This window comes from Erwinia rhapontici (genome assembly GCF_012271765.1).
In the GTDB taxonomy this organism is placed as follows: Bacteria; Pseudomonadota; Gammaproteobacteria; order Enterobacterales; family Enterobacteriaceae; genus Erwinia; species Erwinia rhapontici.
In genome coordinates, this window is sequence record NZ_VRKO01000017.1 from 1 (window position 1) to 56,996 (window position 56,996).

The following is a 56,996-nucleotide window of genomic DNA, read 5'->3' on the forward strand; positions in this document are numbered from 1 at the left end:
GAGAGTAGGGAACTGCCAGGCATCAAATTAGTTCCTTTTCCCCTGACAAGGAAAATAACAGGAACAAACTTGTATCAGACGTTTTCTGATGTGAGTGTAAGGACCGGTGGAGCGGTAGTTCAGTTGGTTAGAATACCTGCCTGTCACGCAGGGGGTCGCGGGTTCGAGCCCCGTCCGTTCCGCCAATTATTAAAAATTATGCCTGCTAAATTTAGCAGGCATAATGTTAAGCATAATTTAGGGGCGTAGCTCAGTTGGTAGAGCACCGGTCTCCAAAACCGGGTGTCGCGAGTTCGAATCTCTCCGCCCCTGCCAAATAAAAACAATCCTTTGCTTCGGCAAAGGATTTTTTTTGTCTAAAATTCCTGCCATGTTACCCCTGTAATCATCTTAAAAGCATAAAAAAGGACCAGCAAGCTGGTCCGATTCGATGGTTATTTATACGCTTTATGCTCTTATATTGACCGGAGACTTAATGAGTTGTCGGATATATGCCTGCTGATCGCTGTTTTGTAGCCATACCGCATACAGCGGTCTGGATGCGACAGCGGTATCAGGGATGACTAGCAGATCGCTGTACTCTTTCCCCCACACATCCGGTAAAAATGCACAGGCCCCAGTGGTATGCAGCAGTTGCCTGGCCAAATGTGCTGAGGTTGTTGTTAGTACCGGAACATCATCAGCGCCGGCAAGATAACTTTCATGTTGATGAAAATCAGCACCCCATTCCAACTTAATGTAATCATATTTCTCCTTTTTCTCGGATTTTTTTGACCGGAAAAGAGTCAGTGAAATATGGCCAATTTGCTGACTGGTCAGCTCATCCATTTTGGGGGCTTCGGTCGTAATAAGCAGGTCAAGTTGTCTCTCATGTAGCTGTTTAACCAGCAAATGACGCTGCGCAACACGCGCTTCCAGATGTAAGCTCTCACGGTTCTCATACAGCGTTTGCAGCCAGGGTGTCAGATAAGCCTCCCACAGAGAAGCACTGGCCCCGATCGACAGCTCGTGATGTTGCTGAGTGTGCGCTACCTCTTTCTTAGCCATCAGCCATGTGCTCATCAGGCTCTCTGCATAGGGCAGCAAACGCTCCCCTGCAGACGTCAGTCTGATGTTATTACGATGGCGGGTAAAAAGGTTCACTCCCAGCTGATTTTCAAGCTGTCTGATGCGAAAACTTACAGCAGATTGCGTGAGATAGAGTGCTTCTGCGGCACGTCCAAAGTGGCGAGTTCTGCTCACTTCAAGAAAGGTTTTCAGTAATTCCGTATCCACATCCATCTCCTAAAAAACATTTGTCGTTATGATTTAAATGTTTTGTTTTACACTCTGTCAAGCCTATCTAATACTCCGCGCCATAAATAGCACGGCCATAAATGAGTTAGGAGCGTGTAAAATGGCGGAAAGCTTCGCAACAACGAATCGTTTTTTTGATAACAAACATTACCCTCGCGGGTTCTCCCGTCACGGTGATTTCACCATCAAAGAAGCCCAACTTCTTGAGCGTTATGGTTACGCTTTCAACGAACTGGACCTGGCAAAACGTGAGCCAGGTACGGAAGAAGAGCGTCTGTTCATTGAGGTGTGCCGGGGCGTGCGTGAGCCGCAAACCGAGGCAGAAAAAGTCTGGTCAAAATATATGACCCGAATTAAACGTCCTAAACGTTTCCATACCCTGTCCGGCGGTAAACCGCAGATGGAAGGCGTTGAAGACTACACGGATAGTGACGATTAAGAAAAAGGGGCTTCGGCCCCTTTTTCATTTCCCTACTGCAGGCTGTTATGCAGATGAATCAGCAGGCGGTCGATCCCTCGGTAACTAACGGCTTCCGTTAAATGCTCCCTGCTAACCTCGTTCTCCCCTGCCAGATCGGCAATCGTACGTGCCACCTTCAGCAAACGTTGCCATGCCCGCACTGACAGCCCCAGTTGGTTCAGCACTTGCTCCAGCCATTGAGCATCCTCAGGCGTAAGTGTACAGCATGCCTTGATATCGTTGTTGTTCATTACCGCATTCACTTTGCCGCAGCGATTGATCTGGCGTTCCCGTGCGGCCAGCACACGTTCACGCACCTGCTGACTGGACTCTCCATTACCCTGTTGTGTACTCAACATCCCTGGTGGTAGTAACGGCACTTCAAGAGAGAGATCAAAACGATCGAGAAAAGGGCCAGACAGACGGCTGAGATAACGTAATGTCTGCTGGGGTGAACTTCGATTATGTGGGCCGCTATAATGCCCGGTTGGGCTGGGGTTCATTGCGGCGATCAGCTGAAAGCGTGCCGGATAGGTGATTTTGGCACGTGCCCGCGAAATACTGATCTCCCCTGATTCAAGCGGTTCACGCAGTGCATCCAATGCGCGGCGTTCAAACTCCGGAAGCTCATCAAGAAACAGTATGCCGTTGTGGGCAAGGGAAATCTCACCTGGCTTAGGCAGTGAACCACCGCCGACAAGAGCATACAGAGATGAACTGTGATGAGGGGAACGGAATGGCCTCTGGCGCCACTGACGGTGCAGATCGCCACTGCCTAGCAGACTGGCTACGCTGGCACTCTCCAGGGCCTCACGATCGCTTAGAGGCGGCATCAGACCGTTCAACCGTGAGGCGAGCATCGTCTTCCCCGTGCCGGGTGGGCCAATTAAGAGCAGGTTGTGCCCACCGGCTGCTGTTACCTCCAGTGCGCGCTTGGCCTGCTGCTGGCCGATAATCTCGTTTAAATCCCCTGTAACGTGCGACAGACAGACCAGGTCGTTGCTCTGGGCTTCTTCAAGCTGCGTTCTGCCATGCAGGAAAGCACAGACCTCAAGAAGATGGCTGGCGATTAAACTTTTCCCGTGCTGGATAAGGCCAACATCATTTTGGTTATCCGCTGAGAGGATGAGTTGCCTTCCTGCATTGAGTGCCGCAACGGCTGCAGGAATTGAGCCCTGTACGCCACGTAGCGCGCCGTTGAGGGCTAACTCACCGAGGAACTCATACCCGGCAAGTTTCGCCGCAGGAATCTGCTCTGAAGCTGCCAGGATGGCTATAGCGATAGGCAAGTCATACCTGCCGCCTTCTTTCGGGAGATCGGCGGGGGCAAGATTGACGGTAATGCGTTTTGCAGGAAAGGTGAAACCGCTGTTAATGATGGCGCTGCGCACCCGGTCCCGGGCTTCTTTAACTGTCGTTTCGGGCAGACCAACCAGTGACAAAGCGGGCAGGCCATTACTCAGGTGAACTTCAACAGACACCAGCGGCGCCTGAATGCCCAATGCGGCACGGGTATTGGCAACAGATAGCGACATAGACACTCCTTGTATTCGCTACTGTGCACTGTCGATTTGCCTCTGACGAGGATGACATCAGGAATTTGTATGCTGCGCCGTAATGAATTTCATCAGGTCGACAGCGGAAGACATCTTCGTGCGATCTGCCACGCACATTCTCACTATGTGGAAATAAAGCAGTCACGCGCCGTGAGTGATGAAAAAAATTCAATTTTTCCTTATTAACTGAATAACAATAGTTTTTTCTGGATTTGCGTCGGCCGTCATAAAATAAAGTGATGAAAAAAGTTGAATTAATGCTAATAACTGTGATAACTCTGTAGGCATTACTTCGAACAAGCGAACTAAAAGAATTCAAATGAAAGCCCTTCTACGAGTCATTAGCCTAGTCGTCATTAGCGTCGTCGTGATTATTATCACGCCGTGCGGGGCTACGCTCGGAGAAAGAAAGGCTTAAAAATCAAGCCTGATTTCGAAAGAACCCCCGCACCGAAAGGTCCGGGGGTTTTTTTTTGGCAAGGTATCAACGACAGAGGAACAGAATATGAACAGTAGCATAAAATGCTGTTGTTCCCAGCGAGAGGCGGGGGAATAACTATGAATGGTGCTCAGTGGGTGGTTCAAGCTTTGCGTGCACAGGGAGTCGAAACAGTTTTCGGCTACCCGGGTGGTGCAATCATGCCGGTCTATGACGCGCTCTATGACGGCGGTGTCGAACACCTACTGTGCCGCCACGAGCAGGGTGCAGCGATGGCCGCTATCGGCTTTGCTCGTGCAACCGGTAAAGTCGGCGTCTGTATCGCCACTTCCGGGCCGGGTGCCACCAATCTGATCACCGGGCTGGCAGATGCCATGCTGGACTCTGTTCCTATCGTCGCCATTACCGGGCAGGTCTCTTCTGCCGTGATGGGGACGGATGCTTTCCAGGAAATTGATGTTCTCGGCCTGTCGCTGGCCTGCACCAAACACAGCTTCCTCGTTGAATCCCTTGATGAACTGCCGGTGGTGATGGCCGAAGCTTTTGCCATTGCGAAATCAGGTCGGCCTGGCCCAGTACTGGTTGATATTCCTAAGGATATCCAGTTAGCGAGCGGCGATCTGGCCGCCCATCTGCTGCCAGTTGAACAGGAAATGGCACATCCTCACGCGGAATTACAGCAGGCGCGTAATCTGCTGGCGCTGGCGAAGAAGCCGATTCTGTATGTGGGCGGTGGCGTGGGTATGGCTGATGCTGTACATGCGTTGCGTGCTTTTGCGAAAGAAACGGGAATTCCCACTGTCGCAACGTTGAAAGGTCTGGGCACACCGGATGCTGATGACGAATGCTACCTGGGTATGCTGGGCATGCACGGTACCAAAGCGGCCAACCTGGCTGTGCAGCAGTGTGACCTGCTGATCGCTGTCGGGGCGCGCTTTGATGACCGCGTCACCGGAAAACTCGACACCTTCGCGCCGCATGCCAGTGTGATCCATCTGGATATTGACCCTGCCGAGCTGCATAAACTGCGCCGTGCACATGTTGGCTTACAGGGCGATCTTAATAAGCTGTTGCCTGATTTGTATCAGCCAGTATCCATCAGCGCATGGCGTGATGAAGTGAAAGCGCTGAAAGCCGATCATGGCTGGCGCTATGATCATCCCGGCGAGGCGATTTTTGCTCCGCTGTTTTTAAAACAGTTATCAGATCGTAAACCGCAAAGTGCGGTAGTGACTACCGATGTGGGCCAGCACCAGATGTGGGCTGCACAGCATATGAGTTTTAACCGTCCGGAGAATTTCATCACCTCCAGCGGTCTGGGCACGATGGGCTTCGGCCTGCCCGCAGCCGTGGGTGCGCAGGTTGCCCGTCCAGATGACACGGTCATCTGCGTCTCGGGCGATGGCTCCTTTATGATGAATGTCCAGGAACTGGGCACCGTTAAGCGTAAACAGCTGCCGGTAAAAATCGTTTTGATGGATAACCAGCGCCTGGGGATGGTACGCCAGTGGCAGCAGTTGTTCTTCGAAGAGCGTTACAGCGAAACGAATCTTTCAGATAACCCCGATTTTCTCATCCTGGCCAGTGCATTTGGCATTCCTGGCCAGCGCATTACCCGTAAAGATCAGGTCGACGCCGCATTAGACGCTTTGCTGCACAGTGAAGGGCCATACATGCTCCACGTCGCGATTGATGAGCATGAGAACGTTTGGCCTCTGGTACCACCGGGCGCCAGCAACGAAAATATGATGGAGAAGACTTCATGAAACAGCATCAATTGTCTATAGAAGCACGCTTTCGCCCGGAAATACTGGAACGCATTTTGCGCGTCGTTCGTCACCGTGGCTTCCAGGTGTGCTCAATGAACATGGCGTCGCTGGTCAATACTGACAATATTAATATTGAGATGACCGTTGCCAGCCAGCGCTCTGTCGATTTACTGTCAACGCAGTTAAGTAAATTGATGGACGTTGCATGCGTTCAGATCCAACAACAAACAACACAACAAATCCGCGCATAAGCGCGCAAGGAAACAAGAATGACGAAGAAAGCAGACTTTATCTGGTTCAACGGCGAGATGGTAAAATGGGAAGACGCAAAGGTCAGCGTGATGTCCCATGCACTGCACTACGGCACTTCAGTGTTTGAAGGCGTACGTTGCTATGACTCGCATAAAGGACCAGTAGTCTTCCGCCATCGTGAACATATGCAGCGCCTGCGCGATTCTGCAAAAATCTACCGTTTCCCGGTCAGCCTGAGTGTTGATGAGTTGATGGAAGCCTGCCGCGCCACACTGCGCAAGAACAACCTGAAAAGCGCCTATATTCGTCCATTAGTCTTCGTGGGTGACGTCGGTCTGGGTGTTAACCCGCCGGACGGCTACGAAACGGATGTGATCATCGCAGCCTTCCCATGGGGCGCCTACCTGGGTGCTGAAGCGCTGGAGCAGGGTATTGATGCCATGGTGTCTTCATGGAACCGTGTAGCGCCAAACACGCTGCCAACCGCAGCGAAAGCCGGTGGTAACTACCTTTCTTCTCTGCTGGTCGGTAGCGAAGCACGCCGCCACGGTTACCAGGAAGGCATCGCGCTGGATACTCAGGGCTACATCTCTGAAGGTGCAGGTGAGAACCTGTTTGAAGTCAAAGACGGCATCCTGTTCACGCCGCCGTTCACCTCTTCCGCTCTGCCAGGGATTACTCGTGACGCCATCATCAAACTGGCGCAGGATATGGGTATTGAAGTTCGTGAGCAGGTACTGTCTCGTGAATCTCTGTATCTGGCTGACGAAGTGTTCATGTCAGGCACAGCAGCGGAAATCACCCCTGTACGCAGCGTCGACGGTATTCAGGTTGGCGAAGGCAAGCGTGGCCCGGTGACCGAGCGTATTCAGTCTGCATTCTTTGGTCTGTTCACTGGCGAAACGGAAGACAAATGGGGCTGGTTGGATCCGGTTAACCCATAACAAAAAATACTTTTCGCGGGCATCATTTGATGCCCGCGCACTATCTGATTTCTGGAGTAAAGAGCATGCCTAAGTATCGTTCCGCCACCACCACCCACGGCCGTAATATGGCCGGTGCCCGTGCCCTGTGGCGCGCCACAGGAATGACCGATGATGATTTCGGTAAGCCGATCATTGCGGTGGTTAACTCCTTCACGCAGTTCGTGCCGGGTCACGTTCATCTGCGCGATTTGGGGAAACTGGTTGCTGAAGAGATCGAAGCCTCTGGCGGCGTGGCGAAAGAGTTCAATACCATTGCGGTGGATGATGGTATCGCCATGGGCCACGGCGGGATGCTCTATTCTCTGCCGTCACGTGAGTTGATTGCGGACTCCGTGGAGTACATGGTCAATGCGCACTGCGCTGACGCCATGGTCTGTATTTCCAACTGTGACAAAATCACCCCGGGAATGTTGATGGCGTCACTGCGCCTGAACATTCCGGTGATCTTCGTCTCCGGCGGTCCGATGGAAGCCGGTAAGACCAAACTGTCCGACAAAATTATTAAACTCGATCTCGTCGATGCGATGATTCAGGGCGCTAACCCGAACGTCAGCGATGCGGAGAGCGACCAGATTGAACGTTCTGCCTGTCCGACCTGCGGCTCCTGTTCCGGTATGTTCACCGCCAACTCGATGAACTGCCTGACCGAAGCGCTGGGTCTGTCACAACCGGGCAACGGCTCGCTGCTGGCAACGCACGCTGACCGTAAAGAGCTGTTCCTGAATGCGGGCCGTCGTATTGTTGCGCTGACCAAGCGTTACTACGAGCAGGATGATGAAACCGCACTGCCACGCAGTATTGCCAGCAAAGCGGCGTTCGAAAACGCCATCACGCTGGATATTGCTATGGGCGGCTCAACCAACACCGTTCTGCATCTGCTGGCTGCCGCACAGGAAGGCGAAATCGATTTCGATATCTCTGACATTGACCGTCTTTCCCGCCTGGTTCCACACCTGTGCAAAGTGGCACCAAGTACCCAAAAATACCATATGGAAGACGTACACCGTGCCGGTGGCGTACTGGGCATCCTTGGCGAACTGGACCGTGCCGGACTGCTGGACAACAGCGTACGTAATATCCTCGGACTGAGCCTGCGTGAAACACTGGATCAGTACGACATCATGCTGACCAAAGATGAAGCCGTGAAAAAGATGTTCCGCGCTGGCCCGGCAGGTATTCGTACCACGCAGGCGTTCTCGCAGGACACTCGCTGGGACACGTTAGATGACGATCGCCAGGAAGGCTGTATTCGTTCACGCGAGTTCGCCTTCAGTCAGGACGGTGGTCTGGCCGTACTGTATGGCAACATTGCTGAAAACGGCTGTATTGTGAAAACAGCCGGTGTGGATGAAGGCAGCCTGGTGTTCAGTGGTCCGGCAAAAGTGTATGAAAGCCAGGATGATGCTGTTTCTGCCATTCTTGGCGGCAAAGTGGTTGCTGGTGACGTTGTGGTGATCCGCTACGAAGGACCAAAAGGGGGGCCGGGTATGCAGGAAATGCTCTACCCAACCACCTATCTGAAATCCATGGGTCTCGGTAAAGCCTGTGCGTTGATCACCGATGGGCGTTTCTCTGGCGGTACCTCCGGTCTCTCAATCGGTCATGCCTCACCGGAAGCGGCCAGCGGCGGGACCATCGCGCTGGTCAAAGATGGCGATATCATCGACATTGATATCCCGAATCGTGGCATCCAACTGGCGGTACCAGAGAATGAACTGGCTGCCCGTCGTCTGGAAGAGGATGCACGTGGCGATCAGGCCTATACGCCACACGGCCGTGAGCGTCAGGTTTCCTTCGCACTGCGCGCTTATGCCACTCTGGCAACCAGCGCCGATAAAGGTGCCGTCCGTGACAAGAGTAAGCTGGGAGGCTAACCAACATGGCTGAATCTCAACCGCTATCCGACCAGCCCACGGGCGCAGAGTATCTGCGGGCCGTGCTGCGTGCGCCGGTGTACGAAGCTGCACAGGTGACCCCGTTGCAGAAGATGGAAAAGATCTCCGCGCGTCTCGGTAATACGATTCTGGTGAAACGCGAAGATCGCCAGCCGGTCCACAGTTTCAAGCTGCGCGGCGCCTATGCGATGATCGCCGGGCTGAACGCAGAGCAGAAAGCCTGTGGTGTGATTACAGCATCTGCCGGCAACCACGCGCAGGGTGTGGCGCTGTCATCCAGCAAGCTGGGGATTAAGTCTCTGATTGTGATGCCAGTGGCAACGGCCGATATCAAAGTGGATGCTGTGCGGGCGTTTGGCGGTGAGGTTTATCTGTTTGGGGCCAACTTTGACGAGGCCAAAGCCAAAGCCATTGAGCTGTCTGAGCAGCAGGGTTACACCTTCGTGCCACCGTTCGACCATCCGATGGTGATCGCCGGGCAAGGCACGCTGGCGATGGAACTGCTGCAACAAGATGCGCATCTGGATCGTGTGTTCGTGCCGGTGGGCGGCGGCGGGCTGGCGGCAGGTGTTGCGGTGTTGATCAAACAACTGATGCCGCAGATCAAAGTGATTGCGGTGGAAGCGGCCGATTCAGCCTGTCTGAAAGCCGCGCTGGATGCCGGGCATCCGGTCGATCTGCCACGCGTCGGGCTGTTTGCCGAAGGGGTGGCGGTGAAGCGGATCGGCAGCGAAACCTTCCGTCTTTGCCAGGAGTATCTTGACGACATCATTACCGTCGACAGTGATGCGATCTGTGCCGCGATGAAAGACCTGTTTGACGATGTGCGTGCTGTGGCGGAGCCTTCGGGCGCACTGGCGCTGGCCGGCATGAAGAAGTACATCCAGCAGCACCAGATCCAGGGTGAACGCCTGGCGCATGTGCTGTCCGGTGCAAACGTTAATTTCCACGGTTTGCGTTATGTATCAGAGCGCTGTGAACTGGGGGAACAACGCGAAGCACTGCTGGCGGTGACGATCCCAGAGCAACAGGGCAGTTTCCTGCGTTTCTGTCAGCTGCTGGGTGGCCGCTCGGTCACCGAATTCAACTACCGTTACGCCAACGCAGACGATGCCTGTATTTTCGTCGGTGTACGACTGACGCGCGGATTATCCGAGCGTGAGGAGATTCTGACGCTGTTGTCAGAAGGGGGTTACAAGGTGGTGGATCTCTCCGATGACGAAATGGCGAAGCTGCACGTGCGTTATATGGTGGGCGGGCGTCCGTCAAAGCCATTACGTGAAAAGCTGTTCAGCTTTGAATTCCCGGAGGCACCCGGTGCGCTGCTTCGTTTCCTGCAAACACTGGGTACCCACTGGAATATCTCGCTGTTCCATTATCGCAGCCACGGCACGGACTATGGCCGCGTGCTGGCGGCGTTTGAACTGAGCGACAGTGAACCGAAGTTTGAAGAGCATCTGGCGGCACTGGGTTATGATTTCCACGACGAAACGCATAACCCGGCTTTCCGTTTCTTCCTGGCCGGTTAAAGCAATTTCCAGAAAGCATCAATAAGCGGCTCACTGAGCCGCTTTTTTTGTACGCAAACGCCTAACTCAAACGGCGCCACCATCTCCACATCTTCCAGTTCCAGAATACGATTGCGTATCGGTTCCGGGCTGTTCTCCAGCACCACATCCGGCAGCAGGGCAATACCACAGCCCAGCGCGACCATTGACACAATCGCTTCATGACCGGACACCGTCGCATAAATCTGAGGATTGGCGATATGACGATGACGGAACCAGAGATCAATACGCCGCCGCGAAGGGCCCTGAGCGGGGAGAATAAACGGAATTTGCGCCCAGTCGGGTTGCGGTTGCGTCGCCTGAGCCCGTACCGGACAGGGCAGTGCCGGGGCGATTAACACCAGCGGGATTAACCCCAGCGGGGTAAAACCGATGCTGGTGGGCAGCGTTTCCGGCCGTCCGGCGATGGCAATATCCACTTCGTTAGACTGCACTTTTTCCACCGCGTCGGCAGCATCGCCCGTGGTGAGTTTGATTTCGACCAGCGGATGCTCGGCACGAAAGCGATCGAGAATGGGTGGCAGATGGCTGTAAGCGGCCGTCACCGAGCAGAACATTTTCATCTCACCGCTGAGTGACGGGCCGTTCTGGCCCATCGCGTGCCGCATCTGCTGGTACTGTAGCAGCGTCTGCTGGGCAAACTGACGCAGGCGCTCTCCGGCATCGGTCAGGGTGACAGTGCGGTTATCACGCAAGAATAACGTCTGGCCAAGGTCTTCTTCCAATCGCTGGATTTGGCGTGAGAGCGTGGAAGGACTGACATGCATCGCCCGCGCACTGCGCCCGAAATGGCGGCTTTCAGCCAGATGTAGAAACAATTTCAGGTCACGCAAATCCATCAGAGTCAGGCCTCATTCTTATGTTGCAAAATATGCAATGTCACGTTGTTAATATATCAATTTCAGCAACGCATTTCCTGTCATATGATAAGGTCTATTGAGGGTAAGGAAATAACCTACCCCGACAACAAACAATAATGCGAACACAACCTCATACGGAGTACCCCATGGCTAACTATTTCAACACTTTGAACCTGCGCAACCAGCTGGCGCAATTAGGTAAATGCCGCTTTATGGCTCGCGAAGAATTCGCTGATGAAGCCAGCTACCTGAAAGGCAAAAAAGTCGTCATCGTTGGTTGTGGTGCTCAGGGCCTGAACCAGGGTTTGAACATGCGCGACTCTGGCCTGGATATTGCCTATGCTCTGCGTGCTGAAGCGATTGCTGAGAAACGTGCTTCATGGCGTAAAGCGACCGAAAACGGCTTCAAAGTGGGTACTTACGAAGAACTGATCCCGCAGGCAGACCTGGTGGTTAACCTGACGCCGGACAAACAGCACACTTCTGTTGTTCAGGCTGTTCAGCCGCTGATGAAAGACGGTGCTGCACTGGGCTACTCTCATGGCTTCAACATCGTTGAAGTGGGTGAGCAGGTACGTAAAGACATCACCGTTGTGATGGTAGCGCCGAAATGTCCGGGTACTGAAGTCCGTGAAGAGTACAAACGTGGTTTCGGCGTACCGACGCTGATCGCAGTTCACCCGGAAAATGACCCGAAAGGCGAAGGCATGGCGATTGCTAAAGCCTGGGCAGCAGCGACCGGTGGCCACCGTGCGGGTGTGCTGGAGTCTTCCTTTGTTGCGGAAGTGAAATCTGACCTGATGGGTGAGCAGACTATCCTGTGTGGTATGTTGCAGGCTGGTTCACTGCTGTGCTTCGACAAACTGGTCGCTGAAGGCACCGATGCACCTTATGCAGAAAAACTGATTCAGTTCGGCTGGGAAACCATCACTGAAGCACTGAAGCAGGGTGGTATCACTCTGATGATGGATCGCCTGTCTAACCCGGCAAAACTGCGTGCTTTCGCACTGTCTGAACAGCTGAAAACCATCATGGCACCGCTGTTCCAGAAGCACATGGATGACATCATCTCCGGTGAGTTCTCTTCCGGCATGATGGCTGACTGGGCGAACGACGACAAAAACCTGCTGGGCTGGCGTGAAGAGACCGGTAAAACCGCCTTCGAAACCGCTGCACAGTTTGAAGGTAAAATTGCCGAGCAGGATTACTTCGACCAGGGCGTTGTGATGATTGCCATGGTGAAAGCGGGCGTTGAGCTGGCATTCGAAACCATGGTGGCTGCTGGCATCATCGAAGAGTCTGCTTACTACGAATCACTGCACGAGCTGCCGCTGATTGCGAACACCATCGCACGTAAGCGTCTGTATGAAATGAACGTGGTTATCTCTGATACCGCAGAATACGGTAACTACCTGTTCTCTTACGCAGCAGTACCGCTGCTGAAGGAGTTCATGACCACTCTGCAGGCAGGCGATCTGGGTAAAGCAGTGAACACTGCGACCACCGTTGATAATGCGCAGCTGCGTGATGTGAACGAAGCCATCCGCAACCACGACATCGAAACGGTAGGCCGTAAACTGCGTGGCTACATGACCGATATGAAGCGTATCGCTGTCGCAGGTTAATGACGCGCAGTACCTCCAGGGGCGGATCGACGATCTGCCCGAAAAAAAAGCGCCTGACGGCGCTTTTTTCATTAGTTACGGTACAACACCTTAATGATGTGGTAACCGAACTGGGTATGCAACGGGCCCTGTGGCTCGATCAGTGGGCAGGAGAACACCACTTTATCGAACGCCGGCACCATTGCACCTTGTTTGAACTCGCCTAAATGGCCCCCTTTCTTACCTGACGGACAGGTCGAGTGTTTCTTTGCCAGCTTCTCAAAATCGGCACCTTCTGCCAGCTGGGCTAACAGATCCTGAGCCAGTTTCTCTTCTTTTACCAGAATGTGCAGTGCTGCTGCCATTTTTGCCATGATGTTACCTTGAGTCATAGGGATTTGGCTGGCTATACTACCACGCTGTTATTTTCTTCCCTCTGCAATTTCATTGAGTGACTTATCTATGCGTCTTAATCCTGGTCAGCAACACGCCGTCGAATTTGTTACCGGGCCTTGTCTGGTACTGGCTGGTGCCGGTTCGGGTAAAACACGCGTGATCACCAACAAAATTGCCCATCTGATCCGCGAGTGTGGCTATCAGGCACGCCATATCGCCGCAGTGACGTTTACCAATAAAGCGTCGCGTGAGATGAAAGAGCGTGTGGCACAAACCCTTGGCCGTAAAGAAGCACGCGGACTGATGATTTCGACCTTCCATACCCTGGGTCTGGAGATTATCAAGCGCGAATATGCTGCGCTGGGCATGAAAGCCAAATTTTCGCTGTTTGACGATCAGGACCAGCTGGCATTACTCAAAGATCTGACGGAAGAGTGGCTGGAAAATGATAAAACCCTGCTGCAACAGCTGGTCTCAACGATCTCGAACTGGAAAAACGATCTGATGGATCCCTCGCGTGCGGCAGCGGGGGCGCTGTCCGAACGCGATAAGCTCTTTGCACATTGCTATGCGCTGTATGACAGACACCTTAAATCGTGCAACGTGCTGGACTTCGACGATCTGATCCTGCTGCCCACGCTGTTGTTCCAGCGTAATCTGGAGGTTCGCGAGCGCTGGCAGCAACGCATACGCTATTTGCTGGTGGATGAATATCAGGATACCAACACCAGTCAGTATGAGCTGGTTAAACTGTTAGTGGGTAACCGGGCACGCTTCACCGTGGTAGGGGACGACGATCAGTCAATCTACTCCTGGCGCGGGGCACGGCCACAAAACCTGGTGCTGCTGCAGGAGGATTTCCCGGCGCTACAGGTGATTAAACTGGAGCAGAACTACCGCTCTTCCGAACGCATCCTGAAAGCCGCGAATATCCTGATCGCCAATAACCCACATGTGTTTGAAAAGCGCCTGTTCTCTGAGCTGGGGTATGGCGCCGAGCTAAAAGTGATCACGGCTAACCATGAGGATCATGAAGCAGAACGCGTGACCGGGGAGTTGATTGCCCATCACTTCATCAACAAAACCGGCTACAAAGATTACGCCATTCTCTATCGTGGTAACCATCAGTCGCGGGTGTTCGAAAAGATGCTGATGCAAAACCGCATCCCGTATCGTATCTCTGGTGGTACCTCATTCTTCTCACGCCCGGAGATCAAAGATCTGCTCGCCTACCTACGCGTGCTGACCAATGCTGACGATGACAGTGCGTTTATGCGTATTGTGAACACGCCACGGCGCGAAATTGGTTCAGCCACCCTGCAAAAGCTGGGCGACTGGGCCATGCAGCGTAACAAGAGCTTGTTCAGCGCCAGTTTTGATATGGGTCTGGAGCAGACGCTGAGCGGCCGCGGGCTGGAATCGTTACAGCGCTTTACTCACTGGTTGCAGGAGATTGCCCGGCTGGCCGAACGTGAACCTGTAGCGGCGGTTCGTGATTTGATCCGGGGTATTGATTACGAGAGCTGGCTGTTTGAAACGTCGCCCAGCCCCAAAGCCGCTGAAATGCGCATGAAAAACGTCAATACCTTGTTCCAGTGGATGACGGAAATGCTGGAAGGCAGTGATATTGACGAAGCGATGACGCTGACCCAGGTGGTGACGCGCTTCACCCTGCGTGACATGATGGAACGTGGCGAAAGCGATGAAGATTCCGATCAGGTCCAGTTGATGACGCTGCACGCTTCTAAAGGCCTGGAGTTCCCTTACGTTTTCCTGGTGGGTATGGAAGAAGGGTTGTTACCGCATCAGAGCAGTATTGACGAGAACAACGTCGAAGAGGAGCGCCGTCTGGCTTATGTAGGGATCACGCGCGCGCAGAAAGAACTGACCTTTACGCTGTGCCGCGAACGCCGTCAGTATGGTGAGCTGGTGCGCCCGGAAGTCAGTCGTTTCCTGCTGGAGTTGCCGCAGGATGACTTACAGTGGGAAAGCGAGCGTAAAGTGGTCAGTGCGGAAGAGCGCATGCAGAAAGGCCAGAGCCACCTGGCGAATCTCCGCGCGCAGTTGGCAAAAGCAAAGAAATAGCACCCGGATTAACGCAGCATCACACCGGGCGCAGCAGATTTCAAACGATGACTAATGACCAGTGCACATAGCTTTGCCAGTGTGCCTCCTGCTCCAGCAGCTCTGCACGCAGAGGATGCGCTTCCAGCCAACCTGTCGGCAACGTCAACGTCAGATTATCATCATCCGCCAGTAAACGGACGGCGGGCAGCATGTCATCGCGCCTGCGGCTGGCGAAAATAATCGCTAATCGCAGCAGACGGCACATCCGTTCGGCAACACGTGGCGGTACGGCATTTTGCTGACTTAACAGCGCCAGATCGATACCGTTCACCTGATTTTGCAGCAATGTCGCCAGTAGTTTTTTCTGCGCTGGCGTAAAGCCCGGTAAATCAAGGTGGCGCACCAGATAAGCCGCATGCTGTGGTGCCTGACGGAAATCGACGCTCAGACCAATCTCGTGGATCAGACAGGCACTTTCCAGCAGTTCCCGGCTGCGGTCGTCCAACTTCCACACCTGGCTGACCTGACGGGCAAAACTGTCTGCCAGCTGGCGGACACGCTCTGCCTGCTCAGGGTCAATCGCAAAACGGCGCTGGATATTGTGCAGCGTGCGGTTACGGATATCACGATCCACTGGCAGATGCAGCATGCCATACACCAGACCTTCGCGCAGCGCGCCACCGGCCAGCGTCATGCTGTTGATATTCAGCTCGGTAAAGATAGCAATCAGAATAGACAGGCCGCTGGGGAACACTAACGCGCGCTCAAGAGTCAGCCCTTCAATCTCCAGCTCTTCCAGCTTGCCGCACTGAATAGCGCGCTGTTTCAGTTGCTCAAGTTTACTGAGCGTGATGCGCTCATCCATGCCCTGAGCCATCATAATTTCTTGCAGGGCTTGTACAGTGCCGGACGCGCCCACGCAGACCTGCCAGCCCTGTTCGCGTAAAGCATCAGCCACCGGACGGATCATGGCTCGCGCCGCTTGTTCCGCCTGTTCGAAATTCGCTTTACCCAGATGACGATCGGCAAAATAACGTTCAAGCCAGGTGACACAGCCCATCGACAGACTAAACAGCGTCGTCGTCTGTGAACCTCTGCCGGTGACCAGCTCGGTACTGCCGCCACCGATGTCGACGACCAGTCGTTTGTCCGACCCACCCGTAGTATGCGCAACACCTTGATAAATCAGGCGTGCTTCATCTTCACCGCTAATGACATTGATCGGACAACCGAGGATTTCCTGGGCTTTGACCAGGAAACTACCGGCATTGGCAGCAATACGCAGCGTGGCTGTCGCCACAACGCGGATTTGTTCGGGAGGGATGTCCTGCAGTTGCTCGGAAAACAACCGCAGACACTGCCAGCCTCGTTCCATTGCCTCATCTGAAAGATGATTATCGGCATCGAGACCAGCAGCAAGACGCACCTTGCGCTTGATGCGGGCAATGGTCTGGATACTGCCAGCCACTTCGCGCACCACCAACATATGAAAGCTGTTCGATCCTAAATCGATCGCAGCATAGAGTGATGATGCACTCAGCATGGCGGCTTAACCTGAACGTTTGCGGTTAGGGTTACGCGGTGCGCTACTGCGGCGGTTGTTATTTCCACCACGGCGCGGGCCATTACCAGAACGGTTACGTGTTAAGCGTTTTGGTGGTGGCAATTCGCTCATCAGCGCATCGCTGTTATAGCGACTGACCGCAATGCTGTGACCGATGTATTCTTCAATACCTGGCAGGTTCAGCGCGTACTCTTCACAGGCGAGGCTGATAGAGTGACCATTGGCGCCTGCACGACCTGTACGACCAATGCGGTGAACGTAGTCTTCGCAGTCGTCTGGCAAATCGTAGTTAAATACGTGGGTCACTGCAGGAATATGCAAGCCGCGTGCAGCGACATCCGTCGCGACGAGGATATCGACATCACCCTTGGTGAAATCATCCAGGATACGCAGGCGTTTTTTCTGTGCCACATCGCCGGTTAACAAACCAACACGGTGACCATCTGCAGCCAGGTGGCCCCAGACATCTTCACAGCGGTGCTTGGTATTGGCGAAAATGATGGCGCGATCGGGCCACTCTTCTTCCAGCAGCGTTTGCAGCAGACGCATTTTTTCTTCATTGGAAGGGTAGAACAGCTCTTCTTTAATACGGTGCCCGGTTTTCTGCTCCGGTTCGACTTCAACGTATTCCGCGTTGTTCATGTTCTCAAACGCCAGCTCACGCACGCGGAAGGACAATGTTGCGGAGAACAGCATATTCAGACGCTGGTTGGCGGCAGGCATGCGGCGGAACAGCCAGCGGATATCTTTAATGAAGCCGAGGTCGAACATACGGTCAGCTTCGTCGAGTACCACCACCTGGATGGCGCCTAAATTCACGTGATTCTGTTTAGCGTAATCGATTAAACGACCCGTGGTGGCGATTAACACATCGACACCGCTTTCGAGCACTTTAAGTTGCTTATCATAGCCATCACCACCGTAAGCCAGACCAAGCTTCAGTCCGGTTACCTGCGCCAGAGGCTCTGCATCCGCATGAATCTGCACCGCCAGTTCGCGCGTTGGTGCCAGAATCAGCGCCCGCGGTTGGTTAACCTGGCGACCTTCCGGTGCGGGGTGAGAAAGAAGATGATGGAACGTTGACGTCAGAAACGCCATCGTTTTGCCGGTACCGGTTTGCGCCTGACCTGCTACATCACGCCCGGAGAGCGTAAACGGTAATGCCAGCGCCTGGATAGGCGTGCAATTATGAAACCCTTTAGTTTCAAGGGCTTCAATAACCTGAGGGTGCAGGGCGAAGTCGGAAAACTTCTGTTCGGTTAAGTGTGTTTTGCTCATAGTGTGGTAGAATATCAGCTTACTATTGCTTTACGAAAGCTTATCCGGTGAAATAAAAGCAGTACAATAAACTCAGCCTTATGCTGCTTAATGCAACATCATGGTAAAGATAATCTCCTGGAGTAAACATGAGCGATAAAATTGTTCACCTGACCGATGACAGCTTTGAAACCGACGTTCTGAAAGCAGAAGGTTTGACGCTGGTTGACTTCTGGGCAGAATGGTGTGGTCCTTGCAAAATGATTGCCCCTATTCTTGACGAAGTGGCCGAAGAGTTTGATGGCAAGCTCACCGTTGCTAAACTGAATATTGATGAAAACCCTGCTACCGCTCCTAAGTACGGTATCCGTGGCATCCCAACCCTGCTGTTGTTTAAGAATGGCGAAGTGGCCGCGACGAAAGTCGGCGCACTGTCTAAAGGCCAGCTCAAAGAGTTCCTGAACGCGAACCTGGGCTAATCATGCCGTGCCGGCGCCTTGCGGTTTGAATTTTTCGCTGACCGCTAGACGCCCGGCATTAAGCATGCTAAGTTAAATCTACTGCACTACGCACTTGCCTTGTAGTTTGAATCTTTAGAATTACTCCTTGTTGAACACAGTATTCATCAAAAGTCTTACAGACGTTCAGCAATCTGACGGTTAGTATCAACTGATTTCCGGCTTCTTGTCCTCACCGTCTCCTCGTCTCAGATTTGCGTTTTCCTGCACGTGATCATCGAGTGGACTTCGGAACCAAGAACCAATTAAACAGGCATGGATCTTTCGCCATACCATTCACGACAAACAGTTCATGTTTTACCCCGAGTTTAAGAACCCACCATTATGAATCTTACCGAATTAAAAAATACGCCGGTTTCTGACCTGATTACCCTCGGCGAAAATATGGGGCTGGAAAACCTGGCGCGCTTGCGCAAACAGGACATTATCTTCGCCATCCTTAAGCAACACGCGAAAAGTGGCGAAGACATCTTCGGCGACGGCGTACTCGAGATATTGCAGGATGGATTTGGTTTCCTCCGCTCAGGAGACAGCTCCTACCTCGCCGGTCCCGATGATATCTACGTTTCCCCCAGCCAAATCCGCCGCTTCAACCTCCGCACAGGTGACTCCATCTCTGGCAAGATTCGCCCGCCAAAAGAAGGTGAACGTTACTTTGCACTGCTGAAAGTTAATGAAGTTAACTACGACAAACCGGAAAATGCCCGTAATAAAATCCTGTTTGAAAACTTAACGCCGCTGCATGCCAATTCTCGTCTGCGCATGGAGCGTGGCAACGGTTCTACCGAAGATTTGACCGCTCGCGTACTGGATTTGGCTTCGCCGATCGGTCGTGGTCAGCGTGGTCTGATCGTGGCTCCTCCGAAAGCCGGTAAAACTATGCTGCTGCAGAACATCGCGCAGAGCATTGCTTACAACCACCCAGACTGCGTGCTGATGGTGTTGCTGATTGACGAGCGTCCGGAAGAAGTGACCGAGATGCAGCGTCTGGTTAAAGGTGAAGTTATCGCTTCAACCTTCGATGAACCTGCATCCCGTCACGTTCAGGTTGCTGAGATGGTGATCGAAAAGGCCAAGCGTCTGGTTGAGCACAAGAAAGACGTGATCATCTTGCTGGACTCCATCACCCGTCTGGCGCGTGCCTACAACACCGTGGTTCCTGCTTCCGGCAAGGTACTGACCGGTGGTGTGGATGCCAACGCCCTGCATCGTCCGAAGCGTTTCTTCGGTGCTGCGCGTAATGTGGAAGAGGGCGGAAGCCTGACCATCATCGCCACCGCACTGGTTGATACCGGTTCGAAGATGGATGAAGTGATCTACGAAGAGTTTAAAGGTACAGGTAACATGGAACTGCATCTGGCGCGTAAAATCGCCGAGAAACGTGTGTTCCCTGCTATTGACTACAATCGCTCCGGTACGCGTAAAGAAGAGTTGCTTACCACGTCCGAAGAGCTGCAGAAGATGTGGATCCTGCGCAAGATTATTCACCCAATGGGCGAAATCGACGCGATGGAATTCCTTATCAACAAGCTGGCGATGACGAAAACCAATGATGATTTCTTCGACATGATGAAACGTTCATAACAGGTCGTTGGGCTGCGGGCAGACGCCGAACTGATCGTCTGGCCATACCGCAGTCGTCAAATTAAGTACAAAACTCGGGTAACGCCACGCATAGTCGTGGCGTTTTTTGTTTTTGGCCTATAGGCTATCCTGATCTGGGAGAATTAATCTAAAGAACGGCACGGGATACTGATCAATGGGGATATTGATTATGCTTGTCCCGGTGAATAAAATTCAGAATTGAAGAGATGTTATTGGCACAAATATTGCTTATAACATTGTGCAATTCTTAGCAGAGAGCTGGATAATGTGAATTTACTCAATATGAGTACAGAACTTGGCCTGACTTTTTTATTTTCATTGGTGTTTCTTTTCTTTGCACGTAAAGCGGCTAACAAAATTGGATTGGTGGACAAGCCCAATTATCGCAAACGTCACCAGGGGGCTATTCCGCTGGTAGGCGGTATCTCTGTGTTTGCAGGCAGCTGTTTTGCTTTTGCATTGACGAATTTCTACATACCTCACTCAGTGCTATATCTGGCGTGTGCCGGGTGCCTGGTACTGGTGGGGGCGCTTGATGATCGTTATGACATTAGTGTGAAATTCCGCGCGGTGGTACAGGCGGGTGTCGCCATTGTCATGATGATGAAAGCTAAACTTTACCTGCTAAGCCTGGGCTACATCTTTGGCCCATGGGAACTGGTGGTAGGGCCGTTCGGCTATGTGCTGACGCTGTTTGCTGTCTGGGCTGCGATCAACGCCTTCAATATGGTGGACGGCATCGACGGACTGCTGGGCGGTTTATCCTGTGTGACGTTCCTGGCGATGGGGGTCATCCTCCAGTTTGACGGGCAGAGCAGCCTTGCCATGTGGTGCTTTATCATGATTGCAGCCATCGTGCCCTACATCCTGTTGAATCTGGGAATGTTTGGCCGCCGCTATAAAGTCTTTATGGGCGATGCTGGCAGCACGGTTATTGGCTTCACAATTATCTGGATCCTGTTAGAAGCGACCCAGGGTCAGAACCATCCCATCACGCCAGTGACGGCGCTCTGGCTGATTGCGATTCCATTAATGGATATGGTCGCCATTATGTATCGCCGTCTGAGCAAAGGGATGAGCCCCTTCTCCGCAGATCGCCAACATATTCACCATCTGATCATGCGCGCCGGTTTTACTTCGCGTCAGGCGTTTGTCCTGATCACCGCGGCTGCGGCCCTGCTGGCTATCGTTGGTGTGCTGGGCGAGTACCTTTCATTTGTCCCTGAGTGGATGATGCTGGTTCTGTTCCTGCTGGCCTTTATGCTCTACGGCTACTGCATTAAACGCGCGTGGCGCGTGGCGCGCATGATCAAACGGTTTAAACGCCGTCTGCGAAATAACAATAATGACAGCAAATCTCCTACTGACTGACCTATGCCCTGACGACAAGGAAACAGATGTATGACCTATCCTGACGCTGCAGATAACGAGTTGGATATTCGTGGCCTTTGCTGCACGCTATGGCGCGGTAAGTTATGGATTATTGCGGGTGGTGTGCTCTTTGCCCTGCTGGCCTGGATCTATTCGTTGCTGGTGACGCCGAAGTGGAGCACCACGGCGATTGTGGATCGTCCTACGGTGAATATGTTGTCCGGGTTTTATTCCCAGCAGCAGTTTCTCAATAATCTGGATATTCGTGCTGGCAGCCTGACCGTGGCTCCGCCGACGGTGATGGATGAAGCGTATCAGGAGTTTATGATGCAGCTTTTTGCCTGGGATACGCGTCGTGACTTCTGGCTACAGTCCAGCTATTACCAGCAGCGTAAAAGCGGCAAGACCGGTGAAGACGCCGCCTTACTGGATGAAATGATTGCCAATATCCAGTTCCAGCCCGCCGATAATGCGAAAAATATCAACGATACCGTCAGGTTGATCGCGGAAACAGCAGCAGATGCGAATACCCTGCTGCGCCAGTATGTTGCCTTTGCTAATGCCCGTGCTACCACGCATCTCAATGAAGAACTCGCCGCTGCCTGGGCTGCGCGCAGTATTCAGTTAAAGGCGCAGATTAAGCGTCAGGAAGCGGTTGCCAAAGCCATTTACGACCGTCAGATCAACAGCATCGGACAGGCGCTGAAAATTGCGCAGCAGCAGGGCTTTGAACAAGCAAAAACACAGACCCCTTCCGAGCAATTACCGGACTCTGAAATGTTCATGCTGGGCAGGCCAATGTTGCAGGCGCGATTGGAAAATCTGCGTGCAACGGGCCCATCCTACGATCTGGAGTACGATCAAAACCGGGCTATGCAGGCGACACTGAATGTCGGTCCTACGTTGGTAAAATCATTCCAGACCTGGCGTTATCTGCGCACACCGGAAGAGCCAGTAAAACGTGACAGCCCACGCCGTGTTTTACTGATGATTATGTGGGGCACGGTAGGCGTGCTACTGGGTGCCGGGACTGCGCTGGTGCGCCGCTCTCGCCGTTAAGGGCACTGAATAAGTGCTGTTAAACCATTTCGAATTAAGAGAGTCACGGTGAAAGTATTAACGGTTTTTGGCACGCGTCCCGAAGCGATAAAAATGGCACCTCTGGTGCATGCGCTGGCGCAGGATGAGGACATTGAGTCGCGCTTATGCGTGACCGCACAGCATAGGGAAATGCTCGATCAGGTATTGCACCTGTTTTCCATCGTGCCGGATTACGATCTTAATATCATGCAACCAGGCCAGGGTTTGACCGAGATCACCAGCCGTATTCTGGAGGGTTTGAAGACGGTATTTGCCGATTTCACCCCAGATGTGGTGCTGGTTCACGGCGATACCACGACTACGCTGGCTGCCAGCCTCGCGGCGTTTTACCACCGAATTCCGGTGGGGCACGTGGAAGCGGGGCTGCGCACGGGTGATCTTTGGTCGCCGTGGCCAGAAGAAGCGAACCGTACGCTGACCGGTCATCTTGCCAGCTACCACTTCACCCCGACCGCCAGTTCGCAGCAGAATCTGTTGCGTGAAAATCTGCCCGCATCCCGTATTTTCGTGACGGGCAACACCGTGATTGATGCGCTGTTCTGGGTGCGTGATCGCGTACTCAGTGACGATGCGCTGAGAAATAGCCTGGCAGCTCGCTACCCGTTCCTGGATGCGGATAAAAAGTTGATTCTGGTCACCGGCCACCGTCGTGAAAGTTTCGGTGGCGGCTTTGAGCGTATCTGTAACGCGCTGGCTGAAATTGCACGTCTGCACCCCGACACGCAGATTGTCTATCCCGTGCATCTCAACCCGAATGTCAGCGAGCCGGTAAACCGCATTCTGCGCGGTATAGATAATATTATTTTAATTGAACCGCAGGAGTACCTGCCTTTTGTCTGGCTGATGGATCGCGCCTGGCTGATCCTGACGGATTCCGGTGGTATTCAGGAAGAAGCGCCATCGCTCGGTAAACCGGTGCTGGTGATGCGTGATGCCACCGAACGCCCTGAGGCGCTGGCAGCAGGCACCGTCAAACTGGTGGGCACAGACGGCGCGAAGATCGTCAGCGAAGTGACCCGTCTGCTCACCGATGAGGACGCGTGGCATGCAATGAGCCGCGCCCATAACCCTTATGGTGACGGGCTGGCCTGCCAGCGTATTGTGCAGGCTCTCAAAAATAATCGGATAACATTATGAGTTTCAATACTATTTCAGTGATCGGTCTGGGTTACATCGGCCTGCCTACCGCTGCCGCTTTTGCTTCGCGCCAGAAGCAGGTGATCGGCATTGATATCAATGCGCACGCGGTCGAAACCATCAACCGTGGCGAGATCCACATTGTCGAACCGGACCTCGATCGCGTGGTGAAAACGGCCGTTGAAGGCGGGTGGTTACGCGCAGCTATGCAACCACAGGCTGCCGATGCTTATCTGATTGCTGTGCCGACACCCTTTAAAGGCGAGCACCAGCCGGATATGGCTTACGTGCAGGCGGCGGCCGTGTCGATTGCCACGGTGTTAAAAAAGGGTGATCTGGTGATCCTGGAATCGACCTCACCTGTTGGCGCTACCGAACAGATGGCGGCATGGTTGGCGGCGGCTCGCTCGGATCTGACGTTCCCACAGCAGGCCGGTGAAAACGCGGATATCCAGGTGGCCTACTGCCCGGAGCGCGTGTTACCTGGCCAGGTGATGGTTGAACTGTTTAAAAACGACCGTGTGATTGGTGGTATGACGCCACGCTGTTCACAGCGCGCCTGCGAGCTGTACAACATTTTCCTGGAAGGCGAGTGCGTGGTGACTAACTCGCGCACCGCTGAGATGTGCAAATTAACCGAAAACAGCTTCCGCGACGTCAATATTGCCTTCGCGAACGAGCTGTCACTGATCGCGGCCGATCAGGGTATTAACGTCTGGGAGTTGATCCGGCTGGCCAATCGCCACCCGCGTGTCAATATTCTGCAACCTGGACCGGGTGTAGGCGGGCACTGCATTGCGGTCGATCCATGGTTTATCGTGGCACAGAATCCGGTACAAGCACGTTTGATCCGTACCGCGCGTGAAGTCAACGACAGCAAGCCGCACTGGGTGCTGGAGCAGGTTCAGCGCCAGGTGGCCGACTGCCTGATGAGCAACAACAAACGCGCCAGCGAGCTGAAAATCGCCTGCTTTGGTCTGGCGTTTAAACCCGATATTGATGATCTGCGGGAAAGCCCGGCGGTACAGGTCACCAAAATGATTGCCGACTGGCATCAGGGCACCACGCTGGTGGTGGAGCCTAACGTGCAGCAACTTCCGGCAAAATTGCAGGACAGCGTGACGCTGATGACGTTGGACGATGCGCTGCAACAGGCCGATGTGCTGGTGATGCTGGTGGACCATCGTGATTTTAAAGCCATTGATCCGACAGCCGTCAGCCAGCAATGGATTGTTGATACGAAAGGTGTCTGGCGTTAGTGAAAGCGACGCTTAAACCCCTGGCGTGGGAAAACGCCTTCTTTGGATGTCACAGTGCCCTGCTTGAATTGCACGGTGATACACCGCTGGATAGCGCGCAACTCGACAGCTATACGCTGGTGCAGGTCAAAGTACTGGCTCAACAGAGTTCAGAGCTGGATGCCCTGAGCGCGTTGGGGTTTCGCCTGGTGGAAGGGGAAGCAGACTGCGTGCTGGGTATCACCCCTGTTGAACGCCCGACGGGCATTCGTATTGCCCGCTCTGAGCATATCCCCATGCTGCGGCAGGTGGCTGAAGAAGCGTTCATCTACAGCCGTTTTCGCGCGCCCTGGTATGCGCCGGGCGACAGCGGGCGTTTTTATGCGCAGTGGGTGGAAAATGCCGTACGCGGCACCTTTGATCACCAGTGCCTGCTGGCGGTGGATGAGCAGGGCGCGATGCAGGGCTTTGTGTCGCTGCGTGAGCTGGAAGACGGCACGGCACGCATTGGCCTGCTGGCTGTAGTGCCAGCCGCGCAGGGGCTGGGCATTGGCCAGCGGCTGATGAACGCAGCTAATGACTGGTGCCGCGCGCGCCGACTGACACGGCTTCATGTCGCAACGCAACTGGGCAATGTTGCCGCGCTGCGACTCTATCTTCGCTGCGGTGGCGTGATTGAACGCACCGCCTACTGGTTATACAGGGAAACGCCATGATTCCGTTTAATGCGCCACCGGTGGTGGGAACTGAACTTGAATATATGCAGTCGGCAATGGGCAGCGGCAAACTCTGCGGCGACGGCGGTTTTACCCGTCGCTGCCAACAGTGGATGGAGCAGCGCTTCGGCAGCCGCAAAGTCCTGCTGACCCCCTCCTGCACCGCATCGCTGGAGATGGCGGCCATCCTGATCGACATTCAGCCCGGTGATGAAGTGATCATGCCGAGCTACACGTTTGTCTCTACGGCCAACGCCTTCGTGCTGCGCGGTGCAACGATTGTGTTTGTCGATGTGCGTCCGGATACCATGAACATCGATGAGTGCCTGATAGAAGCCGCGATCACCGATAAAACCAAAGCCATTGTGCCGGTACATTACGCGGGCGTTGCCTGCGAGATGGACACCATTATGGCGTTGGCGAAAAAGCACCAACTGTGGGTGGTGGAAGATGCTGCGCAGGGCGTGATGTCGACTTACAAAGGCCGGGCGCTGGGCAGCATCGGTCATATCGGCTGCTTTAGCTTCCACGAAACTAAAAACTATACCGCGGGTGGTGAAGGCGGTGCGACGCTGGTCAACGACGCGTCCCTGGTCGAGCGTGCTGAAATCATTCGTGAAAAAGGGACCAACCGCAGCCAGTTTTTCCGCGGCCAGGTGGATAAATACACCTGGCGTGATATCGGCTCCAGCTACCTGATGGCGGATTTGCAGGCAGCATATCTCTGGGCGCAGCTGGAGGCAGCGGAACGCATTAACCAGCAACGTTTGCGCCTGTGGCAGACCTACCACGATGCGTTGCAGCCGTTGGCCGCACGTGGGCGCATTGAGCTGGCTAGCATACCCGCCGACTGTGAACACAATGCCCATATGTTTTATCTGAAGCTGCGTGACCATGATGACCGCAGCGCGCTGATTGCATGGCTGAAAGAGGCCGAAATCCTGGCGGTGTTCCACTATATTCCGCTGCACAGCTCACCCGCGGGGCAGCGCTTTGGCCGTTTCCACGGTGAAGACCATTTCACCCAGACAGAGAGCGATCGCCTGCTTCGTTTGCCGCTGTTCTATAACCTTTCTGATAATAATCAGAAAACGGTGATCAACTCCTTACTGAGCTATTTCTCCTGATATGTCACTGGCAAAAGCGTCAGTGTGGACGGCAGCCTCCACGCTGGTAAAAATTGTCGCCGGTTTGCTGGTGGTGAAAATGCTGGCGGTCTCTTACGGGCCGGCGGGTGTCGGACAGGCGGGGAATTTTCGTCAATTGATTACCGTGCTCGGCGTACTGGCCGGAGCCGGCATTTTTAACGGCGTCACAAAGTATGTGGCGCAGTATCAGCAGCAGCCTGAACAGCTGCGTGCCGTTACTGGCACTGCATCGTCAATGGTGCTGGGATTCTCATTGCTGCTGGCGCTGGTGTTCCTGTTGTTCGCTGCGCCCATCAGTCATGCACTGTTTGGCCATGACCGCTATCAGCAGGTGATCCGTATCGTCGCCTTCCTGCAGATGGGCATCGCCTGGGCTAATCTGGCGCTGGCGATCATGAAAGGTTTTCGTGATGCGGCAGGCAATGCATGGTCGCTGATTATCGGCAGCCTGACCGGCGTTGCTGCATGGTTTGTCTGCTACAAGCTGGGAGGTTACAGCGGTGCACTGATCGGGCTGGCGATGGTGCCTGCGCTGGTGGTGGTGCCGGCAGTGGTTTTGCTGGTGCGTCGCGAGCATCTGCCAATGCGCTATCTGCTGCCCGCCTGGCAGCCGGAGTTCGTGGCTCTGCTGGGTAAGTTTACGCTGATGGCACTGATCACCGCTGTGACGTTGCCCGTGGCGTGGATGATGATGCGTAACCTGCTGGCACAACATGCGGGGTGGGAACAGGTTGGGTTGTGGCAGGGCGTCAGCAGTATCTCGGATGCCTACCTGCAATTTATCACGGCGTCTTTCAGCGTGTATCTGCTGCCCACCTTGTCACGCCTGCAGCATAAGGCTGAGATTTCACGTGAAATTCTGAAGGCGCTGCGTTTCGTACTGCCGGTGGTCGCCGCCGTGAGTTTAACCGTCTGGTTACTGCGTGATGTGGCTATCTGGCTGCTGTTCTCCCGTGAGTTTGCGGCCATGCGCGATCTGTTTGTCTGGCAGTTGACGGGCGATGTACTCAAAGTGGGTTGCTACGTTTTTGGCTATCTGGTCATCGCGAAGGCATCGCTGCGTTTTTATGTGCTGACGGAAGTGAGCCAGTTTATCTTGCTCACCGGCTTTTCCCGCTGGCTGATCCCGCTGCATGGTGCAGCCGGTGCGGCTCAGGCGTATATGGCGACCTATATCGCTTATTTTGCACTCTGTGCAGGCATTTTTATTATTTACCGTAGACGAGTATGACCAGAGTAATCCACCTTTTAGGCTCAGACATCCCTCATCATAACCAGACGGTGTTGAGCTTCTTTGATCAACAGCTGCATGACGTGGTGCCCGTGGCAGCCGCGCGCGAGTTCTGGCTGGTGAGCGCACAGCCTGAGATGGCGCAGCCCTTTACGCGGCTGAATATCCGTGTTTTTGCAAATAAAGCGGCGCTCGCTGCTGCTGTGATTACCACCGGACGCCGTGAGCGTGACACGCGCTTTTTCTGCCACGGTCAGTTCAATCCTCGCTTGTGGCTGGCGCTGTTGTCCGGCCAGCTTAAGCGCTCTCAGATCTATTGGCATATCTGGGGGGCCGATCTGTATGAAGATTCGACCCGCCTGAAATTCCGGCTGTTCTATCTGCTGCGGCGTCAGGCACAAAAACGTGTGGCACAGGTGTTTGCCACCCGAGGTGATATTAATCACTTTCATCAGCGGCATCCGAAGGTTCCGGCTTCTTTACTCTATTTCCCGACACGGCTGGCACAGAATGTGCAAAGCAGTGATGAGCCGCAGGGGCAGCTGACCCTTCTGCTCGGTAATTCAGGGGATGCCAGCAACCGACATATTCAGGCATTGCAGTCCATCCATCAGCAGTTTGGCGATAATGTGCGAGTGAAAGTGCCGCTGGGCTACCCCGCCAATAACGAGGCGTATATTCAGCGTGTGCGCGACGCAGCCGCGGCGTTGTTTGCCCCGGGTGTCGTTGAGCTCCTGACCGAGAAGCTGGCGTTCAGCGATTATCTGCAATTGATCGCCCGTTGCCACCTTGGCTATTTTATTTTTGAACGCCAGCAGGGTATCGGTACGCTGTGTCTGTTGATGCAGGCCAATGTGCCCTTTGTGCTTAACCGAAAGAACCCGTTCTGGCAGGATCTGGCAGAACAACAGGTGCCGGTGTTGTTTGAGGGCGATCCGTTGGATGCAGCGACAGTGAAAGAGGCGCGGCGTCAGATGATGTTGCTGGATAAATCACATATTGCCTTTTTCGAGCCAGGCTACCTGAGCGGCTGGCAGCAGGCACTGCGTCGGGTAGAAGGGGACACCGCATGACGTTATTACAGTTTGCCGGGCTGCTGGTGGTGTATCTGTGCTGCTGTGGTTTTATTCTCACGCTGACCTGGCGCGAGTTTCGTCGTGTGCGCTTCAACTTCAACGTATTTTTCTCGCTGCTGTTTCTGCTGACGTTCTTCTTCGGCTTCCCGCTGACCTGCATGTTGGTGTTTGGATTTGATGTTGACGTGGTGCCGCCGGAGTATTTGCTCCAGGCGTTACTGTCAGCGGGCTGTTTCTACGCTATTTACTACGTCAGCTATAAAACCCGGCTGCGGGCGAAGCATCGGGCACCCCCTCGTCAGGTATTTACGATTAACCGTATTGAAGCCCATCTGACCTGGGGCATTCTGGCGCTGGTAGCGCTGGGAACCGTCAGTGTGTTCTTCCTGCACAATGGTTTCCTGCTCTTCAAGCTGCACAGCTACAGCCAGATTTTCTCGGCGGATGTCTCCGGCGTGGCGTTGAAGCGTTTCTTCTACTTCTTTATCCCGGCGATGCTGGTGATCTACTTCCTCAAGCAGGACAAGCGGAGCTGGCTGCTGTTTCTGGTCAGTACCGTAGCGTTTGGGCTGCTGACGTACATGATTGTTGGGGGCACCCGCGCCAACATCATTATTGCTTTTGCCCTGTTCCTGTTTATCGGCATTATTCGTGGCTGGATTACCCTGTGGATGCTAGTGCTGGCGGGGATTGGCGGGATTGTCGGCATGTTCTGGCTGGCGCTGAAGCGCTATAACCTCGATGTTAGCGGCGCGGAGGCGTTTTACACCTTCCTCTATCTGACCCGCGATACCTTCTCGCCGTGGGAGAACCTTGGCCTGCTGCTGCAAAATTATGACAAAATCGATTTCCAGGGGCTGGCACCAATCTGGCGTGACTTCTACGTGTTTATTCCCAGTTGGTTGTGGCATGACCGTCCTTCCATTGTGCTCAACAGCGCGAACTACTTTACGTGGGAAGTGCTGGATAACCACTCCGGGCTGGCCATCTCGCCCACATTAATCGGTTCGCTGGTGGTGATGGGCGGGGCGCTGTTTATTCCGCTGGGGGCGGTTGGCGTTGGGCTGATTATTAAGTGGTTCGACTGGTTATACGAAAAAGGCCAGCAAGAGCAGAATCGCTATAAAGCAGCGATTCTGCAAAGCTTCTGCTTTGGTGCCGTGTTCAACATGATCGTGCTGGCACGGGAAGGGCTGGATTCATTTGTTTCGCGCGTGGTGTTCTTCTGCGTGATTTTCGCGTTCTGTGTGGTGGTGGCGAAGCTGCTGTACTGGCTGCTGGACACCGCGGGTTTAATCCGTGCCCGTGTTCCGGTTCGTCCGCTGTCGACCCAACCGTAACGCTTGCCAGGCGATTTGTTTTGAAGGAATGTCCATGAGTGTTTCTGTAACCGTGCCGCAATATCGGATCCGCGGGATAACGCTGTCAGGCTTTAGTGATATGGCGCAGTTTGTTGATTACCTCAATCAACAGGGTGAGCTGAAAACCGGCACGCTGGTAGCGATCAACGCGGAGAAAGTGCTGACCGCAGAAGCCGATGCGGCGGTGTATCAGTTGATTGATGCCGCAGAATACAAATATGCCGATGGCATCAGCATCGTGCGCTCTATCCGCAAGAAGTATCCGCAGGCGCAGGTATCGCGCATTGCCGGAGCCGATCTGTGGGAAGCACTGATGGAGCGTGCCGGGCGTGAGGGAACGCCGGTTTTTCTCATTGGAGGCAAACCGCCGGTTCTTGCGCAGACCATCGATAAGTTGCGTCGCCAGTGGAATGTGAACATTGTCGGATCGCAGGATGGGTTCTTCACGCCGGACCAGCGCGATGCACTCTTTACGCGCATCCGGGAGAGCGGCGCGAAACTGGTGACGGTGGCGATGGGGTCACCACGGCAGGAGATTCTGATGCGTGACTGCAAAGCCAGCTACCCGGATGCGCTGTATATGGGCGTGGGCGGCACCTACGACGTGTTTACCGGCCAGGTGAAGCGTGCGCCTAAGATATGGCAGCGAATGGGCCTTGAGTGGCTGTATCGCCTGATTTCACAGCCTTCACGCCTGAAACGTCAGCTCAGATTGCTGAAATACCTCAAATATCACTGGCGCGGCGATCTTTAATCAATCAGTCATTGTTGTCACTGAAAGGTCTTTTATGCGATTTAACCGGGTGAAAAGGCCGAAAAACGCTGCTACTTTAGACGTAATGCACAAAGCGTAATCAAACGCGTTTTTTTGTGAAAAAAGCACTGGACAGTCAGGGCTCTCCTCCGTAGTATGCACATCCGCAACGGCGCTACGCGCCCGTAGCTCAGCTGGATAGAGCGCTGCCCTCCGGAGGCAGAGGTCTCAGGTTCGAATCCTGTCGGGCGCACCATTTATTTTGTGCGCATATGAGCGGCGGTGGTAACATTTACCGCGTTAGTCAGTAGTAGAAAGAAGCAGTAAAGAAGTCAGGTATGGTGGCTATAGCTCAGTTGGTAGAGCCCTGGATTGTGATTCCAGTTGTCGTGGGTTCGAGTCCCATTAGCCACCCCAGACTTTAAGTACAAGATTTTGTCGTATGCGAAGGTGGCGGAATTGGTAGACGCGCTAGCTTCAGGTGTTAGTGTCTTAACGGACGTGAGGGTTCAAGTCCCTCTCTTCGCACCACAAAATCTAAGCAGTAAAGCAGTGCCGTAGTATTCGGCGAGTAGCGCAGCTTGGTAGCGCAACTGGTTTGGGACCAGTGGGTCGGAGGTTCGAATCCTCTCTCGCCGACCAATTTAGAAAACCCTGCTGTGGCGGGGTTTTTGCTTAAAACCTGAGAGTTTTGAGCGATAAAAAAAAGAAAAGTAGTGGCATTACAGAAGTATTCGGCGAGTAGCGCAGCTTGGTAGCGCAACTGGTTTGGGACCAGTGGGTCGGAGGTTCGAATCCTCTCTCGCCGACCAATTTAGAAAACCCTGCTGTGGCGGGGTTTTTGCTTAAAACCTGAGAGTTTTGAGCGATAAAAAAAAGAAAAGTAGTGGCATTACAGAAGTATTCGGCGAGTAGCGCAGCTTGGTAGCGCAACTGGTTTGGGACCAGTGGGTCGGAGGTTCGAATCCTCTCTCGCCGACCAATTTAGAAAACCCTGCTGTGGCGGGGTTTTTGCTTAAAACCTGAGAGTTTTGAGCGATAAAAAAAAGAAAAGTAGTGGCATTACAGAAGTATTCGGCGAGTAGCGCAGCTTGGTAGCGCAACTGGTTTGGGACCAGTGGGTCGGAGGTTCGAATCCTCTCTCGCCGACCAATTTAAGAAACCTGCTTGAAAAAGCAGGTTTTTTTTCGTCTGTACATAATGAGGATGAGAACCTCCGAAGGAGGTTTGAGCCGAGCGAAGCGAGACAACGTTGCTTCAGCAACGGCCCGCAGGGCGGCTCGAAGAGCCGTAATCCTCTCTCGCCGACCAATTTAAGAAACCTGCTTGAAAAAGCAGGTTTTTTTTCGTCTGTACATAATGAGGATGAGAACCTCCGAAGGAGGTTTGAGCCGAGCGAAGCGAGACAACGTTGCTTCAGCAACGGCCCGCAGGGCGGCTCGAAGAGCCGTAATCCTCTCTCGCCGACCAATTTAAGAAACCTGCTTGAAAAAGCAGGTTTTTTTTCGTCTGTACATAATGAGGATGAGAATCTCCGAAGGAGGTTTGAGCCGAGCGAAGCGAGACAACGTTGCTTCAGCAACGGCCCGCAGGGCGGCTCGAAGAGCCGTAATCCTACTCGCTACCAATTTAAGAAACCTGCTTGAAAAAGCAGGTTTTTTTTCGTCTTTTATTTCGTTTACACCAGCCCCATTTTCCTTCCCAGCTCGCTCACATTTTGCAGTTCAGCGCTTAGCGCATCTCCGGGCATTTGTAACAACAGTTCAGAGGTCAGCACCTCCGCACCACAGAAATCGAAAATCCCGTGATCGATCTGCGTTCTCATGGCGGCAAAGTAACCGTGACGGGCGTAAGTACGCATATCGCCCGCGCCAATGGCGACCAGATGCACCTTAAGGTGTTGCAGTTTTTTTACCAGGCGGCCATCGTCATCGGCGTCATAAGCCCAGCCTTGAGTAAATACGCGGTCAATCCAGCCTTTTAGCTGTGCAGGCATCGACCACCAGTAAATCGGATAAACCAGTACAAGGGTGTCCGCGCGGTCGATCCTGGCGTGTTGCGCAACGATCTCCTCTGTTACCGATCCCTGCTGGCGGAACGCGGCTACATCATCGGCGGTAAAACGCGGGTCAAATCCTTCGGCGGCAAGATCGGCGATCTCAATGCTGCCACCTGTTGACTCGATGCCCTCTGCGAGTTGTCTGGCGACGAGATGTGTCAATGACTGGCGATCGGGATGAGAAACGACAATAAGGGTATGCATGAGCAGCCTCCGGCTTGCAGGTTGAACTGAGAAAAGTTACGCTAATATACTATTGGTAAGTTACCTTTGGTATATAAGCATGTCAACGGACAAAAACTCTTCACCGCTGCCCCGGCGACGTTTATCGCGTGAGGCGCGTTACCAGCAGCTCATTGAAGCTGCATGGCAGCTCATTCGTACCGAGGGAACGGAGGCGTTAACGCTGGGCCGACTGGCCGAGCAGTCAGACGTCACTAAGCCCGTGGTGTATGATCATTTCGGCACACGTTCAGGCCTGTTTGCGGTGCTCTATCAGGAGTTCGATGCCCGCCAAAATGCGCTGTTTGATGCGGCATTAGCGCAAAGTGAAGCCACTTTGTCGGCCAGGGCGCAGGTGATGGCAGAATCTTATGTGAATTGTGTTCAGAAACAGGGACGGGAGATACCGGGCATTATTGCTGCGCTGGTCGGCTCACCCGAGCTTGAGCAGATCAAGCGGGCCTACGAAGTGGCCTTTATCGAGAAGTGTCGCGAAACGCTGACGCCTTTTACCGGGGGTAAAGCATTATCGAACGCCGGTTTGTGGGCCATGTTGGGGGCTGCGGAAGCGGTGGCTTACGCATCCACCCGTCATGAAATCACCGAACAACAGGCGCGGGATGAGTTGTACGCGGTGATTATGGCACTGGTCGAACGCAGCGTAAGAACATAATATCCGTTTGTCGCTACATTGAGACATATAACGCTATGTTTAATAAGGTGTTTACTTAAGTATGCGCTGCCTGTCTCTAAATGGAGACGCACCTCGGGCAATCGTGTCGGCTTGAGGTGACATCAGAGAAGGGCAGTAAAGTCGGCTAAGCATGAATTAATATGTTAACTATCAGTGAGATATTAAATTCATGGTGAATGAATTTCTATTCTGGCACGCGCTGTGCAAGAATACCCTCGTAGATGCTCATTCCACCTCTTATGTTTGCAGATGCTTCATAAACCTGGGAATGACGCAGAGCCATTTTACGGTACCTGTTGTCCAGCCAGCCAATATCGCTAACGCCTTATTGGATCTATCGGGCAATACGTTGAGTCAGGTACCAATCGGTTGTCTTAACCGACCTGAAAATTTGCACCTGTCCCCGGACAGGTGTTTTTTTTTGCCCTGATGCCCGTCATCTTTCGTGCCGCAGATGCGTTGGCTGCGCAGTTACAGGCATAAAAAAGCCGGGCATTGCCCGGCTTTCATGTCTTTTTGCAGATGCAGATTAAGAATTATTTTTCAGCGTCAGCAGTAAACCATCACGACGCATGGTGGCCGCTTCTTCCGGCTTGTGCTGACGATCCAGCGTATCAGCCAGCCAGGCGTAGTCGAAAGCATCAGGGCGCTGTTGCAGCGCTGCACGGAAGGACTCGGCAGCCTGTTCCCATTCACCGTGCTGCATCAGCAGTTGACCCAGCGTACTGTGCAACAACGGTGTTGCACCATGCTGCTTGATCTGCTGACGAAGCGCTTTCTCCAACTGCTCCGGGTTACCGGTTTTCAGTCGTGGCATCAATAATACCAGGCGCTCATCGTACTGACGCTTCAGGCCATCCAACACGATTTGCTGTGCGGTGTCGTGGTCATTACAGACGATAAGATGGTCTGCCATAGCCACCTGTAGAGCGGGATCATGGCGTGTTTTACGGCTCTGGTTCTGCCACCAACGCTTCAGACCATCACTGCCCTGATCGGCCATGGCCTGGCTCATCAGGCCCAGCCATGCCTGCTGTTGCAAATCGAGGCGATGTGCTTCATCACCCAACTGAATCTTCTCCATGGCAGGGAGAATATCCAGCAATGCACCCCAGGCATGGGTACGCAGATAAGCCTGCTCAGCCAGACGCAGGACTTCAGGGTGGCGTGGCGCAATCTCCAGCAGACGATCAATACCGTGGCGTGCGGCGTGATCTTCATTACGTGCCAGTTGGATACGTACACGCGTGATCTCTACCGGCAGCGGGTCACCGTTATTTAATTCGGTAGCACGTTCCAGATGCTGATTGGCACGTATCTCGTCACCACGTTGTTGTGCGGCTTCGGCGGCCAGCAGATAGTTAACCATCGGTTGTTCAGCGTGGTCGGCATTACGTGACAGCAGTTTTTCAACCTGCTGGTAATCACCCTCCGCCAGTTTGATCAACGCAGCATTGGTATGTTTATGTGCACTGCGGCGTTTGCGGCCGCTAAACCAGCCGCGGGTGCGTGCCCCCGTACGGAAGAGACGGCGGAGCAGCCATTCGATAGCCAAAATCACTATCAGCGTCAGGATCAGCATGATCACCAGTGCAGTCACACTGGTTTTAATATCCCAGTTGTCGGTCTGGATCAGTACAAAGCCCTGATGACCCGCAATCACGGGACCCAGCACAATACCGGCGATTAGCAGCAGGAACAGCAGAAGTACTTTCAACATCATTATTCTCCCTGCTGCTGAGATGAAGCGGATGGTGCGGCTGGCTGTGCCAGCAGATTACGCACGCGTGTCTCCATCAATTTATCCAGCAGTGGCTGACTTTGCAGAGCTTCCGGAACATCCATTGATACGCTCTGCTGGCTCAGCTCATCCAACTGGCTAAGGAAGGCTTTTGTATTCGGATCGTTGCTGTCAAACCAGGCACGTGTCCAGGCGGAAACCGTGTCGATAGACTGTTTGAAGATTTCATCTTGATGACGCGGTACTGCCTGAGCCGCAATGAGCAGGCGTGAACGGATATTTTCACGTAAATAAATATCCTGATCCGGGGCCATCAGTGGCTCTGCGGTTGCGTCACGACGACGGATGGTGATGAAATCGTCCATAAAGTTATGCCAGCTCTTGACCAGATTCTGACGCCATTCACGCAGCGAAGAGGAAAGCTCATTGCTGTCGGCATCCATTGGCTCATTATCACTGTCATTATCGGCGATGCGCAGATTATCAACATCGTTAGATAATTGGTTTAATTTGAGGATCACGCCATCGTAGTCGACCTGGCTGAGAGCGGACAGGGTACTGATGTCATGCGTGAGCGCGCGGCGGGCATCGATCAGGCTCGGATCGTTCATGTCGGCCAGGCTGGCATCCGCACTTTTCAGCAGCGCTGCTGCGGTGGTGACGTCCTGATCGCTCCACAGCTTACGTCCGGCCATTTTGACCAGGTAATCAGCCTGCGCCAGCATCCATGTCTGGGCATCGCTGCCTGAGATGGTGGCGACTTTTTGTTTCAGCTCATCCAACTGTTGGCTGGTGGCTGCCTGCTGCTGACGGGCGGTATCCAGTGCGCTGGTTTGCGTTGCCAACTGCTGTTCCAGTGACTTTTTGTCACTGAGCGCTGACTGTTGCAGGTCGGATAGCTGTAAGGCAAGCGCCTGACTGGCGGCGGCCTGCTGCTGTATTTGATGGTTTCCATACAGAGAGAGACCCGCACCCACAGCCAGTGCAATCGCGATGGCGACAGCACCCAGCACTACACCGCTGTTTTTCACTTTACGTGGTGATTGTGATTCAGATGTTGAGTTATCAACCGCTGGGGTAGTCTCTTCAACCATGGCGGAGGAATCTTTGTGTTCCGTCATAATGGCTCATCCCATATTTAAGTGTGTTTTATACCTTAGCATTGACGTTTCATTGCTCGCGCAATATCCGTACGACCTTTTAAAGGTATAGCGCGCGCAATAGCGCGTCATTATCGGCACCCCCGGCGACACAAATGTTCGCCCAGCCCAGTTCCCGGGCCAGAGTAGCCAAACGTTCACTGACGACAACCAGCCGGCAGTGCAGGAGCCATTCATCCCGATCAACATCGGGGAACAGCTGGTAAAGCTGTTGCAGCATTTCACCACTGGTCACGACCAGGGTATCAATGCCGCAATTACGCCAGCGTCGGCCTTCTTCCGCTCCGTGATAAGGCTTTTCACAACGCTGGTAGCACTCAATGAACTCTACCTGAGCGCCACGGGCAAGCAAAGTTTCTGCCAGTAATTCCCGACCACCGTTGCCGCGCAGAATAAGGGCGCGTTTGCCGACCACCGCTTGCAGGGCCGGAAGCTGGATCAGTACTTCGCTGATTTCCTGCTCGTGAGGCCAGACAACGTTATGGCCACTGACCGCATGCAGTGCCAGCGCTGTCGTGCGGCCTATAGCATAATAGTTCAGGTTGGCAGGCCATGTAGTTCCAGTAGCAGAGAGTGCGGGCTGGGCATAATGGATAGCGTGTTGTGACAAGATAAAGACCAGATCGCCTGCCGCCAGCGATCGAAGTCGCCCGGGCAGGGTATCCAGCTGGGTTCCCGGCGTAAACTCAATCAACGGGAATGCCCAGGCCACCTGACCACGCGTGCGCAGACGGCTGACCAGCTCGTCGGCGGCCGGTGATGGGCGGGTGACCAGAATCGTCATGCCGGGGGATTTCCCTGGTAGACCTCAGCGAGGATGTCGCGCGCGCCGTTATCCAGCAGTTCCTCCGCCAGCGAAATACCCATTTTTTCTGCATCTGTACGTGGGCCGCGACGTTCACCGCGAACCATCAGGCTTCCGTCTGGCGCACCGACCAGCCCCCGTAGCCAGAGTTGATCGCCTTCCAGCAGCGCATAGCTGCCGATGGGCACCTGGCAACCCCCTTCCAGTCGGGTATTCATCGCACGCTCTGCACGAACCCGGCAGGCGGTGTCGTCGTGATTCAGCGCAGACAATAGCCCAATAACCCAGACATCATCGAGGCGGCATTCAATGCCCACCGCGCCCTGACCCACCGCCGGAAGAGATTCTTCAGCCGGCATGATCTGACGAATGCGATCGCCAAGGCCCAGACGTTTCAGCCCAGCCACGGCAAGGATAATGGCATCATATTCACCAGCATCCAGCTTGCCCAGGCGCGTGCCAACATTCCCGCGCAGCGAACGGATAATCAGATCCGGGCGACGTGCACTGATCTGACACTGGCGGCGCAGGCTGGACGTGCCGACAATCGCGCCCTGCGGTAAGTCATCGACAGACGCATAATGATGAGAAACAAAGGCATCATGCGGGTCTTCACGCTCGCAGATCGTGGTTAATCCCAGACCCGGCGGAAAATCGACCGGCACGTCTTTCATCGAATGCACGGCGATGTCGGCACGATCGGACAGCATGGCCTGTTCCAGTTCTTTAACGAACAGGCCTTTACCGCCGACTTTCGCCAGAGGAGTATCGAGGATCACATCCCCGCGTGTAACCATAGGCACCAGCTCAACGCGCAGGCCTGGATGGGCGGCGATTAAACGTTGCTGAACATACTCTGCCTGCCATAGCGCGAGTGGACTTTGTCGGGTGGCAATTCTTAAAATTTTGTCTAACATGCTTGATACCGTTTTGATCGTTCACTGATTATCCTATCATTGAACCGGGAATGCTGTCAGTTAAACGGCGGTACACGGAGGTATTGCATCAGGTTGGTCGCAAAATGTGCTAAACTGTTAAGTAGCGCAACTTTCTTTACGGTCAATCTGCCAGGTGTTAGATTGATCACGTTTCCAGCAATAATCTGCACGACTATTTTTAAAGCAAGCGGCAGATTTCGGAAACCGAACTTTTATATACCCTTGTTAGTCCAATAAGGGTATAGGCACTGGGATAATCAGGCGAGACGTCTTGTACCTCTACATTGAGACACTGAAACAGAGACTGGATGCCATTAACCAGCTGCGCGTTGATCGTGCGCTGGCGGCCATGGGGCCTGCGTTCCAACAGGTTTACAGTCTGCTGCCGACCTTATTACATTATCATCATCCGCTGATGCCGGGTTACTTCGAAGGTAACGTTCCACATGGCATCAGCTTTTACACGCCTGATGAAAGCCAAAAATTCTATCTGGATGATTTAGAAGGAAAATCCGGATCTGCCGCGGCGATCCCTCCACAGGGTGAAATGCCGATCACCGGCGTCTACTCGATGGGCAGTACCTCATCCGTCGGTCAAAATGATACCTCCGATCTCGATATCTGGGTCTGCCATCAGTCATGGCTGGACAATGACGAGCGCCTGAGCCTGCAGAAAAAATGCACCCAGCTGCAAAAGTGGTGTGCGGCCATGGGCGTTGAAGTGAGCTTTTTCCTGATTGATGAAAACCGTTTCCGGCATAACGAAAGTGGCAGCCTCGGTGGTGAAGACTGCGGCTCCACTCAGCATATCCTGTTGCTGGATGAGTTCTATCGCACGGCGGTGCGCATGGCGGGGAAACGTATTCTGTGGAATATGGTGCCACGCGAAGAAGAAGAACATTACGACGACTATGTTATGTCGTTGTATCAACAGGGCGTGTTAACCCCTAACGAATGGCTGGACCTCGGTGGTCTGGGTACGCTGTCGGCTGAAGAGTATTTCGGTGCCAGCCTGTGGCAGTTGTATAAAAGCATCGATTCGCCCTACAAAGCGGTGCTCAAAACGCTGCTGCTGGAGGCCTATTCCTGGGAATACCCTGCCACGCGTCTGCTGGCGATGGATATTAAACAACGCCTGCACGACGGTGAAATCGTCTCTTATGGGCTCGACCCCTACTGCATGATGCTGGAGCGGGTGACTCACTATCTCACCAGTATTGACGATCATGCTCGTCTTGACCTGGTGCGGCGTTGCTTCTATCTCAAAGTCTGTGAAAAACTGTCGATTTCAGCAGAAGACACGGGCTGGCGCCGCGAAATTCTTGGCCAGCTGGTTAAAGAGTGGGGCTGGGATAATGCCCGCCTGGCGATGCTCGACAGCCGTGCCGACTGGAAAATAAGCCAGGTTCGAGAAGCCCATAATGAATTACTGGATGCGATGATGCAGAGCTATCGCAACCTGATTCGTTTTGCGCGCCGTAACAACTTAAGCGTCAGCGCCAGCCCGCAGGATATTGGCGTGCTGACGCGTAAGCTGTACGCGGCCTTTGAAGCTCTGCCAGGGAAAGTCACTCTGCTTAATCCGCAGATTTCCCCTGACCTGTCAGAATCACACCTGACCTTTATTCATGTGCCAAACGGCCGCGCTAACCGTGCAGGCTGGTATCTGTATAACCAGTCACCAGACATGAGTTCGATTATCAGCCATCAGCCGCTGGAATATAATCGCTACCTTAACAAGCTGGTGGCATGGGCATGGTTTAACGGCCTGCTGACCAGCAAAACGCGGCTGCATATTAAAGGCAACGAGATCTGCGATCTGGCCCGTTTGCAGGAACTGGTGTCCGATGTTTCGCATCACTTCCCGTTGCGTCTGCCTTCGCCTACGCCGAAAGCTCTTTACAGCCCGTGCGAGATCCGTCATCTGGCGATTATCGTCAATCTTGAATATGACCCGACGGCGGCATTCCGCAATCAGGTGGTGCATTTCGACTTCCGTAAGCTGGATGTGTTCAGTTTTGGTCAGCAGCAGCAGTGCCTGGTTGGCAGTGTCGATCTGCTGTACCGCAACTCGTGGAATGAAGTGCGTACGCTGCATTTCAACGGCGAGCAGGCAATGATTGAAGCGTTGAAAACCATTCTGGGCAAAATGCACCAGGACGCCTCACCGCCAGATTCTGTGGAAGTGTTCTGCTATAGCCAGCACTTGCGTGGATTGATTCGTACCCGTGTGCAGCAGTTGGTGTCTGAATGCATTGAACTGCGCCTTTCCAGCACTCGTCAGGAGCCAGGCCGATTCAAAGCCGTACGTGTAGCGGGACAGACATGGGGGCTGTTCTTTGAGCGCCTCAGTGTTTCGGTACAAAAGCTGGAAAATGCGGTCGAATTCTACGGTGCCATTTCCAATAATAAACTGCACGGCCTGTCGCTTAAGGTGGAAACGGATGAGGTACGCCTGCCTGCCGTGGTGAATGGCTATGCCAGTGAAGGCATCATTCAGTTCTTCTTTGAAGATACCCTGGACGATCACGGCTTCAATATCTATATCCTTGACGAAACAAACCGCGTTGAGGTGTATCACCATTGTGAAGGCAGTAAAGAGGAGCTGGTGCGTGATGTCAGCCGCTTCTACTCGTCCTCACACGATCGATTCACCTACGGTTCCAGTTTCATCAACTTCAACCTGCCGCAGTTCTATCAGATTGTGAAGGTGGAAGAGCGCTTCCAGGTGATTCCATTTCGCAGTCAGACTCTGACGCAGCTCTGTGCTGCCGTACCGAATGATAGCGCCAGCGAAGAGAACGCACGACGCTATCAGATGCACTAAGATGCGATAGATTTTTATGCTGCCGATCCCCTTTGCGATGATTGAGTCCCCGTAGTATTGTTGATCATTTTTCACTCCATGCCGTCACCTCCCCCTGCGTATTATTTCGTAACGCTATGATTTGTCGTGCTTTATTTTATTTCCACCTATCATGATGTTTAATTTAAGCATCTTATGTTTGTCATCTATCAACTTGTTATTAATTGATTTATTTAATTGTGCGACATATTATTTTTAGAAATTTGTAATGTGCGATATTAATGGTCGCAATTCTATTATTTTAAAATTTAGCGATACTTTTCATTATATATATAATTATTTTTTTCATTTATTTGTTTTTATGTAGTAGGGTTTGTCATAATACGTCCATCAATTTTGGATGTGTTGGCTATATTTCAACTACTAGCAAGCGAGAGGCGTTTTGCCTGTAATTTATATTACAGGCAAGGTGCTTTACACCTTGGGGGGATGGTCATCATGAAGGTGACTTAGTTAAATATATTATGGATGAATATCATGAAACTCAGCAATATTGCACTTGCAATGGCAATGACTCTTTCTTTCGCCGGTGCTGCACACGCTGCGACTAAAACTGATTCAGTTTCTAAGAAAATTACGCTGACCGCACAGATTAACGATGGCATGTTTGTATCCAAGCCAGATGGTTCTTCTTGGTATAACACCGAAGAGCTGGAACCGACTGATTACAAACAGAAGAAATTCTCTAAAGTGCTGCCTATTCGTGTGTGGACTAAGAATGCTGACTTTAATATTTCCCTGGCTCAGGACCTGAAATTGGCCGGCCCTAATTATGAAATGTTGAACCCAGTGGTAACTCTTGGCTCTGCTCAGGGTGACCTTGCAGTAAAATATGGCACGGCACAGAAAGTGACCCAAACCGTACAGACTGCTGATGGCTTTGACGCTATTTACAACCTGACCGTCACTGTTGATGCACCTGCTACTCCTGCTGATGGCAAACCAAGCCTGAATGGTAGCTACAGCGGTGATCTGGTTATGCTTTTTGAGCCATCAACGGGTTCGTAAGAGTCAGCGATAGCTTAGTTTAACCCCGGTTAGACCGGGGTTTTTTTTGCATTGACTACCTGGTAGAGGAATATGGATATGACTCACCGAAAAATAAACAGCTTACTTTATAAAGGGTGGGTCTTTGTTTTTTTTGCAATGAACTCCCCGGGTTCGTTCGCCCAGATGAAGATCTCTTATAATGTACCTGCTGGGTTTAGTGCTTCAGATTTAGAGGATGATGCGCGTTATTTAGCAACGTTTAACGGCAATACATTGCCGGACTTTATTATTATTTCCCGGCAGGACGGTAAATTAACATTTAATCAACGAAAATATCTCAGTAATGGCGTGGGGGTTGAAGATATTGCTACGCTGAGGAAAATATTTGAGAATTTTGACTACCAAAAATGTCATAACGGCTGTGATTTAACGCTGGAAGGCTATCGTGTCTCTGTCGATAAAGTTAAACGCACCATAACCATTCGTGATGCGAATAGTGATTATATTGTGCCGGCCACAAATTTTGGTCTGGTCCATAATCAGTCGGTTGACCTGCGTGCCTCTTCTGAGAGTTATCGCGCAATGAACATTAACGGTAATGCCTGGCTTGGGCTGCCCTCTCAGTCCTTTGGTTTTCTTAGTTGGTATGCCAGCCGTACAGAAAGAGAGAATCAGAGCGCTGATACGCAGGGTGTTTCATCCTGGTATATGCAGAAAAATTTCGCTGACATCTATGTTCGAACGGGTAAACAAAACAGCGTTGATTACTCATCCGGTTCGATCAGTACGCTGCTGACCAGCGGTTTTAACCAGTTTTTTACTGTGGGAAGTCAAGCTCACCTGTTAAGTAACCCGAATAAGGGGTCACTGGTGCTGTATGCCACCTCGGAAGGTAACTACGAGTTTTATCGTAACGGCCGTATGTTGCTTAAGCGCCCGGCAGTCCTGGGGCGAAATGAGATCGATTTTTCCGATCTACCTGGTGGTTATTACCCACTGGAGATCAGATTGGTTGACCATAATGGCCGGCTGATAAAAAAAGAAGAGCGAGAAGTTAATAACGTTAACTTTGGCAGCGGGCGGAATGCCTGGAGCCTGACCGCTGGCCGCGAAGCACAGACCAATCTGTCGATGTTGCAGGCATCCTGGAGCCAGGATATGCGCTGGTTCTTTGTGAATACCTCCATGATACATGGTGATAAAGGCAAATGGGCGGCAGAGCTGAATCTTACGCGCTCCATTGTAACGGGACTGTTCCAGGTGATCCCAACGTTAGGGGTGTTGAGCGGTGAAAAGAAAACCGGGGGTTACGTCAGCATGAGTGCCACCAGCGAGAAACTTGGCACGCTGTCCCTAAGCCGTTACCAGAATAATCAGGTATCCCATTTTTATGCCGGGTCCAGTAGTACCAGCCTTTCTTACAGCTATCTGCTGAAAGGGGCGATGTTAAGTTACAGCTACAGGCGCTATTCGAATAGCGAACAGCAGCAGGCCGAAGTGCGCTGGAACTATCGTCCGAACGGACTGTGGGCCAACTTTGCCCTGGGCATACAGAAGGGCGGTTACCAGCAGTCATCGGGGAATTATGGTGTTTACCTGAATACCAGTTGGACGCTGAACAACTCACAGGCCAGCTTCAGCGCAGCTCGTTCTGGCGGACAAACGCAGTTGAGTGGCGATTACCGTAAAACCTTCGACGATGATTTCGGCGAAACCACTGCGGGCACCACTGTCAACCGCATTGGTAATGACACCAACGTTAATCTCTATGCCAGTCGTTCCGGTACCCGTGGTGATGCTTCACTTAACGTCGGGCATGACAAAAACAGTACCAATGGTGATTTCAACTATAGCGGCATGATCGCGGCGAATGCTCAGGGCATTGCTCTGGGGCGCTACAGCTATAGCGGCGCGGCCATGATGCTGGAGACACCAAAAATTGACGCGCTGGATTATGGCTTTAGCGTTGAAGGTGCACCTGTTGCCGGCGGGCATCGCTATGCCATTCCGCTGAAACAGTATACCGATATCCCGTATGCACAGGTCATGACCCGCAGCAACGATATGGATATGAACATTGAAATCCCGGCCAACATTGTGCGTTCGCACCCAGGACAGGTTTATAACGCTAAAGCAACGGTCGATATCAACCTGTTGTACAACGGCTTTATGAAAACCGTACAGGGGCTTCCCGTCAGCGGCGTCATTTCTGAAACCGGGGATAACGTTTATCAGAACGGTCTGTTCTCTATTGCCAGTAAAGGCGTACTGCAACAAGTGACGGTCGATGGCAAGCAGGGGAGTTTCCGCTGCGACTTAACCAAACCCAGAGGCAATGATTACCCCTGTGTGCCGTTGCGGCCTTAAATTTTAATGAGTGAGAATATTTATGCCTAAAAAATTATTGCTGACCATGCTGGCGATACCCGCGATGGTCGGTGGGTTACTGTTTTCAGCCCCAGCGGCACTCGCCGACGGAGAACTGATGGTTCTCCCGGTCAGTACACGTCTGTTTAACGCCCATCCGCAGATGATCAAAGTACGTAATGTCGGCGATTCTCCGCTCTATCTCTCCGTAAGACTGGAGAAAGTGATGAATCCTGGCATGTATCCTGAAAAGAAAATCATGATGCGCGACCTGCCTCATCCGGGCGTGCTGGCAACGCCAGAAAAGCTGACCCTGGGACCTAATCAGAGCCGCGATATTCGCCTGACGTCGCTTGAAGAGCCCACGCAGGAAGGCGTATACCGCCTGTATATCACCCCGGTACATTCGCTCCAGGTGAAAGATGCGCCACAGGATAAAATCACCGCACCCATGAGTGTCGCTATTGGATATGGCGTGCTGGTGCGCCATATGCCTGTGCCACGAAATCAGAAAAGCAGCTGGACACACCGCTGCGAAGGCAAACAAATCATCCTGACCAACAGTGGAAATATCCGGGTCCGCTTGTCGGATATGAAATTCACCCCAGCAAATAAGAAAAATCCGGCCACTGTCGGTCTTTTCCCAGGCGTACCGCAGTCATTTACCGCCAGTCAGATTGTCATGAATGTTGACGATGAACCGACAACCCTGAGCTGCCCGTGATGCGTTTGCTGTTGAGCGTACTACTCGGTTTATGCCTGTTGAACAATACGTCGCAGGCAGCGGGTGTGCTGCGCATTTCACTCAGCGAGATGACCCTGGGCGGGCCAGACCGTGTGGGAAAACTGATGGTGAAAAATACGGGTGATTCTCCGCTGTATCTTGATGTCACCCAGGAGCAGGTGCAAACGCCTCTGACAGACCCTGAAGTACGTATACCTGTGGGCAACGTTGCCGCTCCCTCGCTGTTGATTAGCCCGATGCGTCTGGCGCTGGGGCCCCAGCAAGAGAGGGAAATCAATGTGAAAGAACTCCGTAAGCCTGCACAGCGAAAAATTTGGCGCGTGACTTTTCGTCCGCGTGAAAATATCAGCGTACAGGGGGTGACGACGGAGAATACCCTGGTGCCTTTGGCGGTCAGTATCGGTTATGGGGTGGTGATTTATCAACTGGGTGCTTCAGTGGGTAACAAATAACGCAGGGGAAACGTAATGATATCAAAAATGAAGATAGCGCCACTGCTGCTTTGTTTGTTGCCGGGCCTGAGCCAGGGGGCAGACATAGAGCTCAAAGGAAAATTTACCAGTAAAATTAGCGCTCATGTGATCAAAGAGAATAATCTGTTTGTTACCGATGAAAAAGGGACTTGGTACGATCAGGGTCTACAGCTTGAGCAGCTTGGGGCGTTTGACACGCCTTATTCGGTTGCAGCGCCGCTGCGAATTACGTCCAGTAGTGGAACCTTTCAGGCCAGTCTGGCGCTGCCGCTGACGTTACAAAACAAAAATAAGCCTGAACTGTTGTTCCGTAATATAAAAGTCGTTATGGGGGCGATGGATTCTCCGGTACAGGAGCTGACGGCAACGACTAAAGTGACCTTTTCCAATCCCCCACCGGTAAACGATGAAGATACCATTGGGCACTATCTGATCAATATTTCAGGTTACCCGCCTGCCGGAGACTTTAAGTCCGTGGGGGGAACTTACAGCGGCGTGCTGTCATTACTCTTTGAGCCAGTGGTGGAATAATGTTTAGATCGCTATTAGCAACGTTGATATTACTCTTCGGTTTTCCTGTCTGTGCAGTGATTGATTTGGTACCAAAAATGATTGATGTTGACGGGGACAATATTGCCAAAATGATCCTCGTCAACAAAAGTGACCATGTAGAATACGTTACCGTCACCCTTTCAAAACTGATCAACCCCGGTGTGCCGTATGACAAAGAAATACTTGAGCCGGTGGGGATGGCGCGCAACCCGCAGCTCTATGCCTATCCGTTCAAACTGTCCCTTGCACGCGGTCAGTCAAAAACAATTAATCTCAAGCCGCTGGCCGCTGTTACGCAGGAAACCGTTTACCGACTGGATGTAAAGCCGTCCACTGAAATATCCGGCAACGGGATAGCAAATCTTGCTGCTGGCGTGGCGGTTAACCTGAGTTTTAGTGCGTTGGTACGCCAGCTGCCAGAAAAAAAGATCAGCACCCTGAGCGCCGTATGCCGCGCGAATACCATTACGCTGACGGCGACGGGCACCACGCGTTATCAGGCAAAAAACATTAAAATTGATAGCAGAATAGTGGATGATTTTAATGTCTATCCCGGCACACCACAGATGATACCCGGTGAAAAGATAGACATGGATGGAAAATATTGGTGCAATCGTCAATAAGGATAAAAGGAATGCGAGTTATTATTTCAGGTGTGTTGGTGATTTTAATTCATTGTCTTGCTGTGAGTTCGGCTTATTCCGCAAATATTGTTAAAGCAGATGTTGCTAAAAGATACAGTGGCTGCTCATTGCAAAAAACACAATATGGTACTTATGCGAGGCTCACCATTTCATTTAACGCCGTGGAAGGAATAATTGGAAGTGATAAGTTGAGGTCACGTGCGATTTTATTCTACACGTATTCTAAGGAAGGTCTTCCAGTCAGGTCGTACCCTTTGAGAGTGCAAATAAATTCTTCAGATACGACTCTTATTGGTTCGATGAGAGAAAATGGTTATGTGCGAATATTTGCGCAGAATGTCTGGGGGGTTCCGATTACTTATCCATGGGGTGAGGCGGGGGCGTTTATCGGAGAAACATCAGTCTATTTTTATAATGATGATATAGAAAACTGGGCGGCGGTCGCCATCAGTTCGGGTGTTGATACTCTCGGTACTCATTATAACGATAATAAGAGTGCCTATATTACCTTTGGCAGCGAAGGAAGTTGCCGCATCATTGCCGACCCTGAAAACCCACCCGAACCCGATGTATCAATGACGGCAACGGCACCCGATTGGGACCTGGGTGAAATAAAAAGCGGCGAGCAGATCATTCCCTTTAGCAGCAGTCAAAGCCAGTTTTGTCTGGAGTATGATCAAGCCTATGCGACCGGTAAGAAATTTGTCATTAATGCCAGCAGTCAGAACGGCGCAGTGAATAATCAGTATCAGCTGATAGGCCTGCAAGATAATACGCAGATTATTCCCTACCAGTTGACGCTTGACAGTGGTAGCAACAAGGTTGACCTCCCTAACGGGCCATTATCCACACTGCCACTGCTGCCCGGTGGGAAAACCTGTTTTCTACCCACGTTCCGTACCTTCGCGCCGAAGGGGATTAAAAAGGGTGACTACAGCGATGTGCTGACCTTTACTATTGCCACTAAAGCGTAACGGGTAAAGAGAAACCGCCTGCGGCCGTGGGCGGTGTTTGGCTAACATCTTTTCTCTCCCACTCCGTTCCCTCTTATACCTCTGCGTCACCGGGGCTTCTGATGTCGAATGCGGCAACAGGGATTGCGCTTTTCCTGTTGCTTTTCGAACTTCACCTGCGATGATAGACGGCAAAAGGTATCTTTAACGAGCAGAACAAGAATGAAGAAAATACGATTCCCGCTGGCTCTGGTACTGGCTGCGGTCAGCCTCACGGGATGTGGCCTGAAAGGCCCGCTCTATTTCCCCAAAGATGAGACTGCTAAACCGCAGGTCCAGCAGGCTACCCCAACGACGCCATCCGCCACGTCAGAGCAGACGCCTGCCACGACCCGCGGACAGAGTGTGCAACCGGCTCAGTAAACTATGACGCACCCGGCGGAGCAGAAAATGCAGTTTTCAAAAATGCACGGCCTAGGCAACGACTTTATGGTGGTTGATGCCGTCACGCAGAATGTCTATTTCTCACCTGAGTTGATCCGCCGTCTGGCCGATCGTCATCTGGGGATCGGCTTCGATCAGCTACTGATCGTTGAGCCGCCTTACGATCCTGATCTGGATTTTCATTACCGCATCTTTAACGCCGACGGTAGCGAAGTGGCACAGTGCGGCAACGGCGCACGCTGTTTTGCCCGCTTTGTCCGCCTGAAAGGGCTGACCAATAAAAATGATATCCGCGTCAGCACCCAAACCGGCCGCATGGTGTTAAGCGTCAACCAGGATGAACTGGTGTGCGTGAACATGGGCGAACCCAATTTCGAACCGCAGCAGGTGCCTTTCCGTGCCAACAAAGCGGAAAATATCTACCTGATGCGCGCTGCTGAGCAAACTGTGATGTGTGGTGTGGTGTCGATGGGTAACCCACACTGCGTCTTACAGGTTGAGAGTGTAAAAACCGCCACGGTGGAAACACTGGGGCCGGTGCTGGAAAGCCACGAACGTTTTCCTGAGCGGGTCAACGTTGGTTTTATGGAAGTGGTCAGCCGCGAACATATCCGTCTGCGCGTGTATGAACGCGGTGCGGGTGAAACCCAGGCCTGTGGCAGCGGTGCATGCGCCGCCGTCGCGATCGGGATACAGCAGACGTTGCTGGCGGAAAAAGTGCGGGTTGACCTGCCTGGCGGCACGCTCAATATCGCATGGAAAGGTCCGGGGCATCCCCTGTATATGACCGGTCCTGCCACTCACGTATATGACGGGTTTATTCATTTATGAAAAATGTCGGGGAACAACAGGACGCTGGCGAAATCCTACTAGACGATCGTACGGTCAGTGAGTTCCTGATGCAAAATCCAGACTTCTTTATCCGCAATGCCCGCCAGGTTGAACAGATGATCGTGCCGCATCCGATCCGCGGCACCGTCTCGCTGGTGGAGTGGCAGCTGGCGCGTCAGCGCAATCATATTCACCAGCTGGAAGAAGACATTACGCTGTTGATGGAGCAGGCCAGCGCAAATCAGCAGCTATTTGATCGGCTGTTCGCCCTGCAGGGGCGTCTCGCCTCGGCCACCAGTCTGCATGACATGCTTAACCGCCTCCATCGCTGGGCGCGTGAATTTGGCCTTGCGGGGGCTAATATCCGGCTGTTCGCTGAGAAATGGCGCATCGGTGCCCCTTCCGACTTTACGCAGCTGGCGCTGCCGCGTCAGGCATTTGAATCTGTGCGCATTCAGCGTTTGGGTAAACAGAATCACTATCTTGGCAGTCTTAATGGCCCGGAGTTACTGTTACTGTTGCCACAGGCAAAAGCCATTGGTTCGGTCGCGATGTCGCTGCTGGGTGAAGAGGGTGACCTCGGCGTACTGATCTTCAGCAGCCGCGACAATCAGCATTACCAGTCGGGCATGGGTACGGTGTTGTTACAGCATCTGTCGCTGATGTTGCCCCAGCTGCTGTCACGCTGGATAGAACGCGCGTGAATAGCGAGTCGCCCCTGCTGCCAGCCGTAGAGGGCTTCCTGCGTTATCTGAAAGTGGAGCGTCAGCTCAGTCCTCTCACTCAGGAGAGCTATCAGCGCCAGCTCAGTGCTGTCATAGCCCTGCTGGATGAACTGAACGTGAGTGACTGGCCACGGCTGGATGCTGCCCTGGTGCGCTCACTGGCGGCCCGCAGCAGTCGCAGCGGGCTGAAGCCCGCGAGCCTGGCGCTGAGGCTTTCCGCATTACGTAGCTTCCTCGACTGGCTGATCAGCCAGGGCGTCATCAACGCTAACCCGGCGAAAGGCGTTGCCACGCCGCGCGCTGCACGGCATCTTCCCAAAAATATTGATGTCGATGAAGTCGACAAGCTGCTGGACATTGACCTCAATGACCCGCTGGCCGTTCGCGATCGCGCGATGCTGGAGGTGATGTACGGTGCCGGCTTGCGTTTGTCCGAACTGGTGGGTATTGACCTGAGTCATCTTGACCTCGCTTCCGGTGAAGTGTGGGTGATCGGTAAAGGCAGCAAAGAGCGCCGTCTGCCGATTGGCCGGACCGCCGTCCATTGGGTTGAGCACTGGATGGTGATGCGTGAGCTGTTTGCACCAGAGGACACTGCGTTATTCCTGTCGAAGCAGGGCAAGCGCATTTCAGCGCGTAACGTACAAAAGCGTTTTGCTGAGTGGGGCGTTAAACAGGGGCTGTCCAGCCATGTTCATCCGCATAAACTACGTCATTCATTTGCAACGCATATGCTGGAATCCAGTGGTGATTTGCGTGCCGTGCAGGAGCTGCTCGGGCATGCCAATCTGACCACTACGCAAATCTATACCCATCTCGACTTTCAACACCTGGCGTCGGTTTACGATGCTGCCCATCCCCGTGCGAAACGAGGAAAATCCTGATGCACTTTTACCGGCCTTTACGCCCTGTTGCGGCAATGACCTTCGATCTTGATGACACGCTGTATGACAACCACCCGGTGATCCTGCGTACCACGCGGGAATCTCACAGCGCGCTACAGGCGTATCATCCCGCGTTGAAGGACTACAGCGTGGCGCAGTATCAACAGGTGCGTGACCGCCTGCTGGCTGCCGAGCCTGAAATTTATCATGATGTCAGCGAGTGGCGTCGCCGCGCAGTCGAGCAGGTGATGCTGGATGTGGGGCTGCCGTCAACGCAGGCGCTGAGAGGTTCGCATGACGTCATGGCTGTCTTTGCCCGCTGGCGCAGCGAGATTGAGATGCCTGAAGAGACGCACGCCACGCTGGCGGCTCTGGCTCAGCGCATACCGCTGGTGGCGATCACCAATGGTAATGCGGAACCCCACCTTTGTGGCCTGGATAAGTACTTCCAGTTTACCCTGCGTGCCGGGCCGGATGGCCGCGCTAAACCTTTCCATGATATGTATCAGCTGGCGGCAGAGCGGTTAAATCTGTCTGCTGAAAATATCCTGCATGTGGGTGACGATCTCACCACGGATGTCGCCGGGGCTATCCGTTACGGCATGCAGTCATGCTGGATTAACCTGCGTGAAGGCAACCTGATGCATATTAACGACACCCGCCTGCTTCCCACGCTGGAAATTTCCCGGTTGGCATCGCTGACCGCGCTGATATAATAAGCTGGTTAAATATCCAGTGGGCGGCCTGATGCTGCCCCCGATCCCCGACGGTGCCTATGGACGTTTCTGAACTGCTCGACAGCTTGAATGACAAACAACGCGAAGCCGTTGCCGCGCCGCGCAGCAACCTGCTGGTGCTGGCGGGTGCGGGCAGTGGTAAAACCCGCGTGCTGGTGCATCGCATTGCCTGGCTGATGGCAGTGGAAAACTGCTCCCCCTATTCGATTATGGCGGTGACCTTCACCAACAAAGCGGCGGCCGAGATGCGCCACCGTATCGAACAGCTCATCGGTACCAGCCAGGGCGGTATGTGGATCGGGACGTTCCACGGGCTGGCGCACCGTCTGCTGCGCGCGCACCATCTCGATGCCAACCTGCCGCAGGACTTCCAAATCCTCGACAGTGAAGATCAGCTGCGCCTGCTGAAGCGCCTGATCAAAGCGATGAATCTGGATGAGAAGCAGTGGCCTGCCCGTCAGGGGATGTGGTACATCAATGGCAAAAAAGACGAAGGGCTGCGTCCGAAACATATCGAAAGTTACGGTAACCCGATTGAACAGACCTGGCTGCGTATTTACCAGGCCTATCAGGAAGCCTGCGATCGCGCCGGTCTGGTGGACTTTGCCGAGCTGCTGCTGCGTGCTCATGAGCTGTGGCTGAACAAACCGCATATCCTCAATCACTACCGCGAACGGTTTACCAATATCCTGGTGGACGAATTCCAGGATACCAACAATATCCAGTATGCGTGGATCCGTATGCTGGCGGGTGACACCGGTAAAGTGATCATCGTGGGGGATGACGATCAGTCTATCTATGGCTGGCGTGGTGCGCAGGTGGAAAACATCCAGCGCTTCCTCAAAGATTTCCCCGGTGCGGAAACCATCCGTCTTGAGCAAAACTACCGCTCGACCAACAATATTCTGAAAGCAGCGAACACCCTGATTGCTAATAACAGTGGCCGCCTGGGTAAAGAGCTGTGGACCGAAGACAGCGATGGCGAGCAAATTGCGGTTTACTGTGCCTTCAATGAACTCGATGAAGCGCGCTTTGTGGTCAACCGCATTAAGGTGTGGATGGAGAATGGCGGCGCGCTGAATGACTGCGCGATCCTCTATCGCAGTAACGCCCAGTCGCGCGTGCTGGAAGAAGCCCTGTTGCAAACCAGTATGCCGTACCGGATCTATGGCGGTATGCGCTTCTTCGAGCGCCAGGAAATCAAGGATGCGCTGGCCTATCTGCGTTTGATCTCCAACCGTAATGACGATGCCGCCTTTGAGCGCGTGATCAACACGCCGACCCGAGGCATAGGCGACCGGACGCTGGATGTCATCCGCCAGACGTCACGTGAACGTCAGCTCACGCTGTGGCAAACCACGCGCGTGCTGTTGCAGGAAAAAGCGCTGGCCGGGCGTGCCGCATCAGCCTTACAGCGCTTTACCGAGCTGGTCGATTCACTGGCGCAGGAAACCGCTGAGATGCCGCTGCATGTGCAGACGGACCGGGTGATCAAAGATTCCGGTTTGTGGCTGATGTATGAGCAGGAAAAAGGCGAGAAGGGCCAGGCACGTATCGAAAACCTTGAGGAGCTGGTCAATGCCACACGACAGTACAGCTATCAGGATGAAGACCAGGACCTGATGCCGCTGCAGGCGTTTCTCTCCCATGCCGCTCTTGAGGCCGGTGAAGGGCAGGCCGACAAGTGGCAGGATGCCGTGCAGTTAATGACCCTGCACTCCGCCAAAGGGCTGGAGTTTATGCAGGTGTTTATTGTCGGCATGGAAGAGGGCATGTTCCCCAGCCAGATGTCGCTGGATGAAGGTGGCCGCCTGGAAGAAGAACGTCGCCTGGCCTACGTTGGTGTGACGCGTGCGATGCAGAAACTGACCCTGACCTATGCCGAAACCCGACGGCTTTATGGTAAGGAAGTGTATCACCGCCCATCGCGCTTTATCGGTGAGTTGCCTGAAGAGTGCGTGGAGGAGGTTCGTCTGCGTGCCAGCATCAGCCGCCCTGCCAACCATCAGCGCATGGGGACGCCGATCGCGAAAAATGACAGTGGTTTCGCCCTCGGCCAGCGGGTGCATCATGCCAAGTTTGGCGAAGGGACTATCGTTAATCTGGAAGGCAGTGGCGAGCATAGCCGACTCCAGGTGGCGTTCCAGGGACAGGGCATTAAGTGGCTGGTGGCTGCTTATGCCAAACTGGAAGCGATGTGACGCCCAGAAGGGCGCATGGCCCCGCTTGACGCCTTTTTAGTCTCAGCGTAACATGCGCCCACCATTACCCTAAGAGGACATTCGCCTTGGACACACCCAGTACATACTGGCTCACTGACCTGCATTTCAGGTACAACTCCTAAGGCTATCCTCTTTTGCCGATAGCCTTCGTGGTTGTTGGCGACCGCATGTCCCGTCGCTCTGAGTCAGTTTTGCTCGCTGACTGAAACATCTGTTTCCCGTGTTCAAGCGCTCTGTCCCATTTTGTTACTGTGAATTGGGAGTACAGCTAATGTTGAGCGCATTTAAACTCGACCAAAACCGTCTGACCCGCCTTGAACTGGATGATGCTGATGCCAGGGACGAGCTGATCGGTTCCGTCTGGGTCGATTTGATCGAACCGGAAGAAGCTGAACGAGATCGGGTACAAACCGAACTGGGCCAGAGCCTTGCGACCCGCCCTGAACTGGAAGACATCGAAGCCTCCGCACGTTTCTTCGAAGATGAAGATGGTCTGCATATTCACTCATTTTTCTTCTATGAAGATGCTGACGATCACGCGGGTAACTCGACGGTGGCCTTCACCATTCGTGAAGGGCGCCTGTATACCCTGCGCGAACGTGAACTCCCGGCGTTTCGTCTTTACCGTATGCGTGCCCGTAATCAGGTTCTGAGCGACGGAAATGCTTACGAGCTGCTGCTCGATCTGTTTGAGACAAAAATCGAACAGCTGGCGGATGAGATCGAGAATATCTACAGCGATCTGGAAAAACTGAGCCGCGTGATTATGGAAGGACAGCAGGGCGATGCGTTTGATGAAGCACTGTCGACGCTGGCAGAGCTGGAAGATATCGGCTGGAAGGTGCGCCTGTGTCTGATGGATACCCAGCGTGCACTTAACTTCCTGGTACGTAAGGCGCGTCTGCCAGGCAATCAGCTGGAGCAGGCTCGCGAGATCCTGCGCGATATCGAATCCCTGCTGCCGCACAATGAATCCCTGTTCCAGAAAGTTAACTTCCTGATGCAGGCGGCGATGGGCTTTATCAACATCGAACAGAACCGCATCATCAAGATCTTCTCGGTGGTATCGGTGGTCTTCCTGCCGCCTACCCTGGTGGCCTCCAGCTACGGGATGAACTTCGAGTTTATGCCTGAGCTGAAATGGAGCTTTGGCTATCCAGGGGCGATTAGCCTGATGATCCTCGCCGGTCTGGCACCTTACGCCTACTTTAAGCGTAAGAACTGGCTGTAAGCCGCTCGATAAAAAAAATCGCCTGAGAGGCGATTTTTTTATTTCTGCTTATCGCGCTATACGGCCGACGATCGGCGTAATGCCAACAGAGCATCGGCAATAAAGAGCGCCAGCGCTGTCCAGATAAAGCCAAAGGTCACGACTTTATCGGGTGTCATTTGCTCTCCGTAAAATAATACGGCTAGCAGGAACATCAGCGTGGGTGCCATATACTGGAAAAAGCCGACGGTGGACAGTTTCAAACGTGTACAAGCGGCAGTAAACAGCATCAGCGGAACCGTGGTGATCACCCCGGCAGCGGCCAGCATCAAGTTGAGGCTCAGTGGGTTGCTTCCCAGATGGCTGGTGGGGCTGTCGGCTATCGCGAACAGATAGATAGCCGCAGGGATTAACAGCCAGCTGGTTTCAATCAGCATTCCGCTTTGGGCATCAACGGCTATTTTTTTACGCAGCAAGCCATAGAATGAAAAGCTGATGGCGAGACTGAGAGCGATCACCGGCACGGAACCAAACTGCCACACCTGTATCAGTACGCCGCAGGCCGCGAGTGCCACTGCCAGCCATTGCAGGCGCCGGAAGCGTTCCCCGAGAAACACCATCCCCACCAGAACGTTCAGCAACGGGTTAATAAAGTAACCCAGACTGGCCTCCAGCAAATGGTGATTATTCACCGCCCAGATATACAGCAGCCAGTTACCGCAAATCACAACGGCGGAGAGCGCCAGCAGCAGCACCTTTTTGGGGTGCTGGATAACCGTACGGACATTGCGCCAGTGTCGGCTGGCGGTGAGCAGCACCAGCATAAAGAAAAATGACCAGATCACCCGGTGGGTCATAATTTCCCCGGGGGCAACTTGCTGGATGAGCTTGAAGTAAACCGGAGCAATGCCCCAGATAAAATAAGCGCCCAGAGCAAAGAAAATGCCCTGGCGAGTGTGCTGTGGATTCATGAAGTTAACCGATCAGATAGGTAGCAGTGGCGCTGGCAATATGAACACCGACATCGTTATGTAACTCGACCCTGGCAACCGACACTTTATTACCACCACGTAACAGACTGCTGCTGGCCGTAAAGCGTTCACCACGGCCGGGACGCAGATAATCCACCCGCAGGTCGATGGTTCCCATGCGCGACAGGCGCTGGCGTAGCTCCTCTTCAGTGATGCTTTCCTGGCGTGTCAGCGCGCTGGTGACACACACCAGACCGGCAGCGACATCCAGTACGGAAGCGATCACGCCACCGTGCAATATTTTCTGAGCAGAGTTACCGACCAGCATGGTCTGGTTCGCCAGGCTTATCTCTGCGTAATCCGACTCCAGTCGGTCCAGCTCCAGCCCCAGTGCGCGATTGAACGGCATGTGGTAGACAAAAATCTCGCCAATCAGGCGGCGAGCGGCAGCCTGATCCATAGGTACTGCTGACATTAGCGGGTCTTCCTGTAATGCGGTCTGAATGAAAAATCAGGTTAACGGAGTGTGTATAATATG

Annotated in this window: 51 protein-coding genes, 9 tRNA genes and 3 other RNA genes; 50 read left to right on the plus strand and 13 right to left on the minus strand. The window is 53.3% G+C overall.

Annotated features, from left to right (window positions below):
* Positions 1-108 precede the first annotated feature (108 nt).
* A tRNA-Asp gene (locus tag FVB43_RS21655) sits at positions 109-185 on the plus strand.
* A gap of 54 nt (positions 186-239) precedes the next feature.
* Positions 240-315: transfer RNA gene (locus tag FVB43_RS21660), tRNA-Trp, on the plus strand.
* Between the two features lie 132 nt (positions 316-447).
* Here FVB43_RS21660 and hdfR read toward each other — a convergent pair.
* On the minus strand, positions 448-1,275 hold the full coding sequence (hdfR, locus tag FVB43_RS21665; protein ID WP_133846884.1) for an HTH-type transcriptional regulator HdfR: 828 nt from the start codon (positions 1,273-1,275) through the stop codon (positions 448-450).
* 121 nt (positions 1,276-1,396) lie between these two features.
* On the opposite strand from hdfR, the gene FVB43_RS21670 reads away from it, so the two are divergent.
* Complete coding sequence (locus tag FVB43_RS21670; RefSeq protein WP_062749119.1) at positions 1,397-1,735, plus strand: MaoP family protein; 339 nt, start codon at positions 1,397-1,399, stop codon at positions 1,733-1,735.
* A 32-nt stretch (positions 1,736-1,767) separates the two neighbouring features.
* Here FVB43_RS21670 and FVB43_RS21675 read toward each other — a convergent pair whose 3' ends face one another.
* Entirely contained in the window at positions 1,768-3,291 is a 1,524-nt protein-coding gene (locus FVB43_RS21675) for a YifB family Mg chelatase-like AAA ATPase (protein ID WP_167864774.1), read from the minus strand.
* Positions 3,292-3,631: 340 nt separating this feature from the next.
* Between FVB43_RS21675 and ilvL the strand changes: the two genes are divergently transcribed.
* The 6 genes from ilvL (at position 3,632) to ilvA (ending at position 10,182) form a co-directional block, all read left to right on the plus strand.
* Positions 3,632-3,730: an ilv operon leader peptide gene (gene ilvL, locus FVB43_RS21680; protein ID WP_105595116.1), complete on the plus strand. Its 99-nt coding sequence runs from the start codon at positions 3,632-3,634 to the stop codon at positions 3,728-3,730.
* Between the two features lie 140 nt (positions 3,731-3,870).
* Positions 3,871-5,517 (plus strand): acetolactate synthase 2 catalytic subunit, encoded by a 1,647-nt coding sequence (gene ilvG / locus FVB43_RS21685; protein WP_159338528.1) that lies wholly within the window; start codon positions 3,871-3,873, stop codon positions 5,515-5,517.
* Positions 5,514-5,771: an acetolactate synthase 2 small subunit gene (ilvM, locus tag FVB43_RS21690; RefSeq protein WP_133846881.1), complete on the plus strand. Its 258-nt coding sequence runs from the start codon at positions 5,514-5,516 to the stop codon at positions 5,769-5,771. The genes ilvG and ilvM overlap by 4 nt, the downstream gene beginning before the upstream one ends.
* Before the next feature lie 18 nt (positions 5,772-5,789).
* Positions 5,790-6,716: a branched-chain amino acid transaminase gene (locus FVB43_RS21695; RefSeq protein WP_133846880.1), complete on the plus strand. Its 927-nt coding sequence runs from the start codon at positions 5,790-5,792 to the stop codon at positions 6,714-6,716.
* Positions 6,717-6,781: 65 nt separating this feature from the next.
* The gene (gene ilvD / locus FVB43_RS21700) at positions 6,782-8,632 is read left to right on the plus strand and encodes a dihydroxy-acid dehydratase (RefSeq protein ID WP_133846879.1); all 1,851 of its coding nucleotides are present in this window, start codon (positions 6,782-6,784) and stop codon (positions 8,630-8,632) included.
* A 5-nt stretch (positions 8,633-8,637) separates the two neighbouring features.
* Complete coding sequence (ilvA, locus tag FVB43_RS21705) at positions 8,638-10,182, plus strand: threonine ammonia-lyase, biosynthetic (RefSeq protein ID WP_133846878.1); 1,545 nt, start codon at positions 8,638-8,640, stop codon at positions 10,180-10,182.
* Here the strand turns inward: ilvA and ilvY are convergent.
* Entirely contained in the window at positions 10,179-11,060 is an 882-nt protein-coding gene (gene ilvY, locus FVB43_RS21710; protein ID WP_133846877.1) for an HTH-type transcriptional activator IlvY, read from the minus strand. The genes ilvA and ilvY overlap by 4 nt on opposite strands.
* 167 nt (positions 11,061-11,227) lie before the next feature.
* Between ilvY and ilvC the strand changes: the two genes are divergently transcribed.
* Positions 11,228-12,706, plus strand: a complete 1,479-nt coding sequence (gene ilvC / locus FVB43_RS21715) for a ketol-acid reductoisomerase (protein ID WP_133846876.1) — start codon at positions 11,228-11,230, stop codon at positions 12,704-12,706.
* 71 nt (positions 12,707-12,777) lie between these two features.
* On the opposite strand, the gene ppiC is transcribed toward ilvC, so the two are convergent.
* Entirely contained in the window at positions 12,778-13,059 is a 282-nt protein-coding gene (gene ppiC, locus FVB43_RS21720) for a peptidylprolyl isomerase PpiC (protein ID WP_133846875.1), read from the minus strand.
* A gap of 88 nt (positions 13,060-13,147) precedes the next feature.
* On the opposite strand from ppiC, the gene rep reads away from it, so the two are divergent.
* The gene (rep, locus tag FVB43_RS21725; protein WP_133846874.1) at positions 13,148-15,166 is read left to right on the plus strand and encodes a DNA helicase Rep; all 2,019 of its coding nucleotides are present in this window, start codon (positions 13,148-13,150) and stop codon (positions 15,164-15,166) included.
* Between the two features lie 40 nt (positions 15,167-15,206).
* On the opposite strand, the gene gppA is transcribed toward rep, so the two are convergent.
* The gene (gppA, locus tag FVB43_RS21730) at positions 15,207-16,691 is read right to left on the minus strand and encodes a guanosine-5'-triphosphate,3'-diphosphate diphosphatase (RefSeq protein WP_133846873.1); all 1,485 of its coding nucleotides are present in this window, start codon (positions 16,689-16,691) and stop codon (positions 15,207-15,209) included.
* 6 nt (positions 16,692-16,697) lie between these two features.
* Positions 16,698-17,990, minus strand: coding sequence for an ATP-dependent RNA helicase RhlB (gene rhlB, locus FVB43_RS21735; protein ID WP_133846872.1), 1,293 nt, complete (start codon positions 17,988-17,990; stop codon positions 16,698-16,700).
* Between the two features lie 128 nt (positions 17,991-18,118).
* Here rhlB and trxA point away from each other — a divergent pair, with 128 nt between their 5' ends.
* From trxA to FVB43_RS21845, 22 genes are all read left to right on the plus strand, one after another.
* On the plus strand, positions 18,119-18,448 hold the full coding sequence (gene trxA, locus FVB43_RS21740; RefSeq protein WP_133846871.1) for a thioredoxin TrxA: 330 nt from the start codon (positions 18,119-18,121) through the stop codon (positions 18,446-18,448).
* A gap of 363 nt (positions 18,449-18,811) precedes the next feature.
* On the plus strand, positions 18,812-20,071 hold the full coding sequence (gene rho / locus FVB43_RS21745; protein ID WP_056234711.1) for a transcription termination factor Rho: 1,260 nt from the start codon (positions 18,812-18,814) through the stop codon (positions 20,069-20,071).
* 288 nt (positions 20,072-20,359) lie between these two features.
* The gene (wecA, locus tag FVB43_RS21750) at positions 20,360-21,463 is read left to right on the plus strand and encodes a UDP-N-acetylglucosamine--undecaprenyl-phosphate N-acetylglucosaminephosphotransferase (protein WP_133846870.1); all 1,104 of its coding nucleotides are present in this window, start codon (positions 20,360-20,362) and stop codon (positions 21,461-21,463) included.
* Between the two features lie 30 nt (positions 21,464-21,493).
* Complete coding sequence (gene wzzE, locus FVB43_RS21755) at positions 21,494-22,522, plus strand: ECA polysaccharide chain length modulation protein (protein WP_133846869.1); 1,029 nt, start codon at positions 21,494-21,496, stop codon at positions 22,520-22,522.
* A 48-nt stretch (positions 22,523-22,570) separates the two neighbouring features.
* On the plus strand, positions 22,571-23,701 hold the full coding sequence (gene wecB, locus FVB43_RS21760; RefSeq protein ID WP_159338529.1) for a non-hydrolyzing UDP-N-acetylglucosamine 2-epimerase: 1,131 nt from the start codon (positions 22,571-22,573) through the stop codon (positions 23,699-23,701).
* A complete protein-coding gene (gene wecC / locus FVB43_RS21765) occupies positions 23,698-24,960 on the plus strand; it encodes a UDP-N-acetyl-D-mannosamine dehydrogenase (protein WP_133846867.1) in 1,263 nt (420 codons plus the stop codon). Before wecB ends, wecC begins: the two co-directional genes overlap by 4 nt.
* Complete coding sequence (gene rffC, locus FVB43_RS21770) at positions 24,960-25,655, plus strand: dTDP-4-amino-4,6-dideoxy-D-galactose acyltransferase (RefSeq protein ID WP_159338530.1); 696 nt, start codon at positions 24,960-24,962, stop codon at positions 25,653-25,655. The genes wecC and rffC overlap by 1 nt, the downstream gene beginning before the upstream one ends.
* Positions 25,652-26,782: a dTDP-4-amino-4,6-dideoxygalactose transaminase gene (gene rffA, locus FVB43_RS21775; RefSeq protein WP_133846865.1), complete on the plus strand. Its 1,131-nt coding sequence runs from the start codon at positions 25,652-25,654 to the stop codon at positions 26,780-26,782. Before rffC ends, rffA begins: the two co-directional genes overlap by 4 nt.
* 1 nt (position 26,783) lies before the next feature.
* Positions 26,784-28,034 (plus strand): lipid III flippase WzxE, encoded by a 1,251-nt coding sequence (wzxE, locus tag FVB43_RS21780; RefSeq protein ID WP_159338531.1) that lies wholly within the window; start codon positions 26,784-26,786, stop codon positions 28,032-28,034.
* Entirely contained in the window at positions 28,031-29,107 is a 1,077-nt protein-coding gene (gene wecF / locus FVB43_RS21785) for a TDP-N-acetylfucosamine:lipid II N-acetylfucosaminyltransferase (protein WP_159338532.1), read from the plus strand. The genes wzxE and wecF overlap by 4 nt, the downstream gene beginning before the upstream one ends.
* Positions 29,104-30,450, plus strand: a complete 1,347-nt coding sequence (gene wzyE / locus FVB43_RS21790; RefSeq protein WP_133846862.1) for an ECA oligosaccharide polymerase — start codon at positions 29,104-29,106, stop codon at positions 30,448-30,450. Before wecF ends, wzyE begins: the two co-directional genes overlap by 4 nt.
* Before the next feature lie 34 nt (positions 30,451-30,484).
* Entirely contained in the window at positions 30,485-31,225 is a 741-nt protein-coding gene (gene wecG / locus FVB43_RS21795; RefSeq protein ID WP_133846861.1) for a lipopolysaccharide N-acetylmannosaminouronosyltransferase, read from the plus strand.
* 179 nt (positions 31,226-31,404) lie between these two features.
* Positions 31,405-31,481, plus strand: a tRNA-Arg gene (locus tag FVB43_RS21800).
* An 85-nt stretch (positions 31,482-31,566) separates the two neighbouring features.
* A tRNA-His gene (locus FVB43_RS21805) sits at positions 31,567-31,642 on the plus strand.
* A gap of 27 nt (positions 31,643-31,669) precedes the next feature.
* A tRNA-Leu gene (locus tag FVB43_RS21810) sits at positions 31,670-31,756 on the plus strand.
* 34 nt (positions 31,757-31,790) lie between these two features.
* A tRNA-Pro gene (locus FVB43_RS21815) sits at positions 31,791-31,867 on the plus strand.
* Between the two features lie 93 nt (positions 31,868-31,960).
* Positions 31,961-32,037: transfer RNA gene (locus FVB43_RS21820), tRNA-Pro, on the plus strand.
* A gap of 93 nt (positions 32,038-32,130) precedes the next feature.
* Positions 32,131-32,207, plus strand: a tRNA-Pro gene (locus FVB43_RS21825).
* A gap of 93 nt (positions 32,208-32,300) precedes the next feature.
* A tRNA-Pro gene (locus FVB43_RS21830) sits at positions 32,301-32,377 on the plus strand.
* Positions 32,378-32,410: 33 nt separating this feature from the next.
* Positions 32,411-32,536, plus strand: a non-coding RNA gene (locus tag FVB43_RS21835) — RtT sRNA.
* Between the two features lie 33 nt (positions 32,537-32,569).
* Positions 32,570-32,695: non-coding RNA, RtT sRNA (locus tag FVB43_RS21840), on the plus strand.
* A gap of 36 nt (positions 32,696-32,731) precedes the next feature.
* A non-coding RNA gene (locus FVB43_RS21845) (RtT sRNA) lies at positions 32,732-32,852 on the plus strand.
* Between the two features lie 51 nt (positions 32,853-32,903).
* Here the strand turns inward: FVB43_RS21845 and FVB43_RS21850 are convergent.
* The gene (locus FVB43_RS21850; RefSeq protein WP_133846860.1) at positions 32,904-33,488 is read right to left on the minus strand and encodes an NAD(P)H-dependent oxidoreductase; all 585 of its coding nucleotides are present in this window, start codon (positions 33,486-33,488) and stop codon (positions 32,904-32,906) included.
* A gap of 79 nt (positions 33,489-33,567) precedes the next feature.
* Here FVB43_RS21850 and FVB43_RS21855 point away from each other — a divergent pair, with 79 nt between their 5' ends.
* Positions 33,568-34,179 (plus strand): TetR/AcrR family transcriptional regulator, encoded by a 612-nt coding sequence (locus FVB43_RS21855; RefSeq protein WP_133846859.1) that lies wholly within the window; start codon positions 33,568-33,570, stop codon positions 34,177-34,179.
* Between the two features lie 550 nt (positions 34,180-34,729).
* Here FVB43_RS21855 and hemY read toward each other — a convergent pair.
* From hemY to hemC, 4 genes are all read right to left on the minus strand, one after another.
* Positions 34,730-35,920 (minus strand): protoheme IX biogenesis protein HemY, encoded by a 1,191-nt coding sequence (hemY, locus tag FVB43_RS21860; RefSeq protein ID WP_167864840.1) that lies wholly within the window; start codon positions 35,918-35,920, stop codon positions 34,730-34,732.
* A 2-nt stretch (positions 35,921-35,922) separates the two neighbouring features.
* On the minus strand, positions 35,923-37,062 hold the full coding sequence (hemX, locus tag FVB43_RS21865; protein ID WP_133846858.1) for a uroporphyrinogen-III C-methyltransferase: 1,140 nt from the start codon (positions 37,060-37,062) through the stop codon (positions 35,923-35,925).
* Between the two features lie 79 nt (positions 37,063-37,141).
* The gene (hemD, locus tag FVB43_RS21870; RefSeq protein ID WP_133846857.1) at positions 37,142-37,885 is read right to left on the minus strand and encodes a uroporphyrinogen-III synthase; all 744 of its coding nucleotides are present in this window, start codon (positions 37,883-37,885) and stop codon (positions 37,142-37,144) included.
* Positions 37,882-38,823, minus strand: coding sequence for a hydroxymethylbilane synthase (hemC, locus tag FVB43_RS21875; protein ID WP_133846856.1), 942 nt, complete (start codon positions 38,821-38,823; stop codon positions 37,882-37,884). The genes hemD and hemC overlap by 4 nt, the downstream gene beginning before the upstream one ends.
* Positions 38,824-39,115: 292 nt before the next feature.
* On the opposite strand from hemC, the gene FVB43_RS21880 reads away from it, so the two are divergent.
* The 16 genes from FVB43_RS21880 (at position 39,116) to corA (ending at position 55,508) form a co-directional block, all read left to right on the plus strand.
* Entirely contained in the window at positions 39,116-41,671 is a 2,556-nt protein-coding gene (locus FVB43_RS21880; RefSeq protein WP_167864775.1) for a class I adenylate cyclase, read from the plus strand.
* Between the two features lie 516 nt (positions 41,672-42,187).
* Positions 42,188-42,718 carry a CS1 type fimbrial major subunit gene (locus tag FVB43_RS21885; RefSeq protein WP_197931315.1) on the plus strand — a complete coding sequence of 177 codons (531 nt, stop codon included), beginning with the start codon at positions 42,188-42,190 and terminating at the stop codon, positions 42,716-42,718.
* 165 nt (positions 42,719-42,883) lie between these two features.
* On the plus strand, positions 42,884-45,067 hold the full coding sequence (locus tag FVB43_RS21890; RefSeq protein ID WP_167864776.1) for a TcfC E-set like domain-containing protein: 2,184 nt from the start codon (positions 42,884-42,886) through the stop codon (positions 45,065-45,067).
* A gap of 22 nt (positions 45,068-45,089) precedes the next feature.
* Positions 45,090-45,791, plus strand: coding sequence for a pilus assembly protein (locus FVB43_RS21895; RefSeq protein WP_197931316.1), 702 nt, complete (start codon positions 45,090-45,092; stop codon positions 45,789-45,791).
* The gene (locus FVB43_RS21900; protein ID WP_167864777.1) at positions 45,791-46,264 is read left to right on the plus strand and encodes a hypothetical protein; all 474 of its coding nucleotides are present in this window, start codon (positions 45,791-45,793) and stop codon (positions 46,262-46,264) included. The genes FVB43_RS21895 and FVB43_RS21900 overlap by 1 nt, the downstream gene beginning before the upstream one ends.
* Positions 46,265-46,291: 27 nt before the next feature.
* Entirely contained in the window at positions 46,292-46,816 is a 525-nt protein-coding gene (locus FVB43_RS21905) for a hypothetical protein (RefSeq protein ID WP_167864778.1), read from the plus strand.
* On the plus strand, positions 46,816-47,460 hold the full coding sequence (locus tag FVB43_RS21910; RefSeq protein ID WP_167864779.1) for a hypothetical protein: 645 nt from the start codon (positions 46,816-46,818) through the stop codon (positions 47,458-47,460). The genes FVB43_RS21905 and FVB43_RS21910 overlap by 1 nt, the downstream gene beginning before the upstream one ends.
* An 11-nt stretch (positions 47,461-47,471) precedes the next feature.
* The gene (locus tag FVB43_RS21915; protein WP_167864780.1) at positions 47,472-48,455 is read left to right on the plus strand and encodes a hypothetical protein; all 984 of its coding nucleotides are present in this window, start codon (positions 47,472-47,474) and stop codon (positions 48,453-48,455) included.
* A 201-nt stretch (positions 48,456-48,656) separates the two neighbouring features.
* Positions 48,657-48,857: an LPS translocon maturation chaperone LptM gene (gene lptM, locus FVB43_RS21920; protein ID WP_133846847.1), complete on the plus strand. Its 201-nt coding sequence runs from the start codon at positions 48,657-48,659 to the stop codon at positions 48,855-48,857.
* Between the two features lie 27 nt (positions 48,858-48,884).
* Positions 48,885-49,709 (plus strand): diaminopimelate epimerase, encoded by an 825-nt coding sequence (gene dapF, locus FVB43_RS21925; RefSeq protein ID WP_167864781.1) that lies wholly within the window; start codon positions 48,885-48,887, stop codon positions 49,707-49,709.
* Positions 49,706-50,413 carry a DUF484 domain-containing protein gene (locus FVB43_RS21930; protein ID WP_133846845.1) on the plus strand — a complete coding sequence of 236 codons (708 nt, stop codon included), beginning with the start codon at positions 49,706-49,708 and terminating at the stop codon, positions 50,411-50,413. The genes dapF and FVB43_RS21930 overlap by 4 nt, the downstream gene beginning before the upstream one ends.
* The gene (gene xerC, locus FVB43_RS21935) at positions 50,410-51,318 is read left to right on the plus strand and encodes a tyrosine recombinase XerC (protein WP_133846844.1); all 909 of its coding nucleotides are present in this window, start codon (positions 50,410-50,412) and stop codon (positions 51,316-51,318) included. The genes FVB43_RS21930 and xerC overlap by 4 nt, the downstream gene beginning before the upstream one ends.
* On the plus strand, positions 51,318-52,034 hold the full coding sequence (gene yigB / locus FVB43_RS21940) for a 5-amino-6-(5-phospho-D-ribitylamino)uracil phosphatase YigB (RefSeq protein ID WP_167864782.1): 717 nt from the start codon (positions 51,318-51,320) through the stop codon (positions 52,032-52,034). The genes xerC and yigB overlap by 1 nt, the downstream gene beginning before the upstream one ends.
* Positions 52,035-52,093: 59 nt before the next feature.
* Complete coding sequence (gene uvrD, locus FVB43_RS21945; RefSeq protein ID WP_133846842.1) at positions 52,094-54,256, plus strand: DNA helicase II; 2,163 nt, start codon at positions 52,094-52,096, stop codon at positions 54,254-54,256.
* 86 nt (positions 54,257-54,342) lie between these two features.
* The gene (ysgD, locus tag FVB43_RS24915) at positions 54,343-54,399 is read left to right on the plus strand and encodes a YsgD/CorL family protein (protein WP_374760164.1); all 57 of its coding nucleotides are present in this window, start codon (positions 54,343-54,345) and stop codon (positions 54,397-54,399) included.
* A 149-nt stretch (positions 54,400-54,548) separates the two neighbouring features.
* Positions 54,549-55,508, plus strand: a complete 960-nt coding sequence (corA, locus tag FVB43_RS21950) for a magnesium/cobalt transporter CorA (protein ID WP_133846841.1) — start codon at positions 54,549-54,551, stop codon at positions 55,506-55,508.
* Between the two features lie 56 nt (positions 55,509-55,564).
* Here the strand turns inward: corA and rarD are convergent, their stop codons facing one another.
* Positions 55,565-56,458: an EamA family transporter RarD gene (gene rarD / locus FVB43_RS21955; protein ID WP_133846840.1), complete on the minus strand. Its 894-nt coding sequence runs from the start codon at positions 56,456-56,458 to the stop codon at positions 55,565-55,567.
* Positions 56,459-56,462: 4 nt separating this feature from the next.
* Positions 56,463-56,933 carry a thioesterase family protein gene (locus FVB43_RS21960; protein WP_133846839.1) on the minus strand — a complete coding sequence of 157 codons (471 nt, stop codon included), beginning with the start codon at positions 56,931-56,933 and terminating at the stop codon, positions 56,463-56,465.
* Positions 56,934-56,996 lie beyond the last annotated feature (63 nt).

What these genes read in the sequence shown, in the direction of transcription:
- FVB43_RS21670 (WP_062749119.1), top strand. Translation starts at nt 1,397, where the DNA reads ATGGCGGAAAGCTTCGCAACAACGAATCGTTTTTTTGATAACAAACAT.
- FVB43_RS21675 (WP_167864774.1), bottom strand. Translation starts at nt 3,291, where the DNA reads ATGTCGCTATCTGTTGCCAATACCCGTGCCGCATTGGGCATTCAGGCG.
- ilvL (WP_105595116.1), top strand. Translation starts at nt 3,632, where the DNA reads ATGAAAGCCCTTCTACGAGTCATTAGCCTAGTCGTCATTAGCGTCGTC.
- ilvG (WP_159338528.1), top strand. Translation starts at nt 3,871, where the DNA reads ATGAATGGTGCTCAGTGGGTGGTTCAAGCTTTGCGTGCACAGGGAGTC.
- ilvM (WP_133846881.1), top strand. Translation starts at nt 5,514, where the DNA reads ATGAAACAGCATCAATTGTCTATAGAAGCACGCTTTCGCCCGGAAATA.
- FVB43_RS21695 (WP_133846880.1), top strand. Translation starts at nt 5,790, where the DNA reads ATGACGAAGAAAGCAGACTTTATCTGGTTCAACGGCGAGATGGTAAAA.
- ilvD (WP_133846879.1), top strand. Translation starts at nt 6,782, where the DNA reads ATGCCTAAGTATCGTTCCGCCACCACCACCCACGGCCGTAATATGGCC.
- ilvA (WP_133846878.1), top strand. Translation starts at nt 8,638, where the DNA reads ATGGCTGAATCTCAACCGCTATCCGACCAGCCCACGGGCGCAGAGTAT.
- ilvY (WP_133846877.1), bottom strand. Translation starts at nt 11,060, where the DNA reads ATGGATTTGCGTGACCTGAAATTGTTTCTACATCTGGCTGAAAGCCGC.
- ilvC (WP_133846876.1), top strand. Translation starts at nt 11,228, where the DNA reads ATGGCTAACTATTTCAACACTTTGAACCTGCGCAACCAGCTGGCGCAA.
- ppiC (WP_133846875.1), bottom strand. Translation starts at nt 13,059, where the DNA reads ATGGCAAAAATGGCAGCAGCACTGCACATTCTGGTAAAAGAAGAGAAA.
- rep (WP_133846874.1), top strand. Translation starts at nt 13,148, where the DNA reads ATGCGTCTTAATCCTGGTCAGCAACACGCCGTCGAATTTGTTACCGGG.
- gppA (WP_133846873.1), bottom strand. Translation starts at nt 16,691, where the DNA reads ATGCTGAGTGCATCATCACTCTATGCTGCGATCGATTTAGGATCGAAC.
- rhlB (WP_133846872.1), bottom strand. Translation starts at nt 17,990, where the DNA reads ATGAGCAAAACACACTTAACCGAACAGAAGTTTTCCGACTTCGCCCTG.
- trxA (WP_133846871.1), top strand. Translation starts at nt 18,119, where the DNA reads ATGAGCGATAAAATTGTTCACCTGACCGATGACAGCTTTGAAACCGAC.
- rho (WP_056234711.1), top strand. Translation starts at nt 18,812, where the DNA reads ATGAATCTTACCGAATTAAAAAATACGCCGGTTTCTGACCTGATTACC.
- wzzE (WP_133846869.1), top strand. Translation starts at nt 21,494, where the DNA reads ATGACCTATCCTGACGCTGCAGATAACGAGTTGGATATTCGTGGCCTT.
- wecC (WP_133846867.1), top strand. Translation starts at nt 23,698, where the DNA reads ATGAGTTTCAATACTATTTCAGTGATCGGTCTGGGTTACATCGGCCTG.
- rffA (WP_133846865.1), top strand. Translation starts at nt 25,652, where the DNA reads ATGATTCCGTTTAATGCGCCACCGGTGGTGGGAACTGAACTTGAATAT.
- wzxE (WP_159338531.1), top strand. Translation starts at nt 26,784, where the DNA reads ATGTCACTGGCAAAAGCGTCAGTGTGGACGGCAGCCTCCACGCTGGTA.
- wecF (WP_159338532.1), top strand. Translation starts at nt 28,031, where the DNA reads ATGACCAGAGTAATCCACCTTTTAGGCTCAGACATCCCTCATCATAAC.
- wzyE (WP_133846862.1), top strand. Translation starts at nt 29,104, where the DNA reads ATGACGTTATTACAGTTTGCCGGGCTGCTGGTGGTGTATCTGTGCTGC.
- wecG (WP_133846861.1), top strand. Translation starts at nt 30,485, where the DNA reads ATGAGTGTTTCTGTAACCGTGCCGCAATATCGGATCCGCGGGATAACG.
- FVB43_RS21850 (WP_133846860.1), bottom strand. Translation starts at nt 33,488, where the DNA reads ATGCATACCCTTATTGTCGTTTCTCATCCCGATCGCCAGTCATTGACA.
- FVB43_RS21855 (WP_133846859.1), top strand. Translation starts at nt 33,568, where the DNA reads ATGTCAACGGACAAAAACTCTTCACCGCTGCCCCGGCGACGTTTATCG.
- hemY (WP_167864840.1), bottom strand. Translation starts at nt 35,920, where the DNA reads ATGTTGAAAGTACTTCTGCTGTTCCTGCTGCTAATCGCCGGTATTGTG.
- hemX (WP_133846858.1), bottom strand. Translation starts at nt 37,062, where the DNA reads ATGACGGAACACAAAGATTCCTCCGCCATGGTTGAAGAGACTACCCCA.
- hemD (WP_133846857.1), bottom strand. Translation starts at nt 37,885, where the DNA reads ATGACGATTCTGGTCACCCGCCCATCACCGGCCGCCGACGAGCTGGTC.
- hemC (WP_133846856.1), bottom strand. Translation starts at nt 38,823, where the DNA reads ATGTTAGACAAAATTTTAAGAATTGCCACCCGACAAAGTCCACTCGCG.
- FVB43_RS21885 (WP_197931315.1), top strand. Translation starts at nt 42,188, where the DNA reads ATGAAACTCAGCAATATTGCACTTGCAATGGCAATGACTCTTTCTTTC.
- FVB43_RS21890 (WP_167864776.1), top strand. Translation starts at nt 42,884, where the DNA reads ATGAAGATCTCTTATAATGTACCTGCTGGGTTTAGTGCTTCAGATTTA.
- FVB43_RS21895 (WP_197931316.1), top strand. Translation starts at nt 45,090, where the DNA reads ATGCCTAAAAAATTATTGCTGACCATGCTGGCGATACCCGCGATGGTC.
- FVB43_RS21900 (WP_167864777.1), top strand. Translation starts at nt 45,791, where the DNA reads ATGCGTTTGCTGTTGAGCGTACTACTCGGTTTATGCCTGTTGAACAAT.
- FVB43_RS21905 (WP_167864778.1), top strand. Translation starts at nt 46,292, where the DNA reads ATGAAGATAGCGCCACTGCTGCTTTGTTTGTTGCCGGGCCTGAGCCAG.
- FVB43_RS21910 (WP_167864779.1), top strand. Translation starts at nt 46,816, where the DNA reads ATGTTTAGATCGCTATTAGCAACGTTGATATTACTCTTCGGTTTTCCT.
- FVB43_RS21915 (WP_167864780.1), top strand. Translation starts at nt 47,472, where the DNA reads ATGCGAGTTATTATTTCAGGTGTGTTGGTGATTTTAATTCATTGTCTT.
- lptM (WP_133846847.1), top strand. Translation starts at nt 48,657, where the DNA reads ATGAAGAAAATACGATTCCCGCTGGCTCTGGTACTGGCTGCGGTCAGC.
- dapF (WP_167864781.1), top strand. Translation starts at nt 48,885, where the DNA reads ATGCAGTTTTCAAAAATGCACGGCCTAGGCAACGACTTTATGGTGGTT.
- FVB43_RS21930 (WP_133846845.1), top strand. Translation starts at nt 49,706, where the DNA reads ATGAAAAATGTCGGGGAACAACAGGACGCTGGCGAAATCCTACTAGAC.
- yigB (WP_167864782.1), top strand. Translation starts at nt 51,318, where the DNA reads ATGCACTTTTACCGGCCTTTACGCCCTGTTGCGGCAATGACCTTCGAT.
- uvrD (WP_133846842.1), top strand. Translation starts at nt 52,094, where the DNA reads ATGGACGTTTCTGAACTGCTCGACAGCTTGAATGACAAACAACGCGAA.
- corA (WP_133846841.1), top strand. Translation starts at nt 54,549, where the DNA reads ATGTTGAGCGCATTTAAACTCGACCAAAACCGTCTGACCCGCCTTGAA.
- rarD (WP_133846840.1), bottom strand. Translation starts at nt 56,458, where the DNA reads ATGAATCCACAGCACACTCGCCAGGGCATTTTCTTTGCTCTGGGCGCT.
- FVB43_RS21960 (WP_133846839.1), bottom strand. Translation starts at nt 56,933, where the DNA reads ATGTCAGCAGTACCTATGGATCAGGCTGCCGCTCGCCGCCTGATTGGC.